General features: G+C 40.8%; 56 protein-coding genes and 4 pseudogenes (1 of these 60 running past the window's edge). 56 read left to right on the top strand and 4 right to left on the bottom strand.

The annotated features are described in order from the left end of the window. The 14 genes and pseudogenes from ROSEINA2194_RS03655 to ROSEINA2194_RS03720 form a co-directional block, all read left to right on the top strand. The coding region (locus ROSEINA2194_RS03655; RefSeq protein WP_007883509.1) for a sodium:calcium antiporter at nt 1-387 on the top strand (387 nt) is incomplete at its 5' end. Nucleotides 388-469: 82 nt separating this feature from the next. After that, nucleotides 470-2,069 (top strand): annotated as a pseudogene (locus ROSEINA2194_RS23440) (potassium/proton antiporter). 117 nt (nt 2,070-2,186) lie between these two features. After that, a complete protein-coding gene (flgM, locus tag ROSEINA2194_RS03665; RefSeq protein WP_044927140.1) occupies nt 2,187-2,468 on the top strand; it encodes a flagellar biosynthesis anti-sigma factor FlgM in 282 nt (93 codons plus the stop codon). A gap of 15 nt (nt 2,469-2,483) precedes the next feature. Further along, entirely contained in the window at nt 2,484-2,996 is a 513-nt protein-coding gene (locus ROSEINA2194_RS03670; protein WP_227970493.1) for a flagellar protein FlgN, read from the top strand. 19 nt (nt 2,997-3,015) lie between these two features. Then, nucleotides 3,016-4,800, top strand: coding sequence for a flagellar hook-associated protein FlgK (flgK, locus tag ROSEINA2194_RS03675; protein WP_007883518.1), 1,785 nt, complete (start codon nt 3,016-3,018; stop codon nt 4,798-4,800). A 72-nt stretch (nt 4,801-4,872) separates the two neighbouring features. Beyond that, entirely contained in the window at nt 4,873-6,705 is a 1,833-nt protein-coding gene (flgK, locus tag ROSEINA2194_RS03680; protein WP_007883521.1) for a flagellar hook-associated protein FlgK, read from the top strand. A gap of 32 nt (nt 6,706-6,737) precedes the next feature. Further along, complete coding sequence (gene flgL / locus ROSEINA2194_RS03685) at nt 6,738-8,294, top strand: flagellar hook-associated protein FlgL (protein WP_044927142.1); 1,557 nt, start codon at nt 6,738-6,740, stop codon at nt 8,292-8,294. Nucleotides 8,295-8,374: 80 nt separating this feature from the next. Further along, nucleotides 8,375-8,836 carry a flagellar assembly protein FliW gene (gene fliW, locus ROSEINA2194_RS03690; RefSeq protein WP_007883526.1) on the top strand — a complete coding sequence of 154 codons (462 nt, stop codon included), beginning with the start codon at nt 8,375-8,377 and terminating at the stop codon, nt 8,834-8,836. A gap of 2 nt (nt 8,837-8,838) precedes the next feature. Next, nucleotides 8,839-9,057, top strand: a complete 219-nt coding sequence (csrA, locus tag ROSEINA2194_RS03695; protein WP_007883531.1) for a carbon storage regulator CsrA — start codon at nt 8,839-8,841, stop codon at nt 9,055-9,057. A gap of 111 nt (nt 9,058-9,168) precedes the next feature. Further along, nucleotides 9,169-9,378 carry a helix-turn-helix transcriptional regulator gene (locus tag ROSEINA2194_RS03700; RefSeq protein WP_007883532.1) on the top strand — a complete coding sequence of 70 codons (210 nt, stop codon included), beginning with the start codon at nt 9,169-9,171 and terminating at the stop codon, nt 9,376-9,378. 3 nt (nt 9,379-9,381) lie between these two features. Then, nucleotides 9,382-9,717 carry a HipA N-terminal domain-containing protein gene (locus tag ROSEINA2194_RS03705; protein ID WP_007883533.1) on the top strand — a complete coding sequence of 112 codons (336 nt, stop codon included), beginning with the start codon at nt 9,382-9,384 and terminating at the stop codon, nt 9,715-9,717. 295 nt (nt 9,718-10,012) lie between these two features. Further along, nucleotides 10,013-10,672: a HipA domain-containing protein gene (locus ROSEINA2194_RS03710; RefSeq protein WP_007883535.1), complete on the top strand. Its 660-nt coding sequence runs from the start codon at nt 10,013-10,015 to the stop codon at nt 10,670-10,672. 171 nt (nt 10,673-10,843) lie between these two features. Beyond that, nucleotides 10,844-11,944, top strand: coding sequence for a lysozyme inhibitor LprI family protein (locus ROSEINA2194_RS03715; protein ID WP_007883537.1), 1,101 nt, complete (start codon nt 10,844-10,846; stop codon nt 11,942-11,944). A gap of 195 nt (nt 11,945-12,139) precedes the next feature. After that, a complete protein-coding gene (locus tag ROSEINA2194_RS03720; RefSeq protein ID WP_007883538.1) occupies nt 12,140-13,513 on the top strand; it encodes a sodium-dependent transporter in 1,374 nt (457 codons plus the stop codon). Nucleotides 13,514-13,536: 23 nt separating this feature from the next. Here the strand turns inward: ROSEINA2194_RS03720 and ROSEINA2194_RS19590 are convergent, their stop codons facing one another. After that, nucleotides 13,537-13,857 carry a rhodanese-like domain-containing protein gene (locus ROSEINA2194_RS19590; protein WP_007883539.1) on the bottom strand — a complete coding sequence of 107 codons (321 nt, stop codon included), beginning with the start codon at nt 13,855-13,857 and terminating at the stop codon, nt 13,537-13,539. A 159-nt stretch (nt 13,858-14,016) separates the two neighbouring features. Here ROSEINA2194_RS19590 and ROSEINA2194_RS03730 point away from each other — a divergent pair, with 159 nt between their 5' ends. The 24 genes from ROSEINA2194_RS03730 (at nt 14,017) to nagB (ending at nt 37,737) form a co-directional block, all read left to right on the top strand. Continuing rightward, nucleotides 14,017-14,727, top strand: a complete 711-nt coding sequence (locus ROSEINA2194_RS03730) for a LytR/AlgR family response regulator transcription factor (RefSeq protein ID WP_044927144.1) — start codon at nt 14,017-14,019, stop codon at nt 14,725-14,727. Beyond that, nucleotides 14,724-16,061: an ATP-binding protein gene (locus ROSEINA2194_RS03735; protein WP_007883541.1), complete on the top strand. Its 1,338-nt coding sequence runs from the start codon at nt 14,724-14,726 to the stop codon at nt 16,059-16,061. Before ROSEINA2194_RS03730 ends, ROSEINA2194_RS03735 begins: the two co-directional genes overlap by 4 nt. A 235-nt stretch (nt 16,062-16,296) precedes the next feature. Further along, nucleotides 16,297-19,221 carry a glycoside hydrolase family 3 N-terminal domain-containing protein gene (locus tag ROSEINA2194_RS03740; protein WP_044927156.1) on the top strand — a complete coding sequence of 975 codons (2,925 nt, stop codon included), beginning with the start codon at nt 16,297-16,299 and terminating at the stop codon, nt 19,219-19,221. 319 nt (nt 19,222-19,540) lie between these two features. After that, on the top strand, nt 19,541-20,881 hold the full coding sequence (locus ROSEINA2194_RS03745; protein WP_007883545.1) for an ATP-binding protein: 1,341 nt from the start codon (nt 19,541-19,543) through the stop codon (nt 20,879-20,881). A gap of 164 nt (nt 20,882-21,045) precedes the next feature. After that, complete coding sequence (locus tag ROSEINA2194_RS03750; protein WP_044927158.1) at nt 21,046-21,618, top strand: GtrA family protein; 573 nt, start codon at nt 21,046-21,048, stop codon at nt 21,616-21,618. A gap of 323 nt (nt 21,619-21,941) precedes the next feature. Continuing rightward, nucleotides 21,942-22,094: a hypothetical protein gene (locus tag ROSEINA2194_RS20860; protein WP_007883551.1), complete on the top strand. Its 153-nt coding sequence runs from the start codon at nt 21,942-21,944 to the stop codon at nt 22,092-22,094. 120 nt (nt 22,095-22,214) lie between these two features. Further along, complete coding sequence (locus tag ROSEINA2194_RS03755) at nt 22,215-22,397, top strand: hypothetical protein (RefSeq protein ID WP_007883552.1); 183 nt, start codon at nt 22,215-22,217, stop codon at nt 22,395-22,397. Nucleotides 22,398-22,467: 70 nt separating this feature from the next. Further along, a complete protein-coding gene (locus ROSEINA2194_RS03760) occupies nt 22,468-22,866 on the top strand; it encodes a LytR/AlgR family response regulator transcription factor (protein ID WP_049887976.1) in 399 nt (132 codons plus the stop codon). Next, a complete protein-coding gene (locus ROSEINA2194_RS03765; RefSeq protein ID WP_172727046.1) occupies nt 22,824-23,063 on the top strand; it encodes a hypothetical protein in 240 nt (79 codons plus the stop codon). The genes ROSEINA2194_RS03760 and ROSEINA2194_RS03765 overlap by 43 nt, the downstream gene beginning before the upstream one ends. Before the next feature lie 168 nt (nt 23,064-23,231). Beyond that, the gene (locus ROSEINA2194_RS03770) at nt 23,232-25,190 is read left to right on the top strand and encodes a bifunctional metallophosphatase/5'-nucleotidase (RefSeq protein WP_217284410.1); all 1,959 of its coding nucleotides are present in this window, start codon (nt 23,232-23,234) and stop codon (nt 25,188-25,190) included. 85 nt (nt 25,191-25,275) lie between these two features. Next, nucleotides 25,276-26,049: a hypothetical protein gene (locus ROSEINA2194_RS03775; RefSeq protein WP_007883564.1), complete on the top strand. Its 774-nt coding sequence runs from the start codon at nt 25,276-25,278 to the stop codon at nt 26,047-26,049. A gap of 108 nt (nt 26,050-26,157) precedes the next feature. After that, a complete protein-coding gene (locus ROSEINA2194_RS03780; protein WP_007883566.1) occupies nt 26,158-26,487 on the top strand; it encodes a hypothetical protein in 330 nt (109 codons plus the stop codon). Nucleotides 26,488-26,603: 116 nt separating this feature from the next. Then, nucleotides 26,604-27,584, top strand: a complete 981-nt coding sequence (locus ROSEINA2194_RS03785; protein WP_081453870.1) for a PAS domain-containing protein — start codon at nt 26,604-26,606, stop codon at nt 27,582-27,584. A gap of 176 nt (nt 27,585-27,760) precedes the next feature. Continuing rightward, complete coding sequence (locus ROSEINA2194_RS03790) at nt 27,761-28,975, top strand: glycerate kinase family protein (RefSeq protein ID WP_007883579.1); 1,215 nt, start codon at nt 27,761-27,763, stop codon at nt 28,973-28,975. Nucleotides 28,976-29,201: 226 nt separating this feature from the next. Further along, the gene (locus ROSEINA2194_RS03795) at nt 29,202-30,143 is read left to right on the top strand and encodes a hypothetical protein (RefSeq protein WP_007883589.1); all 942 of its coding nucleotides are present in this window, start codon (nt 29,202-29,204) and stop codon (nt 30,141-30,143) included. Between the two features lie 196 nt (nt 30,144-30,339). Beyond that, complete coding sequence (locus ROSEINA2194_RS03800; RefSeq protein WP_007883591.1) at nt 30,340-30,870, top strand: RNA polymerase sigma factor; 531 nt, start codon at nt 30,340-30,342, stop codon at nt 30,868-30,870. Continuing rightward, nucleotides 30,867-31,637, top strand: a complete 771-nt coding sequence (locus ROSEINA2194_RS03805) for a hypothetical protein (protein ID WP_007883592.1) — start codon at nt 30,867-30,869, stop codon at nt 31,635-31,637. The genes ROSEINA2194_RS03800 and ROSEINA2194_RS03805 overlap by 4 nt, the downstream gene beginning before the upstream one ends. A gap of 33 nt (nt 31,638-31,670) precedes the next feature. Further along, nucleotides 31,671-32,552, top strand: coding sequence for an ABC transporter ATP-binding protein (locus tag ROSEINA2194_RS03810; protein ID WP_044927146.1), 882 nt, complete (start codon nt 31,671-31,673; stop codon nt 32,550-32,552). Next, nucleotides 32,549-33,790: an ABC transporter permease subunit gene (locus ROSEINA2194_RS03815; RefSeq protein WP_007883594.1), complete on the top strand. Its 1,242-nt coding sequence runs from the start codon at nt 32,549-32,551 to the stop codon at nt 33,788-33,790. Before ROSEINA2194_RS03810 ends, ROSEINA2194_RS03815 begins: the two co-directional genes overlap by 4 nt. A gap of 179 nt (nt 33,791-33,969) precedes the next feature. Next, a complete protein-coding gene (locus tag ROSEINA2194_RS03820; protein WP_007883595.1) occupies nt 33,970-35,325 on the top strand; it encodes an ATP-binding protein in 1,356 nt (451 codons plus the stop codon). 86 nt (nt 35,326-35,411) lie between these two features. Continuing rightward, on the top strand, nt 35,412-35,939 hold the full coding sequence (locus ROSEINA2194_RS03825) for a nitroreductase (protein WP_007883603.1): 528 nt from the start codon (nt 35,412-35,414) through the stop codon (nt 35,937-35,939). A gap of 216 nt (nt 35,940-36,155) precedes the next feature. After that, complete coding sequence (locus ROSEINA2194_RS03830) at nt 36,156-36,812, top strand: MurR/RpiR family transcriptional regulator (protein ID WP_007883606.1); 657 nt, start codon at nt 36,156-36,158, stop codon at nt 36,810-36,812. A 5-nt stretch (nt 36,813-36,817) separates the two neighbouring features. Further along, on the top strand, nt 36,818-36,985 hold the full coding sequence (locus ROSEINA2194_RS21720) for a hypothetical protein (RefSeq protein WP_252832546.1): 168 nt from the start codon (nt 36,818-36,820) through the stop codon (nt 36,983-36,985). Nucleotides 36,986-37,008: 23 nt separating this feature from the next. Further along, nucleotides 37,009-37,737 carry a glucosamine-6-phosphate deaminase gene (nagB, locus tag ROSEINA2194_RS03835; protein ID WP_021922613.1) on the top strand — a complete coding sequence of 243 codons (729 nt, stop codon included), beginning with the start codon at nt 37,009-37,011 and terminating at the stop codon, nt 37,735-37,737. Nucleotides 37,738-37,881: 144 nt separating this feature from the next. Here the strand turns inward: nagB and ROSEINA2194_RS03840 are convergent, their stop codons facing one another. Then, the gene (locus tag ROSEINA2194_RS03840) at nt 37,882-38,730 is read right to left on the bottom strand and encodes a MurR/RpiR family transcriptional regulator (protein WP_007883617.1); all 849 of its coding nucleotides are present in this window, start codon (nt 38,728-38,730) and stop codon (nt 37,882-37,884) included. A gap of 378 nt (nt 38,731-39,108) precedes the next feature. On the opposite strand from ROSEINA2194_RS03840, the gene ROSEINA2194_RS03845 reads away from it, so the two are divergent. The 12 genes and pseudogenes from ROSEINA2194_RS03845 (at nt 39,109) to ROSEINA2194_RS03895 (ending at nt 50,195) form a co-directional block, all read left to right on the top strand. After that, on the top strand, nt 39,109-40,497 hold the full coding sequence (locus tag ROSEINA2194_RS03845; protein ID WP_007883619.1) for an ABC transporter substrate-binding protein: 1,389 nt from the start codon (nt 39,109-39,111) through the stop codon (nt 40,495-40,497). A 95-nt stretch (nt 40,498-40,592) separates the two neighbouring features. Then, nucleotides 40,593-41,514: pseudogene (locus ROSEINA2194_RS03850) on the top strand (carbohydrate ABC transporter permease). A 16-nt stretch (nt 41,515-41,530) separates the two neighbouring features. Next, a complete protein-coding gene (locus ROSEINA2194_RS03855; RefSeq protein WP_118093200.1) occupies nt 41,531-42,466 on the top strand; it encodes a carbohydrate ABC transporter permease in 936 nt (311 codons plus the stop codon). A 73-nt stretch (nt 42,467-42,539) separates the two neighbouring features. Then, a complete protein-coding gene (locus ROSEINA2194_RS03860; protein ID WP_007883628.1) occupies nt 42,540-43,469 on the top strand; it encodes a dihydrodipicolinate synthase family protein in 930 nt (309 codons plus the stop codon). A 146-nt stretch (nt 43,470-43,615) separates the two neighbouring features. Continuing rightward, nucleotides 43,616-44,062, top strand: coding sequence for a NanQ anomerase/TabA/YiaL family protein (locus ROSEINA2194_RS03865; protein ID WP_007883631.1), 447 nt, complete (start codon nt 43,616-43,618; stop codon nt 44,060-44,062). Between the two features lie 18 nt (nt 44,063-44,080). Further along, a complete protein-coding gene (locus ROSEINA2194_RS03870; RefSeq protein ID WP_044927147.1) occupies nt 44,081-44,776 on the top strand; it encodes an N-acetylmannosamine-6-phosphate 2-epimerase in 696 nt (231 codons plus the stop codon). Nucleotides 44,777-44,788: 12 nt separating this feature from the next. Next, nucleotides 44,789-45,670: an ROK family protein gene (locus ROSEINA2194_RS03875; protein ID WP_007883639.1), complete on the top strand. Its 882-nt coding sequence runs from the start codon at nt 44,789-44,791 to the stop codon at nt 45,668-45,670. Between the two features lie 68 nt (nt 45,671-45,738). Further along, nucleotides 45,739-46,383 (top strand): SGNH/GDSL hydrolase family protein, encoded by a 645-nt coding sequence (locus ROSEINA2194_RS03880; protein ID WP_007883641.1) that lies wholly within the window; start codon nt 45,739-45,741, stop codon nt 46,381-46,383. A gap of 189 nt (nt 46,384-46,572) precedes the next feature. After that, on the top strand, nt 46,573-47,856 hold the full coding sequence (locus tag ROSEINA2194_RS03885; RefSeq protein WP_007883643.1) for an ATP-binding protein: 1,284 nt from the start codon (nt 46,573-46,575) through the stop codon (nt 47,854-47,856). A gap of 494 nt (nt 47,857-48,350) precedes the next feature. Beyond that, nucleotides 48,351-48,518, top strand: a pseudogene (locus ROSEINA2194_RS23445) (group II intron reverse transcriptase/maturase); the annotation flags it as partial. Between the two features lies 1 nt (nt 48,519). Next, nucleotides 48,520-48,687, top strand: coding sequence for a hypothetical protein (locus ROSEINA2194_RS20865; RefSeq protein WP_172727047.1), 168 nt, complete (start codon nt 48,520-48,522; stop codon nt 48,685-48,687). A 95-nt stretch (nt 48,688-48,782) separates the two neighbouring features. After that, nucleotides 48,783-50,195 (top strand): IS1182 family transposase, encoded by a 1,413-nt coding sequence (locus ROSEINA2194_RS03895; RefSeq protein ID WP_007883652.1) that lies wholly within the window; start codon nt 48,783-48,785, stop codon nt 50,193-50,195. A gap of 223 nt (nt 50,196-50,418) precedes the next feature. On the opposite strand, the gene ROSEINA2194_RS03900 is transcribed toward ROSEINA2194_RS03895, so the two are convergent. Beyond that, nucleotides 50,419-51,249, bottom strand: coding sequence for a sugar phosphate isomerase/epimerase family protein (locus ROSEINA2194_RS03900; RefSeq protein WP_007883657.1), 831 nt, complete (start codon nt 51,247-51,249; stop codon nt 50,419-50,421). 16 nt (nt 51,250-51,265) lie between these two features. Beyond that, on the bottom strand, nt 51,266-52,234 hold the full coding sequence (locus ROSEINA2194_RS03905) for an ArsR/SmtB family transcription factor (RefSeq protein ID WP_007883660.1): 969 nt from the start codon (nt 52,232-52,234) through the stop codon (nt 51,266-51,268). A gap of 311 nt (nt 52,235-52,545) precedes the next feature. Between ROSEINA2194_RS03905 and ROSEINA2194_RS03910 the strand changes: the two genes are divergently transcribed. The 6 genes and pseudogenes from ROSEINA2194_RS03910 to ROSEINA2194_RS03930 form a co-directional block, all read left to right on the top strand. Next, the gene (locus tag ROSEINA2194_RS03910) at nt 52,546-53,871 is read left to right on the top strand and encodes an extracellular solute-binding protein (RefSeq protein WP_007883662.1); all 1,326 of its coding nucleotides are present in this window, start codon (nt 52,546-52,548) and stop codon (nt 53,869-53,871) included. A 24-nt stretch (nt 53,872-53,895) separates the two neighbouring features. Further along, nucleotides 53,896-54,786: a carbohydrate ABC transporter permease gene (locus ROSEINA2194_RS03915; protein WP_007883664.1), complete on the top strand. Its 891-nt coding sequence runs from the start codon at nt 53,896-53,898 to the stop codon at nt 54,784-54,786. 11 nt (nt 54,787-54,797) lie between these two features. Further along, nucleotides 54,798-55,625: a carbohydrate ABC transporter permease gene (locus tag ROSEINA2194_RS03920; RefSeq protein WP_007883666.1), complete on the top strand. Its 828-nt coding sequence runs from the start codon at nt 54,798-54,800 to the stop codon at nt 55,623-55,625. Between the two features lie 16 nt (nt 55,626-55,641). Next, nucleotides 55,642-55,995 (top strand): annotated as a pseudogene (locus ROSEINA2194_RS24010) (sugar-binding domain-containing protein); the annotation flags it as partial. A 9-nt stretch (nt 55,996-56,004) separates the two neighbouring features. Then, the gene (locus ROSEINA2194_RS03925) at nt 56,005-57,390 is read left to right on the top strand and encodes a glycoside hydrolase family 2 protein (RefSeq protein ID WP_500138252.1); all 1,386 of its coding nucleotides are present in this window, start codon (nt 56,005-56,007) and stop codon (nt 57,388-57,390) included. 23 nt (nt 57,391-57,413) lie between these two features. Next, nucleotides 57,414-57,671, top strand: partial view of an HAD-IIA family hydrolase gene (locus ROSEINA2194_RS03930; RefSeq protein WP_289844228.1) — the start only. 576 nt of this gene lie beyond the right edge of the window; 258 of the gene's 834 nt are visible here — the first part of the coding sequence; the start codon lies at nt 57,414-57,416; its stop codon lies beyond the right edge, outside the window.

Raw genomic sequence — 57,671 nt, forward strand, 5'->3', positions numbered from 1 at the left:
GGGGATCTAGTGGTGGATAATGCCTGTGTGATCGCAGCAAATTTTGGTGTCAGCCAGAATTTTATCGGACTTACGATCATAGCGATCGGAACATCACTTCCGGAGCTTGTGACGTCCATCGTTGCAACCAGAAAGGGAGACAGTGGTCTTGCACTGGGCAATGCGATCGGATCAAATATTTTCAATATTCTTTTTATCCTTGGTATGTCAGCAGCAATTTCACCACTCAATGTGTTAGGAGAATCCCTGACGGACTGTATCATTCTATTGATCAGCGCAGTTATTTTGTTTGTGTTGGCAAAGACAAAAAAGACAATGTCAAGATGGGAAGGCGCGGTCTGTGTACTTTTGTATATTGTATACACAGCATATCTGCTGATCAGGTAAAAATAGCACAGATCTGGGAGAGGTGATTTCCTGCGGACAAAAGTAGCAAAAGAAACCATGCATTTATAAAGGAGGTCACTTTATGACAACATATCTTCTTATTACAGCGGTAGTTATTTTTGCCTGTGTATTCCTGAGCAAGGTGTCAAGCAGACTTGGAATTCCAATGCTGCTTGCGTTCATTTTGCTTGGAATGCTGTTTGGTTCGGATGGGATTTTAAAGATTCCGTTTGATAATTATGCGTTTGCAGAGCAGATATGTACGGTCGCATTGATCTTCATTATGTTTTATGGTGGTTTTGGAACGAACTGGCAGCAGGCGAAGTCCGTTGCGGTAAAGGCAGGGCTGTTATCGACGGCCGGAGTTGTGATAACAGCTGCACTTACCGGAGTTTTCTGTCATTACGCCTTACATATCGCATGGGTGGAAAGTATGCTGATCGGTGCACTGATCGGTTCCACAGATGCGGCGTCCGTATTCTCAGTGCTGCGATCAAAACGGCTGAGTCTGCGTTATAATACGGCTTCCCTTCTGGAAGTGGAAAGTGGTAGTAATGATCCGTGCGCATATATGCTCACGGTGACATTTATTGCGATCGCGCAGGGCAGCGCCAGTGGTGGACAGATTGGACTTCTCATTGTAAAACAGATGCTTTTTGGCATTTTTTTTTGGTGGGTTGATCGCAGCAGCTGCAGTGCTGCTGTTGAAAAAAATTAAGTTTTCGACCGCAGGATTTGACATGGTTTTTGTGGTCGGAATTGCAGTGATCGGGTACGCACTTCCGGCAGTTTTTGGTGGAAATGGATTTTTAAGTGTCTATATTGTGGGAATTGTGCTCGGAAATACCGAGATCCGCAACAAGCGGAATCTGGTAAACTTTTTTGACGGACTGACCGGATTGATGCAGATGCTCATTTTCTTTCTGCTTGGACTTCTGGCATTTCCATCGAGACTGCCGCAGGTGGTGCTTCCGGCACTTTTGATCGCAGTATTTCTGACATTTGTGGCAAGACCGGTGGCAGTTGCACTTGTACTCACACCGTTTAAAGGAAAAATTTCACAACAGCTTCTGGTGTCGTGGGCAGGTTTGAGGGGTGCAGCGTCTATCGTGTTTGCAATTATGGCAGAGATGGCAGTGGAAACAGAAAATGATGTGTTCCATATTGTTTTTATGATCGTGCTGTTTTCTATCCTGCTTCAGGGCTCGTTATTGCCGCTTGTGGCAAAGAAGCTGGATATGATCGATGAAAAAGGCGATGTCATGAAAACGTTTAATGATTATTCCGATGAAGTTCCGGTGCAGTTTATCCAGCTCAGTATTCCAAAGAGCCATCACTGGTGTGGAAAAACATTAAAAGAGCTGACACTTCCGCCGGAGACACTGGTCGTATTATTAAAAAGAAATGGAGAGAATATCATCCCAAATGGGGATACCAGGCTTCTCGAAAACGATGTTCTGGTCTTAAGCGCAACTTCGCCGGATCATGTCGAGGGTGTATCACTTGTTGAGATTTATGTGGATGAAAACAGTAAGTATAAAGGAAAATTGTTATCAGAGATTCCAAAGAAAGAGAATACGTTAGTGATCATGATCCAGAGAGGAGAGCAGGTCATTATCCCGCACGGAAATATCCGGCTGGAAAGTGGCGATATGCTGGTTGTGAGCAAAACGGAAATCTGATTTACAGACGGAGAACGGTCAGAACGTAATAATTACTGATTTTACTCTAAGGAAAATCAAAAAATGTCCGATAAATAACGTGAAAGCGAATTTCAAGGAAGAAAGGAGATGCCTCATATGCGTATAGATGCTTATAATCAGATCGCGCAGGTATACAAGACGACAAGCGCAGCAAAGTTACAGAAGACAGAGAATGCAAGGCATGGACGTGATGAAGTACAGATCTCGTCTTTTGGCAGAGATTATCAGATCGCAAAACAGGCAGTCACTGAAGCAGCAGATATCAGGGAAGATAAAGTCGCAGAACTAAAAGCAAAGGTTAACTCTGGTAATTATTCCGTGGATACTGCAGATTTTGCGGAAAAATTATTGGAAAAGTACAACACATCATTAATGTAAAAGTGAGGATGAATTTTGGCTAGTTTAATGGAAGACCTGATCGACGTTCTGAATAAGGAAGAAGAACAGTATCAGGGATTGATCGAACTCGGAAAGAAAAAGAGGGAAGTGGTGATCCGGGCGGATATTAAGACGCTGGATGAGATTACCGCGACGGAGCAGGAGGTTGCCAGCAATCTGCAGAATCTGGCGAAGAAGAGAACCAGAGTGCTGAATGATATGGCAACGGTTCTTGGCAGGAATCCGGGGGAGGTTACGATCACAAAGATGATTTCTTATCTGGAGGAACAGCCGGTCGAGCAGAAACAGCTCATGGAAGTAAAGGAGCGGCTTTTACAGACAGGAAAAGAGATGGAAGCCATTAATGAACAGAATGAGATCCTTTTAAATCAGGCATTAGAGATGGTGGAGTTTGACCTTACATTGCTTAAGAGTATGCGACAGGCACCTGAGACCGCCAACTATAATAAGAACGCCTGCAATACAGGTGATCTGCTTGGCAGCAGCGGTTTTGACGCAAAACAGTAACATGTAAGGAGGGAGCACCATGGCTAACGGCTTTGGAAGCTTATATATCGGAGCATCCGGGTTACAGAATTCCCAGAATGCTTTAAATACAACATCAAACAACCTTGCAAACGTAAATACCAAGGGTTATGTACGTCAGCAGGTTTTACAGGTAGACAGAAATTATACAACCTTCAATACAACTGCATCGATCAGCCAGCAGCAGTCCGGCCTTGGCATGAAGATCGGTGATGTGGTGCATGCGAGGGATATTTTTCTGGATAAATCATATCGAAACGCATCAGGACGTCAGGCATTTTATGCAGCCACGTATGAGGCAGTGGATGAAGTGTACACTTTTTATCAGGAGTTACAGGGACAGGCTTTCCAGACAACTCTGGAGGATTTCTGGACAGCTTTTCAGGAATGGGCAAAAGCTCCGGATGACAGTGTGCAGCAGAATCTGGTCATTCAGAAGGCCAATCTGTTTGTCAGCAGATCCAATGCAGTTTATACGGGACTTTCCGACTACCAGAGCACGATCAATACACAGATTTCAGATGATATTGATCGAATCAATGAGCTGGGAAATACCATTTTTAAATTGAATCTGGAAATCCAGAAAGTAGAATCGGGTAATGTTGAGACTGCAATGACATTGCGTGATGAGAGAGATAATGCGCTGGATGAACTTGCTTCTTATGTAGATATCAGTTACAAAGAGAATTCTGATGGAATTGTAAAGGTAAGTGTCGAAGGTGTTGAATTTGTAGACGAGGCAAGATGTTACGAGATGGGGAAGAACCGTGATGAGATCACGGGATTTGTCACACCTTACTGGACACATCTTTCCGATATCGAGAACGGCGATTACGACAATGTATTCAGCTTTACAACACCGATCTCCTCGGATCTTAATAATGATCTTGGAGAATTAAAAGCGCTAATCCTGGCACGGGGAGACAGAAAAGCAACTTATAAAGATATTGTGGGACTGACATCAGATGAATATAACAGATCGACAGCAGATTCCATTGCAACAGGAATGTCTGTCATGTTACAGGCACAGGCGCAGTTAGATCAGTTAGTACATGGGATGATCACAGCGATTAATGATACACTTTGTCCGAATACAACACTTGGAGAACTTACCGGAAATACAGCATCCCTTACCGGAACAGATGAGAATGGTAATACCGTTACGATCACATCCGGAATGAAAGTGCTGGATACGAAAAACTGCTCTACCGGAAGTGACAAACAGATTCCGCCACAGGAGCTGTTCACAAGACTTGGTACAGAGCGTTATACCAAAGTTTCTGTGCAGGAGACAGATGCCAATGGCAATACCGTTACCAACGATTATTATGTATACAATGAAGAGAGCGAGACAGATACTTCCAAACAGTATACATTAGCGAGTGTCAGTGTAAATGATAAGCTGGTAGAACAGGAGTCGCTGCTTCCACATCTTTCACAAAATGGGAAAGTGAATTATGATCTCGCCCAGAAAGTAGCAGCTCTCTGGAAGGGTGAGTATCTTACCCTGGATCCGGATGATACGAATAAAGTTACATTTATTGATTACTATAATAATATGGTGGGAGCATTTGGAACGATCGGTTCCGTTTATGAATCCACCGCGAAAAGTCTTTCCGGAACAGTGACAGCTGTAGATAATCAGAGATCACAGGTTATGGGAGTTTCTTCTGATGAAGAATTGACCAAGATGATCAAGTTCCAGAATGCATATAATGCATCCAGCCGATTTATCAATGTGGTGAATGAAATGATCGAATCCATGATCACACAGCTTGGCTCATAAAGACCGGATTTTTTAGCGGAACAAAAACAGTTACTTTCACAGATTACATAGCAGAAAGAGAGAGGTGAGAGGATGCCTTCACAATTTTTTGGATTAACAATTGCATCGTCAGGCTTAAGTGCGTATCAGGCAGCACTTAATACCACCGCCAATAATATATCAAACGAACAGACAAAGGGATACAGCAGACAGGCAGCAAATCTTTCCGCATCGGATGCACTTCGTGTCAATGCAAAATACGGAAGCATGGGTTCCGGCGTTACGGTGAATTCCATTAAACAGATCCGAAGTGAGTACTATGATACAAAATACTGGCAGAATCAGGCAAGCCTTGGTCTGTATGAGACGAAATTAAGTTATCTGGAGCAGATTGAGAACTATTTTATTGATGATGATACAGAAAAAGGTTTTTCGACCATTTTAAATAAAATGTTCAATTCATTGGACACATTAAAAAATAATGCCGGTGATGTGAATGTCAGACAGCAGTTTATCTCAGATGCACAGAGTTTTACCACTTACTTTAACAGTGTGGCAACCGGTCTTGGCGAGATTCAGGACAGTGTGAATGAGGAGATCAAATCAACCGTTGAAAATATCAATGCGATCGGCAAAAAGATCAGTCTTTTGAATAAACAGATCAACGTTATTGAAGTACAGGGCGGTTATGCAAATGAACTGCGTGATCAGCGGGCACTTCTGATCGATGAGTTATCCTCTATTGTTCCAACAGAGGTTTCTGAAGTTCCGGTAACGAATTCCAAACATTCGGACATGCAGACAGGTGCAAATTATTATACGGTAAAAATCAATGGACAGAAGTTTGTTGATACTTACGAGTATAGTGAACTTACCTGTGTGGCAAGAAAAAATACGATCAATCAGTCTGACCGGGAAGGAATGTATGAGATTGTCTGGGCGGATACCGGAAACAGTTTTAAAGCAGGTTCCGATTCCAGCTCCGGTTCGTTGAAAGCACTGTTTGATATCCGGGATGGTAACAACAGTGAGAACTTCCGTGGTGCCATCACAGGGGTTACAGCAGGCACGATTAGGATCAGCAATCCATCCATTACAAACGTCAATGCCATGACAATGCCGGCAGAGGGTGTTCTCACAATTGATGGAAAGAACTATAACTATACAGACTTTACTTTTACGACGGATGCGGATGGAAATGTCAAGGAATATACATTTACATTGGAGAATCAGCTGAGTTCCGACCAGCAGGCGAAGCTGGATGGAAAACAGGCGTCTATCGGCGAATCCATCGATGCGATGGGTATTCCTTATTATCTTGCACAGATGAATGAGTTCCTTCGTAATTTTGCAATTTCATTTAATGAGATCATGAATGGCGATAATGCGCAGGATCTGAATGGTAAGCAGACAAATTATTTTTCTTTCTTTACAGGTACACATACCAAGACAGGGGAAGAGTATCATTTTAACAAGGCAGCCGGTACTTACCAGGCAAAAACAAGTAACAGTTACTATCAGCTTACCTGTGGAAATGTATGTGTTTCCAATATTGCAGTCAAAGATCCGACAACCATTGCAACAACAGAGAAGATCACCAATGGTGCGGACGCATATGATCTGGTAGAGAAAATGTTATTGTTAAAGAGTGATACAGAGATGTATCGTGGTGGTGGTGCAGATGATTTCTTACAGTGTATGATCTCAGATATTTCTGTGGATACACAGAAGGCGACCATTTTCCAGAAAAATTACAGTAATATTTCAAATGCGATCGACAAGCAGAGAATGTCCGTTTCCGGTGTCGACAAGGATGAAGAAGCAATTGATCTTGTAAAATTCCAGAACGCGTATAACCTTTCCTCAAAAATGGTATCTGTTCTGGCAGAGATTTATGATAAGCTGATCAATGAGACAGGTGTATAAAAATTTCGTGATAAGAAGAGAGGAGTCATCCTATGAGAGTAACGAATAACATGATGCTTCGTAATACAACTTCGAACATCAATAACAATAAATACAGTGTGAACAGTCTGAACAATCAGATGTCTTCACAGAAAAAAATCTCAAGACCTTCCGAGGATCCGGTTGTTGCCATCCGCGCACTTCGTCTGAGAAGCAATTTAAGTGAGATCAATCAGTATTATGAGAAGAATATCCCGGATGCAGATGCGTGGCTTAATGTGACAGAAACTGCGTTGGAGAATATGAAAACCATTTTGTCAGATATCCGTACCCAGTGTACGTATGGAGCCAGTGACCAGTTGAAAGCAGAGGATAGAAAAACGATCCTGACACAGTTAGAGTCATTGCGTAAGCAGATTTATTCAGAAGGTAATTCTGATTCTGCAGGAAGAACCGTTTTTACCGGGTATCGCACGAACTGTAAATTGACATTTATGGAAGACGAGAGTAATACGGAGTATAATATCCAGCAGAAGTTCAGCTATGAAGATATCGGGGAACATCGTTATTATGATGGACAGGTAGAGCTTAAGACAGCAGAAGAAATGAGTCAGAAGGTCACCACCTCTGATACGAAGCAGTATACTTATGACAGGATCCGGCTGGCGTATGGAAATATTGGATCTCTCAAAGATAAAGACGGTAATGAAATAGCTGTGGGCAACACAGGAACTCTCTCTTATCATTACACAGATAACACAGGTGCAGCAAAAACCGGTGATTTAAATGTAACGGTCTATGAGACAGAAGATGACTGGAAGAAAGCAGTGAAAGCCGGAAATATGCCGAAAGATGGAGCAGCTTTCATCAAGTCAACAGGAGAGCTTGTTTTAGGTAATGAGGCAAGTGAGACTTTGAAACAGAATAAGGCATCCATTGAGTTAAACTATGATAAAAAAGGCTTTAATTCTGGTGAAGTAAGACCTGAGTATTATTTTAACTGCACAGATATTACAGATGCTAAAAATAAAATTACATATGAAAAATATGATGCTAAAGGTAATGAGATTTATCAGGATATCGATTATATCATCGCTGTAAACCAGACATTGACAGTCAACACAAATGCATCTGACGTATTCAATGCAGATATCGGACGTGATGTGGACGAGATGATCAATGCGGTAAAAGCTGCCATTGATGCCAATGACAAAGTGGATAAGATTAAAGATATGATGAGTCAGGCAGCGTATTCGGGTGTTTCGGCACAGGAGAATCTGCAGACATGGTTAGAGGCAGCACAGAAGGAAGCAGATTATGCAAATGACAATCTGCAGAAATTGTATGACAGCTATATCGGTAATTTTGATGAATATCTTTCGGATGTAAACCTTGCTATTACAACTGTAGGAAGTAAGGGCGATCGTCTGGAACTGACAGAGACACGTATGTCAAACCAGCAGCTGACGGTAAAAACATTAAAATCAAATAATGAGGATCGTGAGCTTTCCGATATCATCATTGATTATACAGCGGCTTACACTGCTTATCAGGCATCTTTACAGGCGGCAGGAATGCTGAATCAGACAACATTGTTAAATTACATTTAAAGCATGCTGTGGAAAGTGTGTGATAAGATGGTCGGAGACCAGACGTTAAGAAAACGTTAGAAAACCAGGAGGTCAGAAAGATGAAAGCAAAAACAAGAATGTTTGGCGAAATTGATATTCAGGAGGATAAGATCATCACTTTAGAGAGTGGAATGATCGGCTTTCCGGATATGCAGAAGTTTACCTTGATTTTTGATGAGGAGAAAGGCAGTAAATCACATATTATGTGGCTTCAGTCTATGGACGATCCACAGACTGCGTTTCCGGTCATCAATCCGGTGACGATCAAGGAGGACTATAATCCATCTGTCAGTGAGGAATTGTTGAAGCCGTTGGGAGATATGAAACAGGAAGACACCTTTGTACTTACAACGGTCAGAGTTCCAAAGGATATTCAGGATATGTCGATTAACCTGAAAGCTCCAATCATTATCAATATGTCTAACAATAAAGGGGCACAGATTATCGTGGAAGATGATCTTCCGGTACGTTTTAAAATTTATGACCTGCTGAAAAGTAGAAAAGAAAAGGCAGGTGAATAGAAATGCTGGCATTGACAAGAAAAAAAGGCGAAGCTTTAGTGATCAATAATAATATTGAGATCACAGTATTAGAGATCCGCGGGGATCAGATCAAAATCGGTATTTCTGCTCCAAAGGATGTACCAATTTACCGAAAAGAAGTATACTTACAGATTCAGCAGGAAAATGAGGCTGCCATCAGTGCAGATGGTCTGGATGCGTTAAATAATTTGTTGGATTAGAAAAAAGAATGATACCCGAACGGGTGTACAATTGATTGAAGAATATTAAATTGTACCCGTTCGGGATTTTTTTGCCTGAAAACGTTGAAATTATACCCGAACGGGAGTATTATGATTGATATGAATAAAATTGGAAATTATATAAAAGAAGAAAGAAAAAAAGCTGGATTAACACAGGAAGAATTTGCCATGAGATCAGGATTAGGCTTACGTTTTGTAAGAGAATTAGAACAGGGAAAGGAAACTGTGCGTATGGACAAAGTAAATCAGGCATTGGCAATGTTCGGGAAAGAAGCTGTACCGGGAGAAAAGGAGGAATAACAAGTGGAGTCAGAATATAGAAAAGGATATGTTTATATTCAAAAAATTTTTGCCGGAACAATAGCTGAAACAGAAGAAGGATATGAGTTTTCTTATAATGAGGATTATTTGAAAAGAGAAGATGCAGTATCTGTAAGTTTGACGCTGCCATTACAAAAAGAGGCTTATAAAGCGACAGTTTTATTTCCTTTTTTTGATGGGTTAATTCCAGAAGGATGGCTCCTTGGTGTTGTAAGCCGTAACTGGAAAATCAATCAGAATGACAGATTTGGATTGCTGTTGTCGGTATGCAGGGATTGTATTGGAGATGTCAATATAAGAAATGGGGAAGAGAAATGAAATGTCTATGTTGTGGAAAAACAATAAGGGAGAATGCTTCTAATGCGGAAAAGGAGTGGAGCTGGCATAAAAAATGTGTGAAATCGTTTTTTATGACAGAAGAAATGCCCTTTTTAGATATTACGAAGGAACAATTGGAAAGGCTCGCAAATGAGACTGTCAATGAGGGACTTACAGTACCAGGAGTTCAAAAAAACTATCCTTGCATTTGTCCAGTGACACGAATGCAAGACTTACAATTGTAGATTATCCAACAGGGTATATTTTAAAGCCACAGACAGAAGAATTTGATTATATGCCTGAATTTGAAGACCTGGCAATGCGTCTGGCAGAGTTGATGGGAATCCAGACAGTGCCGCATGCACTGATAAAAATAAATGATGAGTACGCTTATATTACAAAGAGAGTAGATCGCGATATTGAAAAAAATGAGATAAAATTATATGCAATGGAAGATTTTTGCCAGCTATCGAATCGCTTAACGCAGGATAAATACAAAGGGTCTTATGAAAACTGCGGAAGAATCATAAAGAAGTATTCTATTACACCAGGGTTAGATTTATCAGAATTATACTTACGGGTTGTGGGATCTTTTATCATTGGAAATTCGGATATGCATTTGAAAAATTTTTCGTTAAGAGAAACTGAACCGGGAAACAGAAGGTTTCAATTATCAAACGCATATGATATGCTCCCTGTAAATGTAATTATGCCGGAAGATAAAGAACAGATGGCACTTACTATTAATGGAAAGAAGAGAAATATTCATAAAAAAGAATTTAAAATATTAGCAGAAGTATGTGATATTCCTGCAAACGCAGCAGAAAAAATGATAGAAAAATTATGTGCATTAGAAAATAAAATGTTGTCACTTGTGGATGAATCCTATTTGCCTCAAGCGCAAAGGGATGAACTGAAAACATTGATCAGAGATCGTGTAGCGATTTTATTGTGAGAAAAGAAGAAAGCGGACATTTGAGCGGTATGAACTATTCCAACAATGAAATGATAAAATGATTCCCTATAAGGTCAATATTAAGATACCTTAGAATTAATTAAGAACAAAGCAGAAAAAATATTGTAAATAATCAGGTTATCGGAAAACGATAGAAAAAGGGACGGAATAATGAAAAACAAATTCATAATACTTACAATAACAGGACTGTTGCTTGCATCATTAGCTGCGTGTGGAGGTTCCAAGACACCGGATGCGTCAAAAAATACGGCAGATCAGGAAGCGCAGAATCAGAATCAGGACAGTCAGGGAACATCTGACACTATTCAGGGTGACATAGAGGAAAATCACGGAAGCGATGATACGGAAGGCAGCAGCGACAGTGCAGAAAATGCAAGCGAAAACCAAAGTGGTGATCTGACATTCGCGGATCTTGCAAAATATTCATTCGAATTTTGCAGTGGTGCAGGTGGATGGTCTACCGATTTTGAAATTGAAAAAGATGGCTCTTTCAAGGGATCTTACCATGATTCTGATATGGGAGACACCGGGGATGACTATGAGAATGGAACGATGTATCTCTGCGGCTTTTCAGGAAAATTTACTGATCTGACCAAAATCAATGATTATACTTACCAGATGAAAATGGAGAATCTTACCTATGATGAGACTCCGGGAAAAGAAGAAATTGCAGATGGAGTGAAGTATATTTATACAGATGTTTATGGTCTGGAAGGAACGGACACCTTTAAAGTGTATCTTCCGGGGGCACCGGTGAGTGATCTGTCAGAAGATGTATATTTCTGGGTACGGTGGGCAAATGACGATAGCGAGGAAGGAACGCAGGATACGTTGACGATTCCAATTATTGTAAATGAAGAAATGGGGTATGGAATTTATTCCTACGAAAGACAGACACCATATGAGGAAGCGCAAAGTACATTAAATACTTATCAAGCATCCTATGATGCAGCGGAGGAGGAGCTTAAAAAAGCAACTCTACAGTCCCGAATGGACGATTACGCTATGCAGATGTATGATATCAGCGATTCCTGCTTAAATGAAATCTGGAATCTTGTAAAATACAATACAAGTGAGGAAAAGTTCAATGAGATTCTCACTGAGCAGAGAAAATGGATTGCAGACAAAGAAGCAGCAGGCAACGAAATCCTGGATCAAAACGATGGATCTTCGGCACAGATGGACAGCAGTCTTAAGATGGCAGAGCTTACCATGGAGCGTTGTGAAGAACTGGCAGATTATTTGAAGTAAGATGGAAAAAGAGGACAATTTATGCATATTTCAAGTAGTTTTACTCTGGCGGTGCATCTTTTTATGTGTTCAAGGATTTGGATCGCGAAATTTATACGTCTCTGCTTGGATAAAAGAGATTATCACAATATTGTAATTCCCTACTCCCTATGATATTCTGAGTATGTTTCAAAATAGAAATCAGGGGAGAAAATTATGAAAAACCAAACGACAAAAAGAAGTTCTTTTTCAGGAAAAATCGGTTTTGTACTGTCAGCAGCCGGAGCGTCTGTGGGATTGGGGAATATCTGGCGGTTTCCATATCTGGCTGCCAAATACGGCGGCGGTATTTTCCTGCTTATCTATATCATTCTGGCATTGACCTTTGGATATACGATGATCATGGCGGAGACATCGTTGGGACGTATGACGAAAAAAAGTCCGGTAGGAGCATTTGCGTCCTTTGGAAATTCACGCTGGTCTTCGCTGGGAGGCTGGATCAATGCAATCATTCCGGTTTTGATCGTGCCATATTATTCGGTGATCGGTGGATGGGTTTTAAAATATCTTGTTGAGTATGTCAGAGGACATGCGCAGACAGTTGCAGAAGATGGTTATTTTTCTGCATTTATCTCAGATGGATTTTCCACGGAAATATGCTTTGTGATCTTTTCTGTGATCACATTGGCGATTATTTATGCGGGTGTGCGCAATGGAATCGAGCGTGTCTCCAAATTCATGATGCCGATACTTGTTGTGTTGTCTGTCATCATTGCAATTTATTCTGTGACAAGACCAGGGGCTTTGGCTGGTGTGAAATATTTTCTTGTGCCAAATATCAGCAACTTTTCATGGATGACCGTTGTGGCAGCCATGGGGCAGATGTTTTATTCGCTGTCGATCGCGATGGGTATTCTCATTACATTTGGTTCTTATATGAAAAAAGAAACTTCCATTGAAGAGTCTACAAAGAATGTTGAAATTTTTGATACAGCAATTGCAATTATGGCTGGACTAATGATTATTCCGGCGGTGTTTGCTTTCTCTGGCGGAGATCCGGACACCTTACAGGCTGGACCGGCATTGATGTTTATTACAATCCCAAAAGTTTTTGCAAGTATGGGATTTGGAACTTTTGCGGGAGTAATGTTCTTCTTGCTTGTACTTTTTGCAGCACTTACGAGTTCAATCGCACTGACGGAAAGTGCGGTATCCACGTTTGAAGATGAACTTGGGTGGAGCCGGAAAAAATCTACGGTGCTCTGTGGCGTGATCATGATCGCACTGGGAAGTCTGTCTTCGCTCGGATACGGACCTCTGGCAAATGTGAAGATCATTGGCATGCAGTTTTTGGATTTTTTTGATTTCCTGACGAACTCTGTCATGATGCCGATTGCGGCAATTGCTACCTGTCTTTTTGTTTCAAGGGTTGTCGGGGTAAAGAGAATCGAAGAAGAAGTGACATACGGTGGCGGCACATTCAAAAGAAGAAAAGTCTTTCTGTTTATGATACAGTATCTGTGTCCGATTTTTGCTGGAATCATTTTATTAAGCTCTGTCGCAAATGCATTTGGATGGATTTCCATGTAAATGCATTTGCGATAGGAAGGAACTTATTTTTTCAACATTCCATAATGCTCTTCCATGTTTCCACCGAAGATGGCATTTTTATAGCCCAGTTTCTTAAAGGCTTTGACCGCTTTTTCCGGTCTGAAATTATAACTGCCGATGATATAGAGAGAAGTTTCCTTATCCGGGAATCTTCTTAAGATTCGGTCTTCCGTGATTTTATCCAATGGGATATTGACCGCACCGGCAACATGTCCGTGGTTAAATTCATCTTTGGTACGACAGTCGATCAACATGGCGTTCTCAGAAGTGTGAGCCTTGTTGATCGCTTCGTTCACTGTCAGTTTTTTCTTGAAAATACTCATTTTATCTCTCTCTTTCCAAAAAAGTATAATGATACAATTTTACTACTAAAAATATTTTGCGTCAACGAAAAAGCAGATGTATTTTCTTTTTTGGTGTGATAAAATTATTGCATGTATGAGTGGGCATGAAATGTGTTTGATATAGAAGGGATAGCACAGATGATCAATATTGCAATCGTTGAAGATGAAGCTATGTACGCAAAGCAGCTGCAGGAGTTTTTGCTGCAGTATCAGAAGGAGAATGGAGAAGTGTTCAATATTACCGTCTATTCAGATGGTGATCAGATCGTACACAAGTACAAGTCACAGTTTGATATTATTCTGATGGACGTGGAAATGAAGTTCATGGATGGTATGTCTGCTGCGGAGGAAATCCGGAAAGCAGACACGGAGGTTGTCATCATTTTCATTACAAATATGGCGCAGTATGCGATCCGCGGCTATGCAGTGGATGCGCTTGACTATGTGCTGAAACCGGTGTCATACTTTGCATTTTCGCAGAGATTAAACCGTGCGATCAGCCGAATGAAGAAACGTGAGCAGAAAGTCATCACGGTGAACATCAAGGGCGGCGCTGTTCGGATTAATATTGCTAATATTTATTATATTGAAAGTCAGGGGCATAATCTGGTTTTACACACGATCCTGGGGGATTATGAATCGGCGGGAACGATGAAGGAAGTCGAGGAAAAATTGCAGGGGCTTAATTTCTGCCGTGGAAATAAAGGGTATCTGATCAATTTGCAGCATGTGGACGGCATTCAGGACGGGTGCGCGGTTGTAAAAGGAGAGCCGCTTTTGTTAAGCCGCTCGCGCAAGAAAGAGTTTATGGAAGCACTGACGAATTACTGGGGAGAGGTTGTAAAATGATGGATAATCTTATGCCGGATATTCCGCGGATTTATACGGCGGTTGCGGAATGGATGGCGTGCATGCTTTTTATTGTATCGTTGAAAAAAAGATTTGAATGGTGGAAGAGCGGACTTATCATGGCAGGAATGCTAGTGCTGCAGTCTGTTTTTCTGGTGGCAACCGGAAATGTGCCGATCTATTTCTGGATTCCGTGTATGATCGCCGCAGTATCTCTGATGGTCGGGTTCATTTATTTCTGCTGTGACGTGAATTTTCAGGATGCCGGATATTTTGGCATGATCGCATTTGTTGTAGCGGAATTTATGGCATCTTTGGAATGGCAGATTGTATGTACTGTCTGGACAAATGAGCTGCCGGGCAAGGCGACAAAGAGTATCATGCTTGCGGCTGTTTATGGTGCAGTATTCTTTTTATTGTGGAAATTATTGCAGCAGCATCTTCCAAAAGATGGAAAGCTGAACATCAGCTTTAAAGAATATTTTTCCGCAGCAGTGATCGTCATCGCAGTGTTTGCGGTCAGCAATCTAAGTTTTATTTCTAATACGGGAGCATTTTCAAATGGATATGCGCTTGAAATCGGTCAGGTCCGCACGATCGTTGATCTCGGTGGAATTGCGGTTTTGTATGCGCACCTGATCCAATGTGGCGAACTCCGTGTGCGCAGGGAGTTAGAAGCAGTGCAGAATGTTTTACAGAATCAGTATGTGCAGTACAAGCAGTCACGTGAGAGTATCGATCTCATCAATTATAAATATCACGACTTAAAACATCAGATCGCTGTGCTCCGGAGCGAGACTGACCCGGAAAAAAGAAATGAGTTTTTAAATCACATGGAAGATGAGATCAGGCAGTACGAAGCACAGAACAAGACCGGAAATAAAGTGCTTGATACAGTGCTGACAAGCAAGAGTTTATACTGCGCAAAGCATGGGATCACGTTTACCTGCGTGGCAGATGGAACGCTGCTTGATTTTATGGATATCATGGATATCTGCAGTATTTTCGGAAATGCGCTCGACAACGCGATCGAGTGTGAACTCAAGATTGCAGACAAGGAAAAGCGGCTGATCCATGTGACTGTGTCCCAGCAGAAGAATTTTTTGATCTTGCGTTTTGAAAATTACTACGAAGGTAGTTTGAAAGTGAAAGAAGGACGTTTCCTGACAACCAAGAAGGAAAAAGAGTTTCACGGTTACGGAATCAAGAGTATCCGCTATACGGTAAATAAATACGACGGCGCAGTCAGTATTGACACAAAAGAAAACTGGTTTGATCTGAAGATTTTGATCCCGATGAAAAAAACTGCATCTGACGAAGTGCAGAACGGATAACTGTGTCAAATAGAATACGGACGGTTAAACATTCGCATTTTTTGATTTATAACGCTATGGTTTGTGCATTGTGCATGAAAACATAGCGTTATTTTTGTCTGAAACTCACAACGTGTAATACCGTTTATGCAAAAATAATGCAGATTATGCAATTTTTCCATAAGAAAAGTACTTTATGATAGATTATAACTACAAAGTCCGGAACGGACAAAATAAATCTTGGGAGGATTTAGAGATGTTAGCTATTAACATGGATGACGTGATCAACGTCCTGAATTCATGCAAACCTTACCTCATTGCTTTAGGTGTTGTTTTAGCGCTTGCAATCGTTGTAACCGTTGCATGTATGAAATTGAAAAAACCAGTAAAAAAACTGGTTCGCAAGGAAGCATGGATCGCATTCTTACTTGCAGTTGTAGTAATTGTTAATTTAATTTGTTTCATTCCAATGTCAAGTATGATTTCACTTGCAATGGGTAATGGAACAATCACAGATGAGACTTCTGACGAGTCAACGGCTCTTGTACAGGAGATTGCAGAGGAAGGAATCGTATTATTAAAAAATGATGGTACACTTCCACTTGCAGCAGACAGCAACTTAAACGTATTTGGATGGGCTTCTACCAACCCTTGTTACGGTGGTACAGGTTCAGGAGCATTATCCGATGCATATCCTACCGTATCTTTACTTCAGGGATTAGAGGATGCAGGCTTCAATCTGAACACAGAACTTTCTGATTTCTACACAGCATACCGTGCAGACAGACCAGAAGTTGGAATGTGGGCACAGGACTGGACATTGCCGGAACCAACAGCAGATTCTTACACAGATGAGATGATGGCAAATGCAAAAGAGTTCTCAGACACAGCTATGGTAGTGATCACACGTGTTGGTGGCGAGGGTGCAGACCTTCCTACAGACGTAAGTAAAGTGACATACACAGACAACTCAACTGAATACAAAGATTTTGAGGCTGGTGAGCATTACTTACAGTTAGACAGAACAGAAAGAGATATGTTAGACCTTGTCTGCAGTAACTTCGATAACGTAATCGTTGTTTACAATGGTGCAAACGCTATGGAACTTGGCTTCATCAACGAGTACAGCCAGATTAAGAGTGCTATCTGGTGTCCGGGAACTGGTCAGTCCGGTTTTGAAGCACTTGGTGAGATCGTAGCCGGAACAGTAAATCCATCCGGTAAAACAAGTGATACATTTGTTGCAGATTTAACAGCAACACCAACCTGGAACAACTTTGGTTATTTCAAGTATGACAACATGGATGAGTATGCATATACATCCAATAACTTTAAGACAGGTGAAGAAGAGACAGCTCTTCCATCTTTTGTAAACTATGTAGATGGTATTTATGTTGGATACAGATTCTATGAGACGGCAGCAGCAGAAGGACTGATCAACTATGATGATACCGTTGTATATCCATTTGGATATGGTCTTTCCTACACAACATTCACACAGGAAATGGGAGCAATCTCCGAAGATAACGGAACAATTTCCTTTGACGTAACAGTAACAAATACTGGTGATGTTGCCGGAAAAGATGTAGTAGAAGTTTACTACAATCCACCATATACCAATGGCGGTATTGAAAAAGCTTCCGCAAACTTAATCCAGTTTGAAAAAACAGAAGTTTTACAGCCGGGTGATTCCCAGACGATCACAGTATCTTTTGATGCAGAAGATATGGCTTCCTATGATACATATGGTGCAGGATGCTATGTATTAGAGGCAGGGGATTATCAGATTTCCATTAACTCTGATTCTCATAACGTAATTGATTCACAGACTTATACAGTTGCTTCTACAGTAACTTATGATGAGAGCAACCCAAGAAGCACAGACGAGACAGCAGCCGTAAATGAGTTTGCTTACGCAGAAGGGGATGTAACTTACCTTTCCAGAGCAGATGGATTTGCCAACTATGCAGACGCTACTGCAGCACCAGCAAGCATGTCTATGTCTGATGAAGCAAAAGCAACTTTCTTAAATAATTCAAATTATAATCCGGAAGATTATAATAATGATTCGGATGAAATGCCTACAACAGGCGCAAAGAATGGAATTAAATTAGCAGATCTCCGCGGCGTAGATTATGATGACGCTCAGTGGGACAGCTTATTAGATGAACTGACAATCTCTGATATGGATACTATGATCGCAATTGGTGGTTATCAGACATCCGCAGCTTCCAGCGTTGGAAAGATCATGACAGTTGACTGTGACGGACCGGCTTCTATTAACAATAACTTTACCGGTATTGGTTCTGTTGGATTCCCATCCGCAGTTATGATCGCAAGTACCTGGAACAAAAATCTTGCTTTAAAATTCGGTGAGAGTATTGGTAAAATGGCAGACGAGATGGAAGTATCCGGCTGGTATGCACCTGCTATGAACACACATCGTTCCGCATTTGCAGGACGTAATTTCGAGTACTACTCCGAAGATGGTGTTCTTTCCGGTTATATGGCAACCAATGCAATCCTTGGTGCAGAAGAGTATGGCGTTTACGCATACATGAAACATTTTGCATTAAACGATCAGGAAACAAATCGTACTGAAATGCTTTGTACATGGGCAAATGAACAGTCCATCCGTGAAATTTACTTAAAACCATTCGAGATGTCTGTAAAAGAGGGTGGAGCAAAAGCAGTTATGTCATCCTTCAACTACATCGGAACACAGTGGGCAGGTGGAACAAGCGCACTCTGCAACACCGTATTACGTGACGAGTGGGGATTCCGTGGATTTGTATTAACAGATTACTTCGGTGTTTATGGATACATGGATTCTGATATGGGTATCCGTGGCGGTACAGACTGTATGTTAGTTGCTTACGATACAGAGACAAACCATGTAACAGATACAACCAGCGCAACAGGAGTACTTGCAATGCGTCAGGCTTGCAAAAACATTATGTACACAGTTGTAAACAGCCGTGCATACGATCCTGAAAACCTTACAGAAGGTTTAATGAACTGGCAGATCATGGCAATCGTGATCGATGTGATCTTTGCAGCACTTATCATCTTCTTAGAAGTACTTGCAATCAAAGGCTTCAAGAAAGACCAGGCAGCGGCACCAGTTGTTGCACCAGTAGAAGCAGCTGAAGCTCAGACAGAAGAGAAAAAAGAAGAGTAGGATATTTTGCACCTTGTGTGCCAGAATAACAAGACTTAAAATATGACAGAAAGTCCCTGCATGTTCAAAAAATGAGCATGTGGGGGCTTTTTATTTGTATGAATATAAATAAAAAATCTTAAGTTGTGAAAGGAATAGTGTTTAGACGCATCGTATATACTAATTAGAATTATGGGGATTTGCGCAGAGATAACAAGATGACGAATAGGGATTTACGTATAAATTCCGTTTACACGAATGGGGATTTGCGTTATAATTTATAAAAATAGTATGTTTGCAGAGTGTGCATTCTATTGTTGGACGGAGAGGAGAAGATTCTATGGCTGAAACGGTTTTTAAAAGAAAACTATATAATGAAATTCTTGAATGGAAAAAGAACCGCAGTGATAAATACGCACTGCTTATTAAAGGAGCAAGACGTGTCGGAAAATCAACGATTGCGGAAGAATTTGCAAAAAACGAATTCAGATCCTATATTTTGATCGATTTTGCGCATACGAGCAAAGCAATTCTGGAATTATTTGATGATACTTATAATTTAGATTTTTTCTTTCTCCAATTACAACAGTTGACCGGAGTCAGACTGTATGAAAAGGAATCCGTGATTATATTTGATGAGGTTCAATTATTGCCGAAGGCAAGACAGGCAATCAAGTATCTTGTGGCAGATGGAAGATATAAATATATTGAAACGGGATCACTTTTATCGATAAGGAAAAATACGAAGGATATATTGATTCCGAGTGAAGAACATAAGATATCCATGTATCCGATGGATTTTGAAGAATTTTTGTGGGCAGTTGGTGATGAAATCACGGCGGATACCATTAAGCTGCTTTTAAAAAGCAAAAAATCTGCCGGAAATGCAATGCACAGGAATCTGATGCGTATGTTCCGGTTGTATATGCTGATTGGCGGAATGCCACAGGCTGTAGAAGCATATTTAGAACACAATAATCTACAGGTAGTGGATGAGGTAAAAAGGGAAATCGTTGATTTGTATGAGGAAGATTTTACAAAGATAGATGGAACCGGGCTTGCAGGTGATATATACGATGCAATCCCGGCAAGTCTCAGTGGGAATGCATCGAGATATGTTTTGTCAAATGCGAGAGAAGGCACACGTTTAGAACAGGTTCGTGAATTAATACCGGATATTCTTAGTTCGTATACTGTAAATATTGCGTATCATGCAAATAATCCGGGAGTAGGAATGTCGTTAGAAAAAGATGCCGGACGGTATAAGTTATTTACCTCCGATGTCGGGCTGTTTATAACACTTGCTTTTAAGGATAAAAAATATACAGAGAATATCATTTATAATAAGCTGCTATCGGATAAATTAGAAGCGAACCTCGGATATATATATGAAAATGTCGTGGCACAAATGTTAGTTGCCAGGGGAAACAACCTGTTTTATTACACGATGGAAAGCGATACATCGAATCATCTGTATGAGATAGACTTTTTGTTGTCAAAAGGGGATAAAATTAATCCGATTGAAGTGAAGTCTGGAAATTACAGAGGGCATAAGTCGTTAGATATGTTTTGCGATAAGTATAGCAGTCGTATCAGAGACCAATATGTGGTTCATACGAAGGATTATAAATGGGAGAATGGCATCCATTATCTGCCGGTATATATGATCCCATTTTTGTAAAATCCTTACCATTTATGCTAAAAAAAGCACAGATTATGCAATTTTTCTCCATAAAAGAATTCTTATGTTAGGATTAAGACAAGTAAAGCGGAACATAAATGCAGAAAGTTATTCCGAAACTGCAAGGAAGAGTTTCGCAGTCCAGAGAGAAAGGGATTAATATTATGGAGAAAATCAAAGGCTTATGGCTTGGATTTGCAGAGAAGCATCCGGGCGCATCAAAATGGATTCGTGAAGGTGGTTTATTCGTTATCGTAAGTAACCTTATCACAGTACTGAAATATTTCATGTTACTGTTTTTACCACTTGCATTCGCAGGGCTTCCAAAAGTTGATTTCGGATTCCCGGGAATCGACATCACATTATTTGGAGAGACATTCAAATGGAACATCATCGGTTATGACGCTGCACACGGCGGACTTCCATATTTCTGTGCATATATGATCGCAATGGTAGTTGGTGAGTGTATCAACTTCCCAATCCAGAGAAGCTTCGTATTCCGCAGCAAAGGGAACATCTGGTATCAGGGAATGTGGTATCTGATTGCATTCTGTATCGTAACCTGTATCGTAAACTCCATCAACTGTATCTGGGTTGCTGTTGCAGGAATGTTCGTACCGGACTGGCTGTATAACATCGGAACGACCGTATTAAACGGTGGTGTATCTATGGTGGTATTCTTTTTTGTTAATAAAATCATCTTCCCGGAAGGGGAAGCAAAAAAAGCGGAAACTTAAGATTTATGGAGCTGCTGTACTGAGAAATTGGTACGCAGCTCTTTTTATGTAGATTTTATTTTTGATTGTGGGTGTTGTTTTTGCTGTGTCAGCAGCAAAATTAATAAAAAATTTATTTGTTTCATAGTCTTTTTTATGATATTGTAAATTTACAATTCATTGAGATATGTGTGGCGTATCTTCTATATGGATTCAAAAATTCTTTAAAGTTTTCAATATGAATGGTTTCCCTCCTAATCGTACATTGACAATTGAATAGGAACTTTACATTATGCTATAATATCACCAGCGAAAGGCGGTGATGGAAAGTGAATGAGGAATATATGCCAACAGATGTACAATTCAAGTATGAATTAAGAAAACACTTAACAGAACTGGAAAGAAAGCTTGAACTGCTTCGGAACGAAGAGTATGAAAAGCTTGAAAAAGAGTATTTGAAGGAAATACAGGATATTCAGACAAGTTTGGAAGATTAACAGAAAACAATATAAAAAAGAAGGTGTAAAGTCGTGATAGAAAAAGGGCTTTGCACCTTTTTCAATTGAATAGGAACTTTACATTATGTTATAATATCACCAACGAAAGGCGGTGATAGCATGGAGGATAATGGAATGACAAGAGAAGAACTTATCAGTTTGACAATTGACAAATATACGGATCTGCAGCGCATTAAAAAATCCAATGGCGGTGTGGAGAACAAAGAACTTGATTATCAGATTAAGGTCACACTTGCAAAGTTATCTTCACTTGGTATATCCGTCGAAGATATTACGTTGTAGACTGTGAAAAATTTATCAGGGTGTGGAGCCAAAACTATGGCTTCGCACTCTTCTCATCTGGGAGAAGGTTATGTTAAAAATAGCAATCGTAGAGGATGAACGTGAGTGTCAGGAAGCACTCATCGAGCATCTGAGAAAATATGAAAAAGAGAAAAACGAAGCATTTATCGTAAGAATTTTTAATGACGGCATAGATATTCTGGATGACTATTCTGCGGATTATGATCTGATTTTTCTGGATATCCATATGAAATATCAGGATGGAATGACAACCGCAAAGAGAATCCGCGAAGTGGATGCGGACGCACAGATCGTGTTCATCACGGCGCTGGCGCAGTATGCAATAGAGGGCTACAAGGTAAATGCGCTGGATTTTATTTTAAAACCGGTTGTTTATGAGCAGCTTACTACTATGCAAGACAGGCAATGCACCGTGTACTTTACACGATCGCAAACAGCAAGAGCATGAATGGCGCAATGCCGGGTTCCCAGATCAAAGATGGAATGAGAATTTCAGACAAAATCAAACTGGCAATTGATATTATCTTTGGTCTGCTGATCGTTCTGGAAGTTTACAGGATTTTCCGGTTATTCAGACCGACAAAGAAAAAGCTTGCAAAGCTTCTGGCAAAAGCTGAGAAAAAAGCACAGAAAAAACAGATGTAAAAGTGACAGGACTTCTTTACATCAATGTAAAATTTATGTAAAATAGTAAATACAAAAAGAGCAGAACTGCGATCATATTTGAAGTAGTTTTGCTCTTTATTTTTACTGGAAAATATGAGGCGATGGGAGACAGTGTATTTTTCGGGGAATAGCAAAGGAGAGAAAAATATGAGAAAAAACTGGGCAGCATTGGCACTCACAGGCATGTTATGCCTGACAACTTTTGCAGGAACACAGACTGTTTCCGCTGAGACAGCAGATTCCGCAAAACAGGTGGATATTGTATTCACACATGATACACATTCCCACCTCAACACATTTACGACCATTGTAGACGAAGCGGAAAAAGAAGTGGGAGGATTTGCGAGAATCAACACCTTGATCCAGGAGCAGAAAGCAAAAAATCCTGACACGCTGGTGATTGATGGCGGTGATTTTTCCATGGGAACACTGATCCAGACTGTTTTTGAGACGCAGGCGGCAGAAATCCGCATGTTAGGCTATATGGGATGCGATGTGACCACACTCGGAAACCACGAATTTGATTACCGATCCAAGGGACTTGCAAATATGTTGAACAGTGCGGCGGAGTCCGGGGATGATCTTCCGGCAATGGTTGTCTGCAATGTGGACTGGGAATCCATGGAGGCAGCAGGCTTAAGTGAGGGACAACAGCTGATCAGAGACGCATTTGATGAGTACGGGGTCAGTGACTATGTTGTATTGGAAAAAGGGGATACAGACATAGCTGTCGTAGGCGTTTTTGGTAAAGATGCACTTGCCTGTGCGCCGACCTGTGAACTTTTATTCAAAGATCCAATCGAGGCGGTAAAAGAAACGGTCGAAGAGATCAGGGAGAACGAGGATGTTGATATGATCGTCTGCGTTTCCCACAGCGGAACTTGGGAGGACGAGAGTAAATCAGAGGATGAAAATCTGGCAAAGGCAGTGCCGGATCTCGATCTGATCTTAAGCGGCCACACACATACAACACTGGAAGAGCCAATTGTCCATGGAGATACCTATGTGGTATCCTGCGGTGAATATGGTAAGAATCTCGGTGAACTTTCCATGACACAGAAAGCAGATGGACGCTGGGAGATGACTTCTTACGAAATTGTGCCGGTCACAACAGACATTGATCAGGATGCAGAGACACAGAACGCCATTGATCAGTTTATGGATACTGTGGACACCGACTATCTGGCACAGTTTGGCTATACCAAAGATCAGGTGTTAGCGGAAAATGACGTGGATTTCTCCACACAGAAGGATCTGGAAAATATCCATGAAGAACACAATCTTGGTGATATCATGTCAGATGCCTATGTGTATGCGGTGGAAAATGCAGCAGATTTTGACGGTGTCCCGGTGGATGTGGCAGTTGTTCCAAGTGGCACTGTCCGTGACACCTATGCAAAAGGCGATATTACCGTGGAGCAGGTATTTAATTCGTTTTCCCTAGGAATCGGGGCAGACGGAGTGCCTGGATATCCGCTCATCAGTGTGTATCTGACGGGAAAAGAGTTAAAGACAGCAGCAGAGATCGATGCATCCGTTTCTGATTTTATGACAACAGCAAGACTTTATAGCAGCGGACTTAATTTTACATACAATCCAAACCGCATGATTTTAAACAAAGTCACAGATGTATATTTAGATGATGGAAATGGCGGCAGGATCGAACTTGAGGACGACAAGCTTTACCGCGTGGTCGCAGACCTTTACAGCGGACAGATGTTAAGTGCGGTTACAGATATGTCCTACGGTCTGTTGTCACTGGTTCCAAAATATGCAGATGGAACCCCGATCGAAGACTTTGAGGATGTCATCATCACAGAGAACGGAAAAGAGTTAAAAGCGTGGGATGCGATCGCAAGATACATGGAGTCATTCGAGGATACAGACGGCGATGGGATCGCCAATGTGCCGGAATATTACAGCACAGATCATGACAGAAAAGTGGTGGACGACAGCCGGAATATCGTTGACCTTGTAAAAAATCCAAATAAATTTACCGGAATCATTGTTGGTGTGATTGCAGTGTTGATTTTACTTGTTATTTTCATTATATTATTAATTAAGAAAATTGTGAAAAAAGTAAAATCCCGCAAGATGAAAAAGTAAAAAATTTTTTCCGGTATCGGTGGATCATTCAGACATACGTTGAAAAGAAAGTTTACATAAGTCGGGATTGGCAGGGAGATTCAAAATGAGCGCACAGGACAACATGGAAAAGGTTCTCAGGGAATTACATGTCCTTTTATCAAAAAGCAATCCATATGAGAGAGATTCTAACTATTTGGTCGTAAATAAGAAAGAGATGCTGGATATTTTAAAACAGCTCGCAGTCTGCATGTCAGAAGTTATGGATGAGTACGAACTGACACAGCAGGGCAGGGAGCAGGCGCAGCGGGAAAACCGGAAGATCGGGGAAGAAATCATCAATGACGCCAGAGCAAAAGCAGAGGACGTTTATGCCGCGTCGGTTATGTATACGGATGAAGCGCTCCGGCGGATCCTTGATATTATGGATGAGGCGAATGAGTCTGTGAAAGCGGTCTATGACAGCATGGGAGAAAAGCTTGCAAATGAAAGAAAACTGGTTTCCGGTGACAAGCTGGAATTAAAGAGTCTGCTGCAGGATCTTAAGGATACGGACAAATACATGGGTATTATTGAGGAGCGGAATAAGAAGATCGCGAAGGAGAAGAAATGGAAAGAAGAGGATACGGAATCTTCTCCTTATGCAGCAGTGAAGCCGGAGATCAAGATCAACCGCGATTATTTTGAACAGCAGGGAATCTCGTTTGAAGAACCGGAGGAAGAACAGCCGGAAGAAAAAACAGAGAAAGCTGCCCCTGAGATCAGCGTGAATCTGGATTCTGAGTACTTTAAGTGGAAAGAGCAGGAAGGAAAAGAAGAGGATTCAGAGGATGAGAAACAGCCAGAGAAAAAAGGATTCTTTGGAAAATTTATGAAATAAAATTAATTGTGTACAACCTATTGACAAAGATGCCAATAGGTTGTATTTTATTATACATAAAGATTGAACACAATTAAATTGCAAGCAATATAAAAGAAGAGAAAAACAATGAGTAAATTTTATGATTTTGAAGCGGAAGATGTAATGTGTAACATGCATAAAATGGAGGAATATCAGGAACAGGGTTTTGAGATTTTAGATTTCCCTTGCAATCAGTTTGGAAATCAGGCACCGGGCACCAACGAGGAGATCGTGTCATTTTGTGATGCAAAGTTTGGAATCACATTCAAGCACTATGCAAAAATTGATGTGAACGGCGCAGATATCAAATGGAACTTTACAAAATTTTTAATTGACCGGAATGGCAACGTGGTAGAACGGTTTGAGCCGACAGCGGATATGGATGTGGTAGAGGAAAAAATCAGAGAAATTCTATAATGTTGTAAAAACAACGGAAATTCTGCTCCCAATTGCGTATAGTAAAGATACAAAAAAAGGAAACTATATATGAAAATAAATCGCACAGTATCATTGCCAAAAGGAGCGTAGGAAGTATGAATAGAGAAGAGCAGATCGCAAATGCTGAAAAAGCAACGGTGGATTCGATCCGGGAACAGAGATTTGCAAAGACAGCGGAGCTTGTGAAGATTCCGGGGCATCCACTTCACACATTTACGTTGGAGAATGAAGCACTTGTCAAAACGATTGAAAAATGCAGGGAAGCCCTAAAGAATGGGCATGTAGAGTACAAGCTTATAGAAGAAGTCCGTCAGCTTGCAATCCATTATGCCAAAAAGGGAGATCTTCTTTATCCGCATTTAAAGGTAAAGTATGAGATCAGCGGTCCGTCGGATGTTATGTGGACGGTGGATGATGAGATACGGGATGAATTTGCTGCGCTGGCGAAAAAAGCGGATTCACAGGATGATGAGTGGAAAAAACGTTTCGAGGCGGCACTCACAAGAGCGGACGAGATGATCTATAAGGAAGCCAATATTCTTTTTCCAAATTGTGCATTTAACTTTACGGATGAGGAATGGTTTGGAATCTATCGGGACTCAAAAGACTATGCAGAGTGTCTTGGTGTAGAAAACGGAGTCTGGGAGGACGCAGAGAAGGCACAGGACGTAAAGACGCCGTCCATCAGTCAGGATGAGATTGTCATGGCAGGCGGTCACATGACCGTGGAGCAGTTGACAGCAATGCTGAATACCATCCCACTGGAGATTTCGTTTGTGGACACAGACAATATCAACCGCTTTTTTAACGAAGGTCCAAAAGTGTTCAAAAGACCGGGAATGGCGATCGACAGAGAGGTATTCTCCTGCCACCCGCCGAAGATTGAACAGCAGGTACGCCGTATTATTGAAGAGTTCAGAGCGGGAACGCTTGATAAAGTACCTGTCTGGATGGATAAAAACGGTAGAACCATGTTAGTCACTTATATGGCAGTCCGTGATAAAAGCGGAAAATATCTTGGAACCATGGAACTGGTACAGGATATGGAATTTGCAAAAGAATATTTTCAGAAATAATTAATAAGTAGAAATCTCCTTATGGGAGGCAGCACGATACTCGCGTGGTCTGCTTCCCATAATTGTTTTAAATTGTTTTGAAAAATAACTTGGGTTGGAAAAACCAAAATGGGAATCATTGTTTTGATGCCTCCGGCTGTGGTACAATATTGGAATCATAGGTGGAGGCATTTTATATGAAAGTGGTAGTGGCAATTGATTCTTTTAAAGGGAGTATGACAAGTATGCAGGCGGGAAACGCCTGTAAAGAGGGGATTCTTGCGGCGGCGTGTGCGCACTGTGGCGGTGGGGCAGCAGCCGTGAAGGGCAGGAAAATTGCAGCAGATAATTTGGATGTTGTCGTAAAACCGCTCGCGGACGGAGGCGAGGGCACAGTGGAAGCGTTGGTAGAGGGAATGAACGGAACGTATGAGTATGTGACCGTGACAGGTCCGATGGGAAATCCAGTGAAAGCAAGATATGGCATTCTGCCAGATCAAACAGCGGTGATGGAAATGGCGGAGGCATCCGGCATTACACTGGTAGAAGAACCATTAAATCCGTGGAAAGCGACATCCACAGGAGTCGGAGAAATGATCCTGGATGCAGTACAAAAGGGATGCCGCAAATTTATCATTGGAATTGGCGGCAGTGCGACGACAGAGGGCGGTATCGGAATGTTATCTGCACTGGGCTATGATTTTATGGATGAAAACGGAGACAGATTGTCACCGGTTTTTGACTCGCTGGAAAAAGTGGTACAGATAAAAAATAATCGTGTGCCGGAAGTGTTAAAAGACTGTCATTTTCAGATTGCGTGTGATGTGACAAATCCACTCTGTGGAGCGCGGGGGTGTGTTTACGTTTTCGGAGCGCAAAAAGGTGTGAAGGAAGAAGAAAAAGAGAGCATGGACAGGGCGATGCAGTCCTATGCGGCATGTCTGGAAAAATTTACCGGCAAAAAGCTGAGTGAAATTCCGGGCACAGGCGCAGCCGGAGGGCTTGGGTTTGCGTTTCTGTGGGGACTTCCAAACGTGGAACTGAAACCGGGAATCGACATTGTGCTTGAGGCAGTCGGGCTGACAAATGAATTGAAGGATGCAGATGTCGTGGTGACGGGGGAAGGCTGTCTTGATTTTCAGACGGCGATGGGAAAAGTTCCGGTCGGTGTGGCAAAGACAGCAAAAAACTACAATTGTAAAGTGATTGCTTTTGCCGGAAGTGTGACAGAGGAAGCAAAAAACTGCAACGAAAAGGGAATCGATGCATTTTTCTCCATCCTGCCGGGTGTGTGTTCACTGGATGAAGCTATGGACACGGAGACTGCGCAGAAAAATATGCGGAATGCGGCGGAGCAGGTGTTCCGGTTGATTTTGGCTTGTGGGAAGGAAAAATCTTCTTTACATCCATAAATTCCTTTACTATAATCCACTCAAAGCATAATATTTTCCAGTATTTCTAAGGGTGCAGAGAGTTTTCAGATATAGAAATACTGATCTTGATAAGATTTTGTATCTTATTCTTAAATTCATGATAAGCAGTTCATCAGAAAATCTATGCTTTTATTCCAGACAATTTACAAAAGCAGGATTTTTCTAAGGACTCAAGAAAGTCCTGTCATAAAACAGGAGGACTATCATGGCAGATATGAAAGCAATTATGCAGCAGCTCAGTATGCAGGAACAGTACGATGAGAATGCCAAGTGGCTGAATTCACAAAAACCGTTTTTGGCAAACATTCTTATCAGGACCGTGGACGACTTTAAGGGGATGCAACCGGAAGAAGTTGTAAAGTTGATTGAGGGAGAACCATCAGTTGGAAGGACGCCGGTAGAGGAAGGGTTTACCAATGAAAGGCTGGAAGATGAAACGATGGCGATTTCCGGCATGAATACAGAAAAGAAAGTGCATAATGAAGGTGTTACTTATTTTGACGTTTTGTTTTATGTCAGAACCCAAAATGAACTGGCAAAGATTATTGTAAATATGGAGTTACAAAAAGAAGAACCTGCGCTTTATGATGTGGAGATGAGGGGAATTTTTTATGCAGCAAGGGAAGTGTCTTCTCAGCTTGGCAGAGAATTTAAGAACCAGCATTATAATGATATGAAAAAGGTCTATTCTATTTGGATTTGTATGAACACAAGAGAAAATAGCCTGAATAAGATTGCGTTAAAAAATGAAAATGTGTTTGGACAGTCAAGGTGGAAAGACAAATATGATATGATTCATATTGTGACGATTCGGCTAAGCAGGAAAATGGATGAAGACAGAGGGCATGAACTGCATCGTTTTCTTGGAGCAATCTTTGCACAGGAACTGTCATTTTCGGAGAAAGAAAAAATTTTAGTCAAAGAATTTGGAATAAAGTTAGAGGGAGACAGGAAAGAGAGGTTGACAAATATGTGTAATTTGGGTGAAGGGATTTGGGAACAAGGAATTGAGCAGGGAAAAATATCTGGTATTATAGAAACATGTATGAAGTTAAATATGTCAGAAAATGATATTATTGAAAAAATAAAGGAGATCATGCACATTTCTGATGAAGAGGCAAAAAGGTACTATAAACAGGCTATGTAAGAAAATAGAATACAAACATAGGCAGAACTACTTCGTGAGGTCATTTCAAATTTCACGGAGTAGTTTTTTTGTGAAATAATTCCAAAATCCTTCATCCAAATCCAACCCTTCAATCGTTATAATAATCAGGAGACGTCCTACAAGAAAAATAATTACAGTTTCACAGAACAGGTGGACTGTAAAGGAGAATATCTTAATGCGCGAAGAGATACTGATAAAAAATTTGCAAAATGGGGATGCGTCTGCATTGGACGAACTGATCTCCATGTATTACCAGGAGATCCTGCGGTACTGCATCTGGCATGCGCCGGATCGCACACAGGCGGAAGATGCGGCACAGGAAACTTTTTTGAAGGCTGTGAAATATCTTGGAAATTTCGGATTTTCCGGTAAATTCAGAGCCTTTTTATATAAAATTGCAGCAAACACCTGTATTGATATGCAGAAAAATAAATGGAACCAGCATACCGCGTTGGAAGACTTACAGGAAGAACCGTCCTATGTGGAAAAAGATTTTAAAAACGTGGAGGAAGAGCTTGTAATCTGTAGTCTGGTAAAAAATCTGGAGCTAAAAGATCAGGAAATCGTGCTGTTGCGTTTCGGACAGAATCTGAAATTGCGTGAGATCGCAGAAATTGTTGGTCTGCCAATGCGTACAGTGCAGTCCAGATTGAAGGTAAGTTTAAAGGTGATCGAGAAGGAAATGAAAGGAGGAAATTTAAGATGAGCCGGAAAATGAAAGAAAAATTAAGCAGGGCATTTGAAACATATGATGTATGCAAATTGAACAATGTTGAGCATATGCAGGCGGTCGAAGAACCTGTGATACAACTTGCAAAAGCCCAGTTTCAGAAATCCTATCGAAACAAAAATAAATTCCGTGATTTGTTATTATGTCAACTAAAATTTTGCGGAATCAAAATGTGGACATTTGAGCTGTTAATTGCAATTATAACAAGCTTGATACTGAGAAATCTTTTGGCAGATCCGTATTTTATGACAACCAGAAAATTAGTGTTTTTTGTTGTCTGTTTTGCCATCGCAGTGCCGATGATGCTATTGCCGTTTTTGTACCGGTCGATACGATATCAGATGTTTGAGATGGAGAGTGTATCGGTCTTTTCCATAAAAACAGTTTTGTTTTCCAAATTTTTGCTGTTTTTCGGCGGCGAGGTGCTGCTTGTCGCATCCGTTTTGTTGGTTTTATGGAACACAACATCCATTACATTTGCAGAGTTGGCAGGTTGTATTCTGATTCCGTTTTTACTTGCCAACGATGGTTACCTGTTGTTGTTGAAAAAAATAAAATCAGAAAAGCTGTGTCAGAGTTTTCTGGGATTTGGAATTGTATTAATCGCAATCATAGTAATAAGTTTTCGTTTAACAGAACAGATGTTATGGATGCGGATGACACCGGCAACCGTTGTGTCCATTCTGGGGCTTGTGCTGTACGGAGTGTATCAGAGTATGACGCTTTTTAAAAAATATGAATGAACTTTACGCGAATCGAAAGGAGGAATGAACCTCATGAAATTAGAAGTAGAAAACATTACAAAAAAATACAAAGATAAAACCGCAGTAGATAATGTCTCCATCACATTCACCCCCGGAGTCTGGGGATTACTTGGGGCGAACGGCGCAGGAAAAACGACACTCATGCGCATGATCGCAGGGATCATGGAGCCGACCGAAGGAAAAATCCTGTATGACGGAGTGCCAATCGAGACGTTGCAGGGAGAGTACCGTCGGATTTTCGGCTATCTGCCACAGGAGTTTGGCTTTTACCCGGAATTCAACGTGCAGGATTATCTGGAATATATGGCGGCGTTAAAAGGCATGCCAAAAAGGGAGGCAAAAAGAAAGATCGATGAGTTGTTAGAACAGGTAAGTCTATCGGAAGTGCGTAAAAAGAAGATCGTGAAGCTGTCCGGCGGCATGAAACGGAGAGTTGGGATCGCACAGGCACTTTTGAACGATCCGGAAGTATTGATCTTAGATGAGCCGACCAGCGGACTGGACCCGGGAGAGCGTGTGCGTTTCCGTAATCTGCTTTCGGAGTTCGCGAAAGACAGGATTGTTGTCATCTCCACGCATATCGTGTCGGACGTGGAATATATCGCAAACCAGAACGCGATCATGAAAGATGGAAAAATCATCGAAAACGATACGACCGAGCAGTTAGTGCGACTGGTAGATGGAAAAATCTGGGAGTGCAAAATTCCATCTTCTGATCTGGTGAAATGGGAGCGTGCATTAAAACTGATCAATTTAAGAAATGAGGCAGATGGAACCACATCGATCCGTTATCTGTCTGACCAGGCAGAGACGCCGGATTCGGTTTCGGCAGTGCCACGGCTTGAGGACTTATACCTCTGGCTGTTTCCACAGGAAGGAGAGGTGCGCTTATGAGATTACTGGCACTTGAGATAAAAAGAGTTTTAAAAACAAAACGGACATGGATTCTGATTGTGGCTTCCGTATTGCTGGCTGTGTTTATGGCATATATCCCAATCACATTTGTGACTGTGCAAAAGACGGACGAATCTGGAAATTACGTGGAAATCACTGGAAAGGATGCAATCAACTATTACAAAAGTAATATGGTGCAGGGAGTTGTGAAACCGGAAATACTGAGAGATGCGGTGCGCAGATATCAGGAAGTATATAAAACATATGATTCTGTCTATGGGGACAATATTCCGAGTGAAGTATACTATGAAAAATTGAGCGCTTATCAGCCATATATCCGGGGAATCAAGGAGGCGCTGGCAGACCGGAACAATGGAATGTCACCGGTGATCGCGGACATTTCGATTGATAAAGTTGGGGAATACTATGACTTATTAGAGAGCAGACTGGCATCGGTTATCGATATGGAGCAAACCGGTCATCCGGCTGCAAAAGAGGTTGCACTCTCCAAATTTGCAAAAGTACAGCGGCCATACGAGTATTACTATGGCGCTCCGAGCGACTCCATGGAATATGAGACGTTTTTCATTTTCCTGATCACAATCCTGTGTGCGGTGATCGTGGCACCGATTTTTTCAACCGAGTATCAGACAGGAGCGGATGATATTATCCGCTGTACGAAAAACGGAAAGAGGAAGCTTGCAATCATAAAAGTTGCTTCGGCGTGTCTTATCGTGGGGATGCTCTATTTGTTGTGCGGCATCACATGGATTGTCGTGACAAATAGTCTCTTTGGATGGGAGGGAACGAAAACCTCTATCCAGCTGAGCTTTTCTGTGACGACACTGCTTCCTTACAATGTTGGTCAGTTACAGTGGGCAAATCTGCTGGGAGGATTTTTATTATTCTTGTCAGCAATCTGTTTTACCTTACTGCTGTCTTCCCTTGCAAAAAGCAATGTATCGGCTCTGGCACTGGCGTTACTTTTTGTTCTGCTGCCGTTTCTCGTGTATACCGTGATGCCTGGACAACTCGGCGACTGGCTGCAGACACTGCTTCCGGGCGCAGGAATTGGACTTGGCAATTCCCTGCTGTATGCAATGACCAATTTTGACTTCCTGCATCTTGGAAGCGCGTCCTTCTGGAATACGGATGTGATGCTTATGCTGGCGTTGGTGAAGATACCGTTATTTATTATGTTTACGATCGTGGTATACGACCGGAAGAGAATCCGGTAAAAACAAAAGCTGGAAAAATGTCACGAATAATGTTACAAAAACACATATAAAATTACGGAAAAATGTTACAAATATGCGACAAAAACGAAAGAAAAATGTTACATGAAGTCTTGAAATACTTTGGAAAAATGTTAATATGAATGTAAGAAAAGGGAATCCTAACATTCGGAGGGCGTGACATGCTAAAAAGAAAAGTATATCAGGAACTTTTAAAATGGAAAGAAAATACAGAAGGGAAAGCGCTGTGCATTATAGGCGCGAGACAGATTGGCAAGACAACTCTGATCAGGGAATTTGGAAAAAATGAGTATGAACATTTTGCAGAAATAAATTTTGTGACAGATGAAAAAGCAGCAGATATTTTCAACGATAAACTGACGGCAGAGGCAATTATTACGAATCTGACCGCATATCTTCAGACACCACTGGAACCGGGAAAGACACTGATTCTGTTTGATGAGGTGCAGGAGTGTCCGGCGGTACGTTCAGCAATCAAATTTCTTGTGGAGGATGGCAGGTTTGACTATATAGAATCGGGTTCTCTGCTTGGAGTGAGGTATAAGGAAGTGAGATCATATCCGGTTGGCTTCGAGCAGATTTTACCAATGTATCCGCTTGATTTTGAGGAATATCTGTGGGCAAATGGGGTGCAGGATAAGACGCTGCAGTATTTGAAAAACTGTTATGACAGAAGAGAAAGGGTTTCTGACTCCGTGCATGAAACGCTTTGCAAATTATTTTACAGTTATCTTGTGGTCGGGGGCATGCCGGAAACGGTTCAGATTTATATTGATACGCACGATATTGCAAAAGTTGTGCTGAATCAGAGAAGTATTCTGAATTTATATCGGCTTGATATTGCAAAATATGCTGAAGGCAGCGACAAAGCGAAAATCAAAGCAATCTTTGACAGTATTCCGGCACAGCTCAATGAGAAAAACCGCAGATTTAAGTTAAACAGTATCAATGCATCTGCCAGACATATCCGGTACGAGGACAGTTTTAATTGGCTTGCGGATGCAGGAGTGGCATTGCCTTGCTATAACGTGACGGAACCACAGGCTCCATTGCAGCTAAGTGAGAAAAGGAATCTGTTCAAACTATATATGAATGATGTGGGACTGCTTTGTGCTTCCTGCATGGAAAATATTCAGTTTGATCTTTTGATGGGAAATGTCGAAATCAATATGGGAAGTATTCTGGAAAATGCTTTTGCACAAAACCTGAAGTCAAATGGATTTGAGCTTCATTATTATGATTCCAAGAAAATTGGAGAACTGGATTTTGTTTTACAGAAAGGGCTGCATACGGAGCTTGTGGAGATAAAATCTGGAAATGATTTCAAAAAACATCTGGCAATGGATCATGCAATGAAGGTGGAACAGTGGGAGTTCGAGCAAAGTATTGTTTTCTCAAAATCAAATATTGAAAAAGAGGCAGATGTTTTGTATCTGCCGTGGTATATGATCCTTTTCTTCATGCAGGAAAAAGAGCCGGAAAAACTGATTTATGAGATTGATCTGAGCGGACTGTAATAAGTGATAGGAAATGAAAAAACGATAGAATTCCCTGCAAAAGCGTTCTATAATAATCCCAGATAAAAAATCAGGAGGTTCCAATCATGAACGATACATTAAAAGTTTTAGAGACAAGAAGAAGCTGCCGCAATTTCAAACCGGATATGATTCCAGAGGAAACACTTGAGCAGATTGTAAGAGCCGGAACCTATGCGCCAACCGGAATGGGAAAACAGTCCCCGATCATCCTTGCAGTGACAAATAAGGAGCTGCGTGACCAGTTTTCGGAAGAAAACCGTAAGATCATGGGTGCACCGGTAGGCATGGATCCGTTCTACGGAGCACCGGTCATTCTTGTGGTACTTGCCAATAAGGCAGTTCCAACACATGTGTACGATGGTTCTCTTGTGATGGGCAATCTGATGAATGCCGCAGAAAGCCTCGGCGTGGCAAGCATCTGGATCCACAGGGCGAAAGAGGAGTTCGAATCTGATTTCGGCAAAAAAATTCTTGCTGATCTTGGTATTCAGGGCGAATACGAAGGGATCGGCCACTGCGCACTCGGATATGCAGCAGAGCCGGCAAAAGAGGCGACCGCAAGAAAAGAGAACTATGTATATTATGTGAGATAATTTTTACTCGGTTGCGACTGACTCGGCTGCGACCGAATAAAAATTGACATTCTGAATATAATACCCAGTTTGTGAAAAAACTTTCTTCTATATTAGGAAATATGAATAAAAACAAATATGATTTTTGTGTAGTATTTGAAAAGTTTGCAGATTTTAATGAAAGAACTTTCAAAAAAGAGTATAATGATTGAAAATCACTTTCAATGAGGTTATGTTATGGGCATGGAAAAATATGCAAAAACGATCATACCGACGATCGAGGCAAACTATGAGAGATACACAGAAACAGAAAGACATATTGCAGACTATTTTTTGAAAAATGATGCAATCGGGGATCTGTCCGCAGAATTTATTTCCACAGAACTTGCAGTTTCTCCTGCGTCGCTGTCAAGATTTGCCAAGAAAAGCGGATATCAGGGTTACCGGGAATTTGTGTATGAATACCGTAATTCTTATGTGGAGAAAACCACAGTGGAACAGGAAGAGTCGCGGCTTGTCTTAGACACGTATCAGAGCCTGTTGAATAAAGTATACAATCTGTTGGACGAGGCACAGATCAAACGGATCGTGGAAAAACTCAGGATGGCAAAACGTGTTTATGTCTGCGGAAGAGGAAGTTCCGGGCTTGCAGCAGAGGAGATGGCAACGAGATTCCGCTGGATCGGGATCGACATGGTTGCACTCCGGGATAACGAAAACATAAAAATGCAGTCGGTGTTTCTGAATCCACAGAATCTCGTTATCGGGTTGAGCCTAAGCGGCACAAAATCAGAAGTCTTATACATGCTTGCACGTGGATGCCGGCAGGGAGCAGACACCATACTGATCACGGAAAAAACAGAAAGTCATACGAAGACTTTTGCAGGGAAGTGATGCTGGTGCCTTCCTTACAACATTTAAACCACGGCAATCTGATCTCGCCACAGTTTCCGCTTCTCATGATGATCGACATTATTTATGCGGCTTATGTAAACCATGACCGTGTGCATATTGAAAAAATCCAGAAAGAAGTCCAGCGCACCTTAAGAGGCAGCGAGGATAAATGATGAAAGATAGGAGAGATGTCAAAATGAAAATTATCAGAACAAAGGATTACCAGGATATGAGCAGAAAGGCAGCCAACATTATTTCTGCACAGATGATCTTAAAGGATGACAGCGTACTTGGACTTGCAACAGGTTCTACTCCAATCGGTATTTATGATCAGTTAGTAGACTGGTACAAAAAAGGAGACCTTGATTTCTCTAAAATCACAACTGTAAATCTGGACGAGTATAAAGGACTTCCGAAAGAGAACGACCAGAGTTACTGGTATTTTATGAATAAAAATTTGTTTTCAAGAGTCAATATCAGACCGGATTACCATTTCCTTCCGGATGGAACGAATCTTGACAGCGACAACGAGTGCGAGAGATACGAGAAACTGATTGATTCTCTTGGAGGTATTGATCTTCAGCTGTTAGGACTCGGACGTAACGGACATATCGGCTTCAATGAGCCATGCGATTCTTTCCCTCAGGATGTTCATGTTGTTGACCTGACAGAGAGTACCATCGAAGCTAACAAACGTTTCTTTGCAAGTGCAGATGACGTTCCAAAACAGGCTTACACGATGGGCGTTGGAACTATCCTTCGCGCAAAAGCAATCCTGCTCGTAGTCAGCGGAAAAGATAAAGCGGAAGCATTAAATGCAGTCGTAAACGGACCGATCACACCGCAGGTTCCTGGCTCTGTCTTAAGACTTCATCCAAATGTGATCATTGTTGCAGATGAAGATGCTTTATCTGAGATGGAATAAAATGCTATAAGAGGATTTTTTACAAGTCCAGTTTTGTATGTAAATAAAAAAGAAAAATCGTACAGACGAAATATGATGTTCCTGTTCGAAAGAACCACAAAGGAAATCATATTTTGTCTGCACGATTTTTCTTTTATTTGCGTTTTACAAAAACTTTGCCACCATGGCAACACTGGTTTTATCGCGGGCGATTTTGGCAAGCTCGCGGTTGTCGAGCAGATAACGCATGATAAGCGATTCGGCAACGAATAACTCACTGACCTTGACCGGGATACTGCCGCCATCCAATGGTGTTTCCAGGGCACCGCACAGGAGGACGACATCTGCAAGGGCTGTGCCGGGTGCGTCCGGATAGTGCGTGATGAGGATGATCTTCGCACCGGTCTTTTTGGCAACAGATAAAGTGTCCATCATGTCATGCGTGGAGCCGGAGTAGGAAACAAATAAAATGACATCACCTGGACCCATGAGGCTTGCGGCGATCAATTGCGTGTGGCTGTCACCACAGTTGCGGAATTTATTGGAGATCGTGGCGAAGCGCACCCAGATGTCATTTGCCAGAACCCGGCTGCCACCCTGACCGAGACAGTAAACGGAGGTTGCGCGTTGCAAGAGAAGGGCAGCCTCGTCAATTGCGTCAAAGTCAAGAACGCTCATAGTGTTACTGATCGCAGCCTGAAAAGAAGCACATACATTGTCACATAATGAAGATGTCGGCATGGATGGATCTAAAGAATAGGAAGAAAACGGTGTCGGCGTCACATTTGCCTGTGCAAGTGAAATCTTCATTTCATTATAACCTTCAAATCCGAGTTGTTTACAGAAACGGTAAATTGTGGCTTCTGCCATATTGCAAGCTTTGGCAAGTGAGGAAATCGATAAAAACTGCGCTTCCTCGGCATGCTTTGTCAGGTAATCTGCGATGATCGTACCTGATTTGGTGAGTGAATCCTGCTTTTCCGCAAGCAGATCCCAGAAATTCTTATTAATCATAATTTAATCCCCTGTAAAATGAAGCAAGTGTTACCGTTTACCCTATGTTTTACTGCGTAAGCAGGCGTTTACAGAAACACATTAATATTTACTATATAAAAGTATATGTCAAAATGAAATACACTGCAAGATAAAATCATAAAAATGAAAAATATTTTCATGCAAAAAACAAAAGGAAAATGGATGAATATGCGGAATTGCAGGTATAAAATATACACTTAGCACTATTTAAAAACTGATATACACGGATTTATGTGCAAATGTACCATATTTTCAAAATGAAATTAGTACAAAACGTATATGGACAAAATGAAAATATTTTTCTAAAATATAATTACTTCGAAAGATAGAATCTTTTAAGAAAAGGAGAAGAAGAATATGAAAAAGAAAGTTTTGGCTACCTTACTGGTGGGAGCAATGGCAGCAAGCTTATTAGCAGGCTGTGGAACAACAGTTGAGACAACAGGAAGCAGTGACACAACAACAGCTCCTGAAAAAACTCAGACAACAGAGACCGCAGAAGCAGGAGAGGCAGGCGGTTCTGATGTTTCGGCAGACATTACCTTATGGACATATCCAATCGGTGAATGGGGCAATGCAGAGACAGTTGATTCCTTGATCCAGGATTTCAACAAGGAGTATCCGGGAATCAATGTGACAGTGGAATATCTTGATTACACAAATGGTGATGATCAGGTAAATACAGCGATCGAAGGTGGACAGGCTCCAGACCTTATCATGGAAGGACCGGAACGTCTGGTTGCAAACTGGGGAGCAAAAGGATTAATGGTTGACTTATCCGATATCCTGGACGACACAGATAAATCTGAAATTTATGAATCTGTATTATCCGCATGTGTGAACAAAGAGGGAGCTACTTATGAATATCCGCTTTGTATGACAGCACATTGTATGGCAATCAACAAAACAGTATTTGAGGAAGCTGACGCTATGCAGTATGTAGACGCTGAGAACCATACATGGACAACAGATGATTTCTTCAAAGCAATGGACGCTGTTTATGCTCACACAGGACAGACCGTAGGCGCTGTTTACTGTAGTGGTCAGGGTGGTGACCAGGGAACAAGAGCCCTCATCAACAACCTTTACGGTGGAACATTCACAGACGCAGATCACACAAAATATACAGCAGATTCCGCTGAGAACGTAAAAGCAATCCAGGCACTTGTTGATTCCAAAGCAATCGGATTTGATGCTTCTATCGCAGGTGGTGACGAGATCAACTTATTCCGTCAGGGTGTTTTAAATGTAGCATTCTGCTGGAACATTGCACAGCAGTTAAATGCTGACAACAACGATGCAGGACTTACAAACGATGGCGATGAGATCCTTTTCATGGCATTCCCATCTGAGAAAGCAACAGACACAAAACTTTGTGGTGGTATCTGGGGATTTGGTGTATTTGATAACAAAGATGCAAACAAGATCGAAGCATCCAAACTCTTTATTAAATACATGGCAGACAGTGCAGAAGGAACACCAGACGCAGTTCTTTCTTCTACATACTTCCCGGTACGTGATACTGTAGAAGGCAAAGATTTAACTGGTCTTTACGGTGATGTTCAGACAATGAGCGAGTACAGTACATTAATGCAGTACCTTGGTGACTACTATCAGGTAACTCCAGGCTGGGCAGAAGCTCGTACAGCTTGGTGGAATATGCTTCAGCAGGTTGGAAGCGGCGCTGATGTCCAGACAGCAGTTGATGAGTTCGTTGGAACAGCAAACGCAGCAGCAGCTAACTAAGCAGTTCGTATAGCAACTAAATAAATGATAAGTGGAATCCCCTCCTCGCAGGAATACCGGAGGAGGGGATTTTTAGCCAAAAAGTAATGGAAAGGATGGTGTTTTCTTTGAAATCAGCAGTAAAACCATCAAAGCGCAGCCGTGTATTGGTAAGAAAAGAAACGACCGCTGCATATCTTTTTTTACTTCCTAGTTTGATTTTCTTTCTGGGATTTGTAATTTTTCCAATTGTATTATGTGTGTGGACCAGTTTTTTTTGACTCAACAATGAACTCTGCGGATGTTTTTGTTGGACTTGCAAACTATAAAGAATTATTTCAGGATAAAGTTTTCCTTGGGGCGTTGAAGAACACTCTTATTATCGTAGTGGTTTCCGTTCCGATCACATGTGTTTTTTCATTATGGGTATCTTCCGTGATCGTAGATCTGAAAGGATGGGCAACCTCCTTATTCAGAATTGTATTTTATCTTCCGGTTGTAACTGGTTCCGTAGCAGTTACCGTTGTATGGAAGTGGATGTTTAACAATTACTATGGAATTTTCAATTACCTTGGTACAAAGACAGGGATCATCGACCAGAACATCAACTGGCTGGGTGATGAGCGTTATGCACTTGCATGTATCATACTGATTTTGCTTACAACTTCCGTTGGCCAGCCAATTGTACTTTATGTATCTGCACTTGGTAATGTGGATGCATCCTTGGTGGAAGCGGCAAATGTAGATGGAGCTACAAGCCTTCAGGCTTTCTGGAAGATCAAGTGGCCACAGATTATGCCGACCACATTATATATTGTTGTTATTACAACGATCAACAGTTTCCAGTGTTTTGCACTGATCCAGCTGCTGACATCCGGTGGACCAAACCACAGTACAGACACGATCATGTATTACATTTATTATTCCGCATTTAAACTGTACCGTTACGGATACGGTGATGCAATGGGCGTTGTCCTTGCAATTATGATCGCAATCCTGTCCGCAATCCAGTTTAAATTTGGAAATTCGAATGATTAGGAGGAGGGTTACAGATATGGAAAACAAAAATAGTACAAAACATCCTTCTGCATACAAGATCATCAGCATTGTTGTAATTGTGATACTGGCAATATTATTTACCTTCCCATTATATTGGATTATCACAGGTTCCTTTAAGACAAACGCAGCGATCAACTCCACAACGCCAATCTGGTGGCCAAAAGAGTGGACACTGGTGAACTATCAGAAATTATTCAGCCGCCAGACCGCACCGCTGTTCCAGTTCAATATTCCATTCAGCAGCCTGATCACAGGAAGCAGGGATTTGAAACTGACACTGACAGGACCGACGGTACCGGCTGCAGTCCGCTGGCTGATCAATACCGTATTCATGGCGATCATGTCCATGATCCTTACCTGTATCACAGCATCCATGGCAGGATATGCGCTTGCAAAGAAGAGATTTGTGGGACGGCAGTTACTTTTTACACTGATCGTATGCGCAATGGCATTACCAAAACAGGTTATTTTGATCCCATTACTTCGTGAGATGTCAAGCCTGAATTTATATAATACGATCTGGGCGGTTATCTTCCCAATCGTAGGATGGCCGTTTGGTGTGTTCCTGATGAAACAGTTCTCGGAGGGTGTGCCTTCTGAAATGCTGGAGGCAGCGCAGATCGATGGAGCGAGTGAGGCAAAGACATTTTTACAGATTGTAGTACCGATGATCAAACCGGGTATCGGAGCACTGGCGATTTTTACATTCATCAACAGCTGGAATGATTACTTCATGCAGTTGATCATGTTATCAAGCACAAGCAACCTGACGATCTCCCTTGGTATTGCCAAGTTACAGGCTGAAAATGCCACAGATTTCGGTCTGATCATGGCTGGTGCGGCACTGGCAGCCCTGCCGATCATCATCGTGTTCCTGTTATTCCAGAAATACTTTACAAAAGGAATTACAATGGGAGCTGTAAAAGGCTGACAAACTATCCTTCTTGTTTAAGAAGGGCGGTATAAAAAATAGGACAAAAATCTAACAGAGGAGTGAAGATAAAATGAAAGATATTACAAAATATCAGGGAGTCATTCCAGCATTTTATGCCTGCTATGACGAAAAAGGAGAAATTTCAACAGAGGGTGTCAAAGCATTGACACGCCACCTGATCTCAAAAGGGGTAAAGGGTGTATACGTTGGCGGTTCATCTGGTGAATGTATTTACCAGCATGTGGACGAGCGTAAAAAAGTGTTGGAAGCAGTTATGGAAGAAGCAAAAGGAAAACTGACCGTCATTGTACATGTAGGATGCAACAATACCGCAGATAGTGTGGAACTTGCGGCACATGCACAGAGCGTTGGAGCAGATGCAATCGCTTCGATTCCACCAATTTATTTCCATTTACCGGAGTATGCAATCGCAGAATACTGGAATGCAATGAGTGCAGCAGCGCCGGATCTTGATTTTGTTATTTACAATATTCCGCAGCTTGCAGGAACGGCATTATCCATGAACCTGTTAAAAGAAATGCTGAAGAATCCGAATGTGATCGCAGTGAAGAACTCTTCCATGCCGACACAGGACATCCAGATGTTTAAGGCAGAAGGTGTCAAAGAGCGTGGCGAAAATGGATTTGTTGTATTCAACGGACCGGACGAACAGTTCGTATCCGGACGTGCGATCGGCGCAGACGGAGGAATCGGTGGAACATATGCGGTTATGCCGGAATTATTTGTAAAAATGGATCAGCTCATCCGCGAAAATAACATCGCAGAGGCAATGAAGATCCAGTACAAAGCAGATGCGATCATCTACAAGATGTGCGAGGCAAAAGGAAATCTTTATGCAGTCATGAAAGAGATTTTACACAGAATGTATGGCTTAGAACTTGGAAGCGTCAGATTGCCGCTTGCACCTTTAGCACCGGAAGATGAGGCTGTTGTTGTTGAGGCTCAGAAGATGATCGAGGCAGCGATCAAAGAATTATAATAAGAGAAATACATACAGAAATATGCCGGGGTGTACGCACTGCTTCGGCTTATTTCTGTATCTGCAGAAAAAATGATGCAGCTGCCAATGTACGGATTTAAAATTAAGAATAAGATTTACAGGACGATTTCGGGAGGAGATACAAAATGGTTACAGACAGTTTACAGAATCTGGAGCAGTATCGTGGTTTACATAAAAATATGGATACCGTCATTGATTTTTTGAAAAAATGTGATCTGACTGCACTTCCAGACGGAAAAACGGTGATTGACGGAGAACGGGTTTTTGTCAATGTCATGGAGGCAGACCTTCGGGAGGCAGAAGGTGCGGAGTATGAATATCATAAACGTTATGCAGATCTGCAGATCGATATCAGTGGAAGTGAATACTGGGAGTGGACAGACAAGGCAGAATTTACAGATACATTTCAGGAAGCTTCGGACTGCGGACTTGCAGCAGGCAGAAGCAGATGTGGCGGAACGCTGGGGGACGGAAGCTTTGCTTTATTCCTGCCGGAAGAATTTCACAAACCAAGCTGCAAAAACGGATCACACACACATGTGAGAAAAGCAGTTATTAAAATTGAGATGTAATTGCAGGAGGAAAATAAAATGGATAAACAGGCATTATTTGATCAGATAAAAGGCGGATTGATTGTTTCCTGCCAGGCATTGGAGCATGAGCCTTTGTATACAAAAGAGGGCGGCATCATGCCTTTGATGGCAAAGGCTGCAGCACAGTCCGGAGCAGTCGGAATCCGTGCAAACACAGTACGTGACATCACACAGATCAAGGAAGCAGTAGACCTTCCGGTCATCGGTATCATTAAAAAAGACTATGAGGGAACACCGATGTACATCACGGTTACCATGAAAGAAGTGGATGAGCTGGTGGCATGCGGTGTGGATATCCTTGCGGTACAGGGAACAAGCGCATTAAGACCGGATGGAAGCACGGCGGCACAGTTTATCGAGGCAATCAAGGCAAAATATCCGGAGCAGCTTGTGATGGCAGACTGCGCAACCATCGAGGAAGGAATCGCATGTGCCAATGCCGGAGCCGATTTTGTCGGTACGACCATGCGCGGATATACACCGGAGACACAGGGCTGTGATGATATCGATTTTGATTTCATCCATGAACTTTCCGAAAAATGCCCGGCAAAGATCATCGCAGAGGGACATATCCACTATCCGGAGCAGGCAAAGAAGGCACTGGAGGCAGGAGCTTTTGCACTGGTAGTCGGCGGTGCGATCACAAGACCGGCGGAGATCACGGCAAGATTCGTGGCAGCGATCGAAAAATAAAAAGGAGAAATTATGAGAATTGTGGCTGTGGATATCGGGGGAACAATGATCAAGTCCGGTCTCTGGAACGGAGAGACATTCGTGGAGCTGCGTGAGACAGAGACGCGCGCATCGGAAGGCGGAGCGGCACTGATGGAGCGTGTCAAAGGACTGATCCATTCCTATCACGATTTTGAAGCGATCGGGATCAGCACTGCCGGGGAAGTGAATACGGAAGATGGAAGCATTTTTTATGCGAACAGCAATATTCCGGGATACACAGGCATGCCGGTAAAGCAGATCATGGAAGAGGAATTTTGTGTGCCTGCCGCAGTGGAGAATGACGTCAATGCGGCGGCTCTTGGCGAACTCCGTTCAGGAGCAGGCGCTGGATGCGATGATTTTTTATGTCTGACCTATGGAACAGGTGTCGGAGGAAGCATTGTGATGAACGGAAGCGTTTACCCGGGGGCTTCTTTTTCTGCCGGAAGCTTTGGCGGAATGGTGATCCACCCGGAAGAAAAGGCGGGAACGGACAGTCTGGAGGGCTGCTATGAGCGGTGCGCTTCCACGACCGGACTGGTCAGACGTGTAAAAAAAGTCGATGGCGCTCTGGATAATGGCAAAAAAATATTTGCGGCAAAGGACAGGCCGGAGATTAAAGAGCAGATTGATGCGTGGATCGACGATATCTGCACAGGTCTTGTAACGCTATGCTGTATTTTCAATCCATCCAGGATCATTCTTGGAGGAGGCATCATGGCGCAGGAGTATGTGCTTTCGGAGGTGAACCGGAAGGTGAAAGCGCAGATCGCACCGGGACTTAGGATCGTGGAGATCGTTCCTGCAAAGCTTGCAAACACGGCGGGCATGATGGGAGCGGTCAGCCTTGCGGAAAAGTTACTTGCGCAGTAAGATGATCGTGTACAATAAATCTGTTTGGAAAAAGATTTTTTAGATAACAGCACAGGGAGGATGAGACAATGGAACAGAAAAATATATTATGTTTTGGAGATTCCAACACTCATGGATATAATTCCAAAACCGGAGGACGTTTCACAGTAGAGGAACGTTGGCCAAAACTTTTACAGAGAAATCTGGGTGATGATTACTATGTGATCGAGGAGGGCTTAAGTGGACGGACCACGTCTTTTGACGATCCTGTTTTTGAAGGATTGAGCGGATTGAATGCGATTTACCCGTGTATGATGACACATGAGCCGTTAGATCTGGTCATCATCATGCTTGGCACCAATGATACAAAAGACCGTTTTAATGCAAACGGATTTATCATCGGAAAAGGTCTGGAGCGCCTGACACAGAAAGCGATCGACACGCATGCTGCATGGCGTAATAAACCGAATATTCTTCTGGTAGCCCCGCCGCCAATCCACCCGGATTATGCAAAAACAGCTGTTGCAGGAGAGATGGGTGACAAATGCGTGGAGCGTTCCAGAGCACTTGCCAAAGAATTTAAGGATGTTGCAGACCGGTTAGGATGTCATTTTATAGATGCCGGTTCCATACCGGGCATTGAGATGTATCCTTATGACTGGATGCACTTAAGCCTTGACAGCCACAGGATCTTTGCGGAGTATCTGGCAGAGTATCTACCGAAGATTGTGTGATAGATGTTCGATTTTGGATAATAACTCAATCATCAGGACAAAATATATAATTGAAAGAATAGAAATGGTTTCATGAGAATTTTCATGAAACCATTTTGTCTTGTGTACAGAACAATCATTTGACAATATTGTCTTGCACACAGAACAAAATAATTGTAAAATTGTCTTAAAGACAGAAAGGAGTGCCGTATGAACAGAGATTATTTAAAGCAGATTATGATTGACCAAAAGGAAACTTATTTAAATAATCCAATGATAAACAGAGACTATCCATTGGAAGATAATGTAAATTATTGCTTTGTTGGAATTAGGAGAACTGGAAAATCCTATATGATGTATCAGCAGATTAAGCATTTGCAGGAAAATGGAATTCCTCTCAAACAGATTGTTTATGTAAATTTTGAAGATGAAAGACTTTTGGAACTGTCAGCAGACGATCTGAACCTGATCCTGGAAATCGGACTCGAAATGTCTGGCGCGGACAATAAACCATATCTTTTTTTGGATGAGATTCAAAACGTGGTAGGCTGGGAAAAGTTTGTCCGCCGGATAGCAGACATGAAATATAGAATTCATATTACTGGAAGCAACAGCAAGATGCTAAGCAGTGAAATTGCATCTACACTTGGCGGTAGATTTATGAGAGTAGATATATATCCATATTCGTTCCCGGAATATCTGGCTGCACAAGGGAAAGATAAAAATTATCTGGAAGTGCTCAGCACAAAAGACAGGGCAGAAGTAGTTGGAATGTGTGATCAGTATGTAAAATACGGTGCTTTTCCGGAATTGGTCGATATCAGAAACAAGCGGGAATATTTAAATAGCATTTACCAGACCATTTATCTGGGAGATATCATGACCAGAAATAAAATAACAAATGATTTTGCAGTAAGATTGATTTTGAAAAAGATCGCGGAATCTGTTGCAAAACCATTGTCCTTTAACAGGCTGAGCAACATCCTAAAGAGTGCAGGTGCAGTACTGGGAAAGCAGACAGTGATTAATTATGTCGGTTATATGATGGACTCCTATCTGTTGTTCACATTGCAAAATTATGCAGCAAAGCTGGTGGAAAAAGAGACTTCGCCAAAATATTATTTTATGGATACCGGTTTGTTAGGGCTTATGCTTATGGATTGCAGTTCGACGCAGTTGGAAAACTTGGTCGCGATAGAACTGATTCGACGCTATGGACGGGAAAATGTATTTTATTTTGAAAAAAAAGTTGAAATTGATTTCTATGTTCCAGAAGAAAAACTTGCAATTCAGGTAAGCCTGCAGGTTTTAGACCAGATCGATACAAGGGAACGGGAAATCGGAGCATTTGTAAAATTAAAAAACTTTATCGGTGATGCGACTTGCTTACTGATCACAAATAGTGAAGAGGAAGAACTTGACTATGATGGAGTTCACGTAAGCGTTGTTCCGGTCTGGAAGTGGTTATTGCAGAAAAGAAAACAGGATATATAAAATTTTGTAAAAAATAAAACGGCAGATGTATTAAAATTATATCTGTCGTTTTGTTGGTGCGCCCGGCGGTGCACGTTTCTAACGGGTTAAAGTCCCGAATCCACCCGGTAATGGGAAGGATATAGCCGAAGGCAAGGGTGTCCATCGTGAGGTGGAATCTGAAGGAAGCCGGATGTGGGAACAGACTAACCACGGGCAAATCTTTGGTCTGACGAATAGAAATCTCATATAAGGTTATGCATGAGAGTAAGGCTGCCAACCAAGTCAAAGCTCAATAACTATACGGAATCATGCGTGATAAATGAGGCAGATGGATGGAGAGGAAGAAACGTGTGGTACCCGGGGAGGTCTGTGCGGTATGCTCCGAAAGGAGTAACCACTGTACAAAGCAGTGCTGAACGCACAGAAGTCAGCAGATGTCATAGTAGACGAAAGGTGAAGAACCGAATCAGTAGGAGTCTTGAGTATGACAGGGAAAGGAGGAATGAATGATTATGACAGAAAACACAAACAGTGGCTGTTCGCAAAGAGATAGTGCGGAACATGAAGGGTATGCGAAAGCGTCAAGGTCATTCAATCTGATATGGAAAGAAAGAGACAGTGCACAGTCGAAACTTATGGAAGCGATACTGTACAAAGATAATCTAAACAGAGCTGATAAAGATGGGAGTACACGAATACTATGCGAACATGGCAGCAAACTGCCGAAGAGGACACTGGTATTGTGCGAATCTGACAACAGTTAAGAAAGCCATAACAAAAGAAAGACTGATAAACGGTGGTCTTTATGATTTAGCCACAGCCTATCCGTCTGTGCACAATAACTACTGAAACCGCCGTGTACCGAACGGTACGCCAGACTGTCTAACGATTAAGAAAAATGTTATAATAAAACTACCAAATACAGTATCGTAGGGGGATTCGTTATGGCATATATTGTTGGCGCAGATAGATATCAAACAAGAATGGTAACCACTTCATTAGATGACTTAATAAGTAAGGATAATTCTGTCCGAGTAATAGATTCTTATGTAGAATCCTTAAATTTAGAAAATCTAGGTTTTATAGAGTATAGTGGTAGGAATCGAGGACAATCACCTTATCGCCGATCTGATTTATTAAAACTTCATATCTATGGCTATTTAAATAAGATTCGTTCTAGCAGAGCATTGGAAACAGAAGCAAAACGCAACCTGGAATTAATGTGGCTGGTAAACTGCATAACACCTGATCATGGTACTATTGCAGGTTTTGTTCAGAAGAATAAGGCTGTGTTTCACAATACATTACGAAATCTTACCCTTATTCTCAAAGGTTGGGGGCTCATTGATGGAGAACTGATTGTTATTGATGGAACTAAGATCCGTGCTCAAAACAGCAAGCATAATTGTATTACGCAAAGCGGTTTAGATAAAAAAATCGAATATGCGGAAGCTCAGATAAATGCATATCTTATGGCAATCGCTAAAGATGAAGCGCTGGCAGATGACCTTACAGATAAACTAAAAACATATCAAGAGCTAAAAGAACAGTATCTTACACAAAAACAGGAATTAAAAGATGAAGGACTGGAACAAAAGAGTTTGACAGATCCTGATTCAAGAAGGGTAAAAAATAACGGCTCATTGGATATCTGCTACAATGTACAGTCTGTTGTAGATGCAAAGAATCATTTTGTTGTAGATATTTCGACGACTAATGATATAAATGACCAAAACCAGCTTTACACTATGGCACAAAAAGCATCCGAACTTTTAGAAAAAGAGTCTTCTACAATTCTGGCAGATACAGGTTATTATAACGGAACGGAGATAAAAAACTGTGTTGATGCCGGAATGAATGTCTTTATAAAAAAGCTAAAGCGAATAATGCTACAAAGGATAATGAATTTCGCAAAGAAAAGTTTATATAATGGTGAAACTGATGAATATACATGCCAAGCAGGAGATAGATTACGATTTTTTGAAAATACTTCGAAGAATGGTATGAAGTATCGCAAATATAAGTGTATAGACTGCAATTCATGCAAATATAAAAAAGACTGCACTACTTCTTCATCTGGAAGAACGATACAGCGTTGGGTACATGAAGATGTTCTTGAAACTGTGTATAATGAAACACTAAATAATAACGAGGTTTATAAACAGAGAAGATGTATCGTGGAGCATCCGTTTTGGACTATAAAAAGAAGTCTCGGATATAGTTTCTTTCATCGACGCAGACAAGAGAATGTTGACGCAGAAGTTGCATCTATGTTTATCGCTTATAACTTTAAGCGATTATTAAGCATGTTTTCAACAGAAGAATTAGTAACGAAGTTTGAAGGAAGTGTGATGTAGCAGGGAGAGGAACGCATGTAATTCATGTGAAAAACAAAGATAAAAATGGTATTAAAAAAATCGAAGATAAAAATACCGTACATCAGACTGAATTTTCGAATCGTTAGACAGTCTGACGCACGGTGGTGTGAGAGGAGGGGAGTTAATCACGCCCTCCTGCTCGATTTGATGGGAAGTTTTTTAGTAACTGAAAATTGCCTTATATACAATGGTAAAATAATAGCTACAGACTAATGTTTGAAGTCTGTTTTTGAATTAACATATCTCGCAATTTTGTAGCACGTTCATAGGCATTATTAAGGTATTCAGTTAATGAGAGATTCTGATATTCACTTTTTCCTAAAATGGAAACTTCCAATGTAATTGGACCGGTATAATTTAAAACAGAGAGTTTTTCGACAAACCAATTCCAATCCAAAGTGCCATCGAAAGGCAGGTAATGCCTGTCATCACGATAATCAATATTGCCGGGTTGAGTCACGCCAAGGTTGTCATGAATATGTAGGCACTTTAATCTGGAACCAAATTTCTTTATCATATCAATGTGAGGACTATAACATAAATTATGACCGCAATCCCAGCAAAATCCATGGAAAGGATCCTTAATATAGTCCATAACAGCATCGATGTGTGGAAGTGGCTCTAAGTTTTCAAAACAAATATGAACATTTTTTTCTTTTGCATAATCGCATAATTCCTGAAAAAGAATTAATCCATTAGAAGAAATGGGAGGGGCTGTGTTTCCGACAGTTACATGCATAATTAATTTGTCAACGTTGACGGAATGGCAGTCATTTATAATTTTTTTCAAATATGTAAGATAATCTTTGCCAATATCGCCAGCCTCCCAAATACGGTTTGCCTGAGAAAAGGGACCGTGTATAGTTTCGAATTTTAATCCGAGCTGATATGCTGTTTCAGCCCAGGAAACCAAAGGTTCTATTCCCGTATATGTTAGGAAAAAACCGTCAAATCCTGCATTTTTAATAAGTTTTAATTGTTCCTCGACAGGAACTGTACTACCAATGATTGTTGAGATGTTAATATCCTGCATAAAAATGAACCTCCATTTAGTAAGTAAAAGTCATAATGATTCCCTGTGGATAATCACCATATTTTTCACCGAAAATATTGATACCGCCAATGTGCTTTGCATCTTCTTTAATGCCTATTCGAAGTGCTATATAATGACACTTATCCAGTTCCAGCTGCTTGATGCTTATAGATGGATTTACAGGCATATGATCGATGTAGCCACCGTTTTCCTTGATGGAAAAGGTCTTGAGAAGCCCGTACTGAGTTCTTCCATTTGGCCAGATGGCGGGTGTGAGCTTGCCGCGCCTGTCCCCGAAATCACCAGGTGAGCAAAAAGTTGTAAGTTCAATGCCGTTGACAGTGACGGTAATATCTGAAGGCCAGTCGTTTAAATATCCAGGAGCTTCTGAACAAATTTCTACACTGAAGGAAAGCTCGGAAAGATGCCGCATTGGATTGATAAGATTTTGAAAACGATATTCAACATAACCCTGTCGAAACCAAAGGAGCTGTGCTTTGGTTCTGTTCGGAGAATAGAAAGAGGAGGGGCTGTCGTACATGTCAATTGCACCATTTTCGTCGGCGAGTCCACACGTTGGCTCAATTTTACATTGAAAATAGTGCCCGATAGGCATTTCGATTGATACAGAATTATCCACTGCACTGAGTTCAGGGTTAACTGTAGATAAAGTAAATGTCTGCATGCTACAGATACAAACACGCATAGAGCCATGGTTGCCGGGCTGGACTTCGGTAATGATAAGCTGTGCATCTTCAAGGCATCTAATATGGACAGCTGTTGAAGACACAGGGATGTTTAAAATATGAGCAATTTCTTGAACAGACATAGCGCAATCTTTCAATAAGGCTAAGATTTGAAGGCGTATAGGAGAAGATAAAGCTTTTCCTATTGACGCAATTCGCTCATGATGAGCAGGATTACTTAGATTTAATTCGATATCACGCTCGCCGATAATTTTGATTGTTCGTTTTGGTTTAGACATGTTACATTCTCCTTTTTATCTTTTTTTCTTACATTATTTCAATAAACGTGTAATAAAAACATACCATTTAATTACATGAAACGTGTAATAAAAAATAATGTTTGACAAAGAATGATGATAAAAAATATGCATTATACACAAAAAATAAATGGAAACAACAAAAATAGTTGACAAAATATTGCAAAAATAATAGAGTGAAATCAACAAAAAACAAATTTTAAATAAAAAAGAGAATTTAAAATATAGTTTTTTGTTACAAAAATAGTATAACAAAATAAGCAAAAAATTGCAAGGCGAAAGGAGAAAGTAGTATGAAGAAAAAGTTGGCGTTGGCATTAGTATTTGTAATGGGGCTGTCATTTACAGCTTGTGGAAAAACAACTGTTTCGGATAGCACAAATGAGGCAGTGTCTGGTGGAGTTCAGTCAACGGATACAAATGAAGATAAAGAATCTTCAGGAAAAAGTGATAAGACGACAATCACATTTATCAATGGATTTACTGGTGGAGATGGTGAATACATGACAAAGATTGTGGATGGGTTTAACGAATCACAAAGTGATTATTATATTGAACAGTTACAGGATGCAGATCATTATACAAAGTTCAAATCAGGAGATTTTGATATGCTGATCATTCATGCAGACTGGATTTCTACCTATCACGCAATGGGGCTTTTGAGAGAAGTGTCTGATATATATGATATGGCAGGTATTTCATTTGAGAATGATTTTCACGATATTACGAAGACATACGCAAAGTATGATGACGGAGTTTTTGCATTTCCATTGGATTTATATGCAGAAACAACATTTTATAATAAAGAATACACAGATGAAGCACCGAAAGATTATAATGATATGATTGAATTAAGAGATAAACTTGATTCCGAAAATTCTGGCATATATCCATATGGATTACCACTGACAGGCGATCAGCAGTGGGCATGGATGACAGCGTTAGGACAATGTGGAGTGAACTGGGTAGAAGATGAACATATCAAGCTTGATACCGAAGAAGCATGTGATGCATTTATGAAGATTCACGACATGATTTATAAAGATCACTTGAGTCCGGCTGGGCTAGGAGCAGATGACCATTTTAATACATTTATCAGTCAGTCAGAGACAGCAGCAAATGTTAAGACAGTCGTTTCGATGACAGGACCATGGAAATATACGGTTGCAAAAGAGGTTCTTGGGGATAATCTTGGAATCGGTACAGTTCCGCAGATTTATGGCGATAAAAAATGTGTACCTGCTGGAGGACATACCTTTGGAGTATCCTCTAAAGTTACAGATGAAAAGAAAATTGCTGGTATTGCTGCGTTCATGAAATACACATATCAGCCAGATGTTCTGCTAAATTGGGCAGATTCAGGTCAGGCACCTGTTCATCTTGCTACCATGGAAGTAGTTAAAGCCAATCCTGAAAAATATCCAGTAGCGGCAGTTAATTACACAATTTTTGATGATGCCATGATACTTCCGGCAATATACAACATTCGTGAACAAGTAAAATATGTAAACGAAACAGTATGGTCGATGGTAGTACAGACTGAAAATTTGTCAAGGGATGATCTTATGGCTGAATTGAAAAATGCAACTGACATAGCAACTGAGTTATCAGAGATGTAAATTATATAGAAGGAACGAGATTATATGAAGAAAAAAAGTACGGGTTTGTTGTTTATAACACCATTTATATTATTTTTCATGCTGTTCTGGTTAATACCATTTATTTATGGAATAGTGATGAGTTTAAGTAAATATAGTTTGATAATGGGAAATCAGGGATTTGTGGGATTCTCAAATTATATCAAAATACTGGTTGGAGATTCGATGTACCATAACTCGTTCCTTCTAGGTTTGAAAAATACTGTAATTTTTACAGCCTGTACAACACCATTCCTTGTTTTGGGAAGTCTTGGTCTTGCATTATTGCTTGATCGGCTTCCTGACAAGTGCAAAGGAATATTCAGAACGATTTATTTTGCCTCGTATTCTGTTTCGGTTACTGCGGTGGCAGCTGTATTTGTATGGCTGATGAAAGGAAACGGCGGATACCTGAATAATTTAATGATGAACATAGGAATTATTAAAAAAGCAGTACCGTGGATGGAACAGCAGCCGTTTGTGTGGGTTTCGCTTACTGTGGCAACGGTATGGTGGACAATAGGTTATAATATGATGCTTTTTGTTAATGCATTAAATGAAATTGATCCACAGCTTTATGAAGCATCAGCAATTGATGGGGCAAGATACTGGAAACAGTTCCGGTATATCATTTTCCCGGGAATTAAAAATGTATTTTATTTTGTTTTGATGACTACGATTATTGCATCATTTAATGTTTATGGGCAGCCAAGACTGATGACGAAAGGCGGTCCAGGAGAAAGCACAAAACCTGTCATAATGGTAATAACATCAACTATTATGGATAGAAATGATCTTGGCATTGGAAGTGCCATGACGCTTCTGATGGGAATTGTAATTGTAATTTGTTCCATAGGACAGTACTTTTTGACAAAAGAAAAAGAAGAATTGAGGTAGGGAGGCAGACCATGAAAAAAAATATATCCAAAATATTATTGCTTATGATGGCATGTATTATTGCATATTTATTTTTACTGCCACTCCTATTTATGGTTTTTACAAGTTTTAAAGGTGTGGCTGAATCAGTAACATCTACAACATTACTGCCCAAGGAGTGGACATTTGAAAATTATATAGAACTGTTTCACAACACAGATACATCCCCAGTTATACAGTGGCTTATAAATACAGCGATTATTACAATTTGTGGAACAGCACTGCGGATTACAACAAGTGTGTTGGCGGCATATGCATTAGCCAGACTGAATGTGGCTGGAAAAAAAATTATTTTGATAGGATTAATCTGGGCAATGGCGATTCCAGAAATTGTAACGTATTTTCCACTGTTTTATATATTCAAACAAATAGGTGGGTTAAATACTTACTGGGCGTTGATACTTCCGTCAGGTTCTGGGGTAATGTGCATATATTTGATTTATAACTTTTTGATAGATTTTCCTAAAGAGCTGGAAGAAGCCGGTTTAGTGGAAGGTGCTAATATTTTTCAGATACTATGGCATATTGTTCTTCCTTCGGTAAAACCAGTTGTGATTACACAGGCATTCATAACATTTTTAGGTTTATATAACAGTTATTTATGGCCATCGCTTGTTATTAACAAGAATGAGACAAGAACAATTACTTTAGGAATAGCTGCACTTGTGTTAGGTGAAAATTATACAAACCCGGGAATGATGATGGCATCTACAGTTGTATCGGTTATACCAGTAATGATTATATTTATTTTTGCAAACAAATATATAGTAAAGGGATTTACACATTCAGGAATTAAATAAAAGCAAGGGGGATAAAATGAGAAGAACCGAATATCCGCGTCCAAATTTTAAACGGGAAAAATGGAAATGTTTAAATGGAGTTTGGAAGTTTTATTATGGAAATAAAAAGACAGAGATAGAAGTACCATTTGTTTGCCAGAGCCAGTTAAGTGGAATAGGCGAAAGAATCACAGAAGATTTTGTGGTGTACGAAAATGAATTTACAGTGCCAAAGGAATGGAAAGGGGAGGAAATCCGTATTAATTTTGGAGCAGTTGATTATCGATGCTGTGTATATATCAATAACCAATGTGTAGGAACGCATATTGGTGGACAGACTCCTTTTTCATTTCAGATAACAAGGTATTTAAATTGGAATAGAGAGACGATCAGAGTTGAAGTGGAAGATCCGCTGACAGATGAAACGATTCCGCGCGGAAAGCAGTTTTGGGAAGATACATCAAAATTTATTTGGTATACACCAAGTACCGGAATTTGGCAGAGTGTGTGGTTAGAACCCCTGTCGAAAACACATTTTGAATGGATTTATTTTACACCAGATATTGATGAGGGAACGGTTAAAATTGAATATAAGCTATCAGAAGCGTCAAAATTGCCATGCAGAGTACATGTGAAGATCAGTCTGGAACAGAACGAAGTTTTTCATGGAAATATGTTATGTGATGAAAGGCAGAATTCATTGACAGTTGATGTATTTCAAAATAAAGCGTTAAACGGTGCATTCCATTTTGTGGGAAAATATTGGAGTCCTGAAAATCCAATTTTATACGATGTTGTCATGAAAGCGGATGATGGAGATACAGGAAATGCAGCAGATGAGGTTGCAAGTTATTTTGGAATGCGGAAAATCCATATAGAAAATGGAAAAATTTATTTGAATAATCAGCCGTATTATCAAAAATTATTGTTGGATCAGGGGTATTGGAAAGAGAGTCTTATAACAGCACCAACAGATGCAGATTATAAAAATGATATTCAGAAAGCAAAAGCGATGGGATTTAACGGATGTCGTAAACATGAAAAAGTGGAAGATCCGAGGTTTTTGTATTGGGCAGATAAGCTTGGCTTTTTGGTATGGGAAGCAATGGCAAGTTTTTGGGTATATACTCCGCAGGCGGCAGAAACATTCATGAAAGAATGGATGGAGGTGATAAACCGAGATTACAACCACCCATCAATTATTGTATGGGGAATGTTAAATGAAAGCTGGGGAACTCCACAAATATATGATAACAGCCAACAGCAGGATTTTTCAAAGTCACTGTATTACATGGTTAAATCTATTGATTCAACTAGATTGGTAATTTCCAATGACGGTTGGGAAATGACAGTAGGCGATATTTGTGCAATACATAGTTATAAACATGGTGAGAAGGAAGATAAACGTCAACATGAGGTATTTGCACAGTCTTTAAAAAGTTTAAAGACATTAGCAAATATAGTTGATAAAAATCTTTTTGCCAAGGGAAGTGAATATAAAAATCAACCGGTAGTTCTGACAGAATGTGGAGGCATTTCGCTAAAAGAGAAAGCGGCTGATAGTCAGGAAGAACAGAATTGGGGTTATACTACTATAAAAAAAGAAGAATTTATAGAAGAATATGATCGGTTGACAGCTGCTATTTTTGACTCAGAGATTCTCAGTGGGTTCTGTTATACGCAATTTACAGATGTCGAACAGGAGACAAATGGATTACTGACAGATACTCATGAATATAAATTTAAACCTGAAGAAATAAAACGTATTAATGATCAAAAGAAATAGAGACAAATGAATAGAATTGAAATATTAAAAAAACAAAATTATTTGTTCTTGATATGGATGGAACATTTTATCTTGGTGAACATGTTTTGGATGGTGCATTAGATTTTATTTCCAGTGTAAAAAAAGCTGGAAAAGATTTTATTTTTTTTACAAATAATTCATCAAAATCACCGGAGCTGTATATTGAAAAACTTGCTAAAATGGGTTGCATCATCAGTCGCGAAAAAATAATGACATCTGCAGATGTTACAATAACATATTTAAAAAAATATCATAAAAAC

Origin of the sequence: Roseburia inulinivorans DSM 16841, assembly GCF_000174195.1 — a bacterium.
In the GTDB taxonomy this organism is placed as follows: Bacteria; Bacillota; Clostridia; order Lachnospirales; family Lachnospiraceae; genus Roseburia; species Roseburia inulinivorans.

Coding starts and splice junctions, on each gene's coding strand:
- fliW (WP_007883526.1), top strand. CDS start 8,375: ATGAAAGCAAAAACAAGAATGTTTGGCGAAATTGATATTCAGGAGGAT.
- flgL (WP_044927142.1), top strand. CDS start 6,738: ATGAGAGTAACGAATAACATGATGCTTCGTAATACAACTTCGAACATC.
- ROSEINA2194_RS03760 (WP_049887976.1), top strand. CDS start 22,468: ATGTTAAAAATAGCAATCGTAGAGGATGAACGTGAGTGTCAGGAAGCA.
- ROSEINA2194_RS03900 (WP_007883657.1), bottom strand. CDS start 51,249: ATGCAGGATATTAACATCTCAACAATCATTGGTAGTACAGTTCCTGTC.
- ROSEINA2194_RS03765 (WP_172727046.1), top strand. CDS start 22,824: ATGCACCGTGTACTTTACACGATCGCAAACAGCAAGAGCATGAATGGC.
- ROSEINA2194_RS03815 (WP_007883594.1), top strand. CDS start 32,549: ATGAGATTACTGGCACTTGAGATAAAAAGAGTTTTAAAAACAAAACGG.
- ROSEINA2194_RS03750 (WP_044927158.1), top strand. CDS start 21,046: ATGGAGAAAATCAAAGGCTTATGGCTTGGATTTGCAGAGAAGCATCCG.
- ROSEINA2194_RS03895 (WP_007883652.1), top strand. CDS start 48,783: ATGGCATATATTGTTGGCGCAGATAGATATCAAACAAGAATGGTAACC.
- ROSEINA2194_RS03840 (WP_007883617.1), bottom strand. CDS start 38,730: ATGATTAATAAGAATTTCTGGGATCTGCTTGCGGAAAAGCAGGATTCA.
- ROSEINA2194_RS03810 (WP_044927146.1), top strand. CDS start 31,671: ATGAAATTAGAAGTAGAAAACATTACAAAAAAATACAAAGATAAAACC.
- ROSEINA2194_RS20860 (WP_007883551.1), top strand. CDS start 21,942: ATGCCAACAGATGTACAATTCAAGTATGAATTAAGAAAACACTTAACA.
- flgK (WP_007883521.1), top strand. CDS start 4,873: ATGCCTTCACAATTTTTTGGATTAACAATTGCATCGTCAGGCTTAAGT.
- ROSEINA2194_RS03885 (WP_007883643.1), top strand. CDS start 46,573: ATGAACAGAGATTATTTAAAGCAGATTATGATTGACCAAAAGGAAACT.
- ROSEINA2194_RS03710 (WP_007883535.1), top strand. CDS start 10,013: ATGCCTGAATTTGAAGACCTGGCAATGCGTCTGGCAGAGTTGATGGGA.
- ROSEINA2194_RS03720 (WP_007883538.1), top strand. CDS start 12,140: ATGAAAAACCAAACGACAAAAAGAAGTTCTTTTTCAGGAAAAATCGGT.
- ROSEINA2194_RS03800 (WP_007883591.1), top strand. CDS start 30,340: ATGCGCGAAGAGATACTGATAAAAAATTTGCAAAATGGGGATGCGTCT.
- ROSEINA2194_RS03715 (WP_007883537.1), top strand. CDS start 10,844: ATGAAAAACAAATTCATAATACTTACAATAACAGGACTGTTGCTTGCA.
- ROSEINA2194_RS03795 (WP_007883589.1), top strand. CDS start 29,202: ATGGCAGATATGAAAGCAATTATGCAGCAGCTCAGTATGCAGGAACAG.
- ROSEINA2194_RS20865 (WP_172727047.1), top strand. CDS start 48,520: ATGGGAGTACACGAATACTATGCGAACATGGCAGCAAACTGCCGAAGA.
- ROSEINA2194_RS03830 (WP_007883606.1), top strand. CDS start 36,156: ATGGGCATGGAAAAATATGCAAAAACGATCATACCGACGATCGAGGCA.
- ROSEINA2194_RS03875 (WP_007883639.1), top strand. CDS start 44,789: ATGAGAATTGTGGCTGTGGATATCGGGGGAACAATGATCAAGTCCGGT.
- ROSEINA2194_RS03855 (WP_118093200.1), top strand. CDS start 41,531: ATGGAAAACAAAAATAGTACAAAACATCCTTCTGCATACAAGATCATC.
- ROSEINA2194_RS03785 (WP_081453870.1), top strand. CDS start 26,604: ATGAATAGAGAAGAGCAGATCGCAAATGCTGAAAAAGCAACGGTGGAT.
- ROSEINA2194_RS03920 (WP_007883666.1), top strand. CDS start 54,798: ATGAAAAAAAATATATCCAAAATATTATTGCTTATGATGGCATGTATT.
- ROSEINA2194_RS03790 (WP_007883579.1), top strand. CDS start 27,761: ATGAAAGTGGTAGTGGCAATTGATTCTTTTAAAGGGAGTATGACAAGT.
- ROSEINA2194_RS03870 (WP_044927147.1), top strand. CDS start 44,081: ATGGATAAACAGGCATTATTTGATCAGATAAAAGGCGGATTGATTGTT.
- ROSEINA2194_RS03805 (WP_007883592.1), top strand. CDS start 30,867: ATGAGCCGGAAAATGAAAGAAAAATTAAGCAGGGCATTTGAAACATAT.
- ROSEINA2194_RS03910 (WP_007883662.1), top strand. CDS start 52,546: ATGAAGAAAAAGTTGGCGTTGGCATTAGTATTTGTAATGGGGCTGTCA.
- ROSEINA2194_RS03780 (WP_007883566.1), top strand. CDS start 26,158: ATGAGTAAATTTTATGATTTTGAAGCGGAAGATGTAATGTGTAACATG.
- ROSEINA2194_RS03905 (WP_007883660.1), bottom strand. CDS start 52,234: ATGTCTAAACCAAAACGAACAATCAAAATTATCGGCGAGCGTGATATC.
- ROSEINA2194_RS03745 (WP_007883545.1), top strand. CDS start 19,541: ATGGCTGAAACGGTTTTTAAAAGAAAACTATATAATGAAATTCTTGAA.
- nagB (WP_021922613.1), top strand. CDS start 37,009: ATGAAAATTATCAGAACAAAGGATTACCAGGATATGAGCAGAAAGGCA.
- ROSEINA2194_RS03755 (WP_007883552.1), top strand. CDS start 22,215: ATGGAGGATAATGGAATGACAAGAGAAGAACTTATCAGTTTGACAATT.
- ROSEINA2194_RS03775 (WP_007883564.1), top strand. CDS start 25,276: ATGAGCGCACAGGACAACATGGAAAAGGTTCTCAGGGAATTACATGTC.
- ROSEINA2194_RS03860 (WP_007883628.1), top strand. CDS start 42,540: ATGAAAGATATTACAAAATATCAGGGAGTCATTCCAGCATTTTATGCC.
- ROSEINA2194_RS03845 (WP_007883619.1), top strand. CDS start 39,109: ATGAAAAAGAAAGTTTTGGCTACCTTACTGGTGGGAGCAATGGCAGCA.
- flgM (WP_044927140.1), top strand. CDS start 2,187: ATGCGTATAGATGCTTATAATCAGATCGCGCAGGTATACAAGACGACA.
- ROSEINA2194_RS03865 (WP_007883631.1), top strand. CDS start 43,616: ATGGTTACAGACAGTTTACAGAATCTGGAGCAGTATCGTGGTTTACAT.
- ROSEINA2194_RS03915 (WP_007883664.1), top strand. CDS start 53,896: ATGAAGAAAAAAAGTACGGGTTTGTTGTTTATAACACCATTTATATTA.
- ROSEINA2194_RS03880 (WP_007883641.1), top strand. CDS start 45,739: ATGGAACAGAAAAATATATTATGTTTTGGAGATTCCAACACTCATGGA.
- csrA (WP_007883531.1), top strand. CDS start 8,839: ATGCTGGCATTGACAAGAAAAAAAGGCGAAGCTTTAGTGATCAATAAT.
- ROSEINA2194_RS03735 (WP_007883541.1), top strand. CDS start 14,724: ATGATGGATAATCTTATGCCGGATATTCCGCGGATTTATACGGCGGTT.
- ROSEINA2194_RS03730 (WP_044927144.1), top strand. CDS start 14,017: ATGATCAATATTGCAATCGTTGAAGATGAAGCTATGTACGCAAAGCAG.
- ROSEINA2194_RS03825 (WP_007883603.1), top strand. CDS start 35,412: ATGAACGATACATTAAAAGTTTTAGAGACAAGAAGAAGCTGCCGCAAT.
- ROSEINA2194_RS19590 (WP_007883539.1), bottom strand. CDS start 13,857: ATGAGTATTTTCAAGAAAAAACTGACAGTGAACGAAGCGATCAACAAG.
- ROSEINA2194_RS03740 (WP_044927156.1), top strand. CDS start 16,297: ATGTTAGCTATTAACATGGATGACGTGATCAACGTCCTGAATTCATGC.
- ROSEINA2194_RS03770 (WP_217284410.1), top strand. CDS start 23,232: ATGAGAAAAAACTGGGCAGCATTGGCACTCACAGGCATGTTATGCCTG.
- flgK (WP_007883518.1), top strand. CDS start 3,016: ATGGCTAACGGCTTTGGAAGCTTATATATCGGAGCATCCGGGTTACAG.
- ROSEINA2194_RS03820 (WP_007883595.1), top strand. CDS start 33,970: ATGCTAAAAAGAAAAGTATATCAGGAACTTTTAAAATGGAAAGAAAAT.
- ROSEINA2194_RS03700 (WP_007883532.1), top strand. CDS start 9,169: ATGATTGATATGAATAAAATTGGAAATTATATAAAAGAAGAAAGAAAA.